The organism is Uliginosibacterium silvisoli (genome assembly GCF_036017035.1).
GTDB lineage: Bacteria > Pseudomonadota > Gammaproteobacteria > Burkholderiales > Rhodocyclaceae > Viridibacterium > Viridibacterium silvisoli.
The window spans coordinates 401432-459102 of the sequence record NZ_JAYXHS010000004.1; the positions used below are offsets into that span (position 1 = coordinate 401432).

Below are 57671 nucleotides of genomic sequence, written 5' to 3' on the forward strand. Positions count from 1 at the left end.
TCAGAAAAGATTTTTACGACTGCGGCACCACCGCGACGCTCGATGCTCATACGCACCGTCGTCAGCTCACCCGCGTATTCAATGTTCGCTCTGGCGTGGGCCTCTGGCGTAGCCACTTTCGCCGACATAGCCTCCAGCTCATCTGGCGTCGCAGCGATTTCGACCTCGGCTCGCAAGGGTTGTCCCAAGGAGCTGAGAACGTTGATGCGTCCTAACCCTGCGGCACCTGCACCGCCAGAAATGGACGCAATCATTGCTGCCAAAAGGGTGCTACGAAGTAACGATTTTTTCATAACGCTTCGTGCGGCATTGCCTGGAAGGCGGCCGGAGTGGTGGTTATAGTAAAGTTCAAAATAACATCAATGAGTTATCGCCGCAAGCTCATCCATTACCTGAATACAGCCGACTAAGCCCCTCAATTGTTGTTTTTGTACAAATCGATTTCAAAACCGGCGGAGCCCTCGCTCCGCCTGAATTTCCAGCCTCAGCGCTCGATCAAGATACGCAGCATGCGACGCAGCGGTTCGGCCGCGCCCCAAAGCAATTGGTCGCCGACGGTGAATGCTGTCAGATACTCGCCACCCATCGCCAGCTTGCGCAGCCGACCGACGGGTACATGCAGATGGCCGGTCACTGCAGCGGGTGTCAGCTCACGTTCGGAGCGTTCACGCTCATTCGGTACCACGCGCACCCAGTCATTTGCCTTGGCAAGAATGTCTGACACCTCATCCAACGGCACGTCGCGACGCAGCTTGATAGTCATTGCCTGGCTATGACAACGCATTGCGCCGATACGCACGCAGAGGCCATCGATCGGCACGCTGCCGGGCGTGCGGAATGCTGGCTTGCCAAGAATCTTGTTGCACTCGGCCCCGCCCTTCCACTCTTCCTTGCTAGCGCCGTTTTCGTATGGCACATCGATCCACGGGATCAGGCTGCCAGCCAATGCGGTATTGCGGAAATTTGCCTTCGGAAAATCATCGCTGCGGATTGTCTCGGCAACCTTACGGTCGATGTCGAGAATCGCCGATGCCGGATCTGCCAGCAGGTCAGCAACAGAACCATGGATTCGCCCCATCTGCGAAATCAGCTCGCGCATGTTTTGCGCACCAGCGCCCGACGCAGCCTGATAAGTCATCGAGGTCGCCCATTCGATCAGGTCGTTTTCGAACAGACCACCCAACGCCATCAGCATCAGACTGACAGTACAGTTGCCGCCGATATAGTTCTTCACGCCACGCGACAAGCCCTCGTCAATCACTTTGCGATTGACCGGGTCCAGCACGATGATGGCATCGTCCTTCATGCGCAGCGATGACGCGGCATCGATCCAGTAGCCGTTCCAGCCAGCCGCGCGCAGTTGCGGGAACACTTCGTTCGTGTAGTCACCGCCCTGGCAGGTCACCACGACATCCATCTGACGCAGGTCGTCGATCGACTTGGCGTCCTTCAACGCAGCCACATCGGCGCCGACATCAGGCCCCTTGCCTCCCACATTCGACGTGGTAAAGAAAACGGGCTCGATATGCGCGAAATCCTTTTCTTCACGCATACGCTGCATCAACACGGAGCCGACCATACCGCGCCAGCCAACAAAACCTACTCGCAGTGCACTCACTTGTATTTCCTTCTGAACAAAAGTCCCCGCCCGGGCGATCTGATCCGCCTGTCCCGCCGCTGGCGGGAACTCGAGCGGTGACACAGGCGAAACTATCCGGTAACGGTTTTAGTCGTTTTGGTAGTGGTGGTCGTGGACGTGGCAATGCCACCAGCCGTTGCGGCGGTGGTTGGGTATTGCGCAGGGATGTGTGCGTCCAGGATCATCGGTAATGCCATTCAAGGTATCGCAACGGGTGCGATGCCGAACCTCCGGAACGTGCCGATCAACGACGATCAGGCAGCTACTCCGTAGTCAGACTAGAACTTTAGCGCAGCAAGCACAGCAGGAAAAGCTTTGTCTGCATGGGTTTGCCAGCAAAAACGCCGATGCAAGGCCAATTCCGGAGCTTGCCAGCGTGCAGGCCCTGGCCGTAAGGCAAATCCGCAGTCAGTCTTCATAGTGGGTGAAGTAGCTCACCAGCTGGTGCTCGCAGCATTTGAATACGAGGTAGAACATCAAACTCAGACAGCCGTAGCCGACGAGTTCGAATATTTGGCGCAGGGCGCCGTCGCGCGCCGCCATCCAGCCGTATTCGAGAAACAAGCTGATATTCGCCTTGAACAGGTAGATGAGATTCAGCGAAGTCAGGCCGAAAAGCGCGAAGCTGAGGCCCATGAGGACAAATGCAAGAACAGGCCGTTCACGCAATTCCTCAGTAAAGAATTTCCGCAGTAGACGCATGTCAGCCCCCGATCTGAGCGAAGCGGGGATTGTCTCATGCTCACACGCAGCCTCAGCGAGGAGTGCCGTTCTTTCGAGCCTCTTCGTAGAGCGGCATGACGACCTGACTCGTCGCGCGCAGATCGGCCTGGCGCTCTTCGCTCGGAGGATGCGAAGACAGTATCTTGGGTGGCGCGCTGCCACCAGCCTGGCCCATCTTCTGCCACAGCGTTACCGCTGCGCGTGGATCGAAACCTGCGCGCGCTGCCAGCTCAAGCCCCATGCGATCCGCTTCTGTTTCCTGCTCACGCGAATTCGGCAATGCGAGCGCCGCCATCGACGCGGAATTCGCAAGATCCGGCGGGATGTCTATGCCCATGAACGCGCCACCGAGCAGCAAGCCGATGCTTCCGACTTGTGCCGCCAGTACGCGCGGTTTGCGCTCCAGCGCGTGCTCGCGCAAGGCGTGCGATATCTCATGGCCAATGACTGCCGCCAGCTCATCGTCGGTCAGCTTGAGTTGTTCGATCAGGCCGGTGAAAACGGCGATCTTGCCTCCCGGCATACACCAGGCATTGATCTCTTTGCTCTCGATCACGTTGACCTCCCAAGCCCAACTACGCGCATCGGGACGGAAGATCACGACCTGCGGAATCAAACGATCGGCGATGCGCCGCACACGTTCTGTCTGCGCCTTGTCTGGATTGAGCTGGTTCTTTTTCTGCGCATCCTTGATCGTGGTGGTGTAGGCCAGCGCAGACTCCTGATTCATCTCACGCGTACCTTGCGTGTGATCGCCCATGATTGACTGCGTGCGCGTGACACCCACCGCACCAGGCTGCGTGGTCTGTATCGTCTGGCACCCCGTCAATAGCAGCGCGGTGAGACCGCACAGAAAACCAAGGGCGCGAATCTGCCGTGATTGCCACCGTGATTTCATACCCATCTCCCCTGTGTTCAACAGATCTGTTCCGCTCAAGCCTTGGGTGAAGGCACATCCTGCTTGCCCTCCGGCGCCAGTCCTGCAATGCGCGGCGCGTCTGGCGTGATGTCAGCGTTCTGGGCACGCTGACGCAAGGCATGGTCGATCAACACCAGAGCAAGCATCGCCTCAGCTATGGGCGTAGCGCGGATGCCCACGCACGGGTCGTGCCGCCCCGTTGTCATCATCATCACCGACTCGTTGTTCTTGTCGACCGAACGACGCTCTTGCGGGATCGACGAGGTGGGCTTGATCGCCATCGCAACGCGAATATCCTGGCCGGATGAAATCCCGCCGAGCACGCCACCCGCGTGATTCGACAGAAAGCCCGCAGGCGTCAGCTCATCACCGTGATAGCTGCCGCGTTGCGCAATCGTATCGAAGCCATCGCCAATCTCTACGCCTTTCACCGCGTTGATGCTCATCATTGCGTAAGCAATGTCTGCATCCAGACGGTCATAGACGGGCTCGCCCCAACCAGGCGGCACGTTCGTCGCGATCACCTCGATGCGCGCACCAATCGAATCGCGTTCGCTGCGGATCTTGTCCATGTATTCCTCGAGCTGCGGCACGATGTCGGCATTCGGCGCAAAGAATGCGTTTTCTGTCACGTACTCCCAGCCTGCGAAGGGAATCCTGATTTCGCCAAGCTGGCTCATCCAGCCACGGATCACGATGCCGAACTTTTCACTCAGCCATTTCTTGGCGATTGCGCCGGCGGCAACACGCACCGCCGTCTCCCGCGCTGAAGAACGGCCACCACCACGGTAGTCACGTACACCATACTTGTGCGCATACGCATAGTCGGCATGGCCGGGGCGGAAGGTGTTCATGATCTTGGAGTAGTCGCCGCTTCGTTGATCCTGGTTGCGGATCAGCAGCGCAATGGGGGTACCTGTCGTCTTGCCTTCGAACACGCCGGAGAGAATCTCCACGGTATCTGGCTCTTTGCGTTGCGTGACGTGGCGCGAAGTACCGGGCTTGCGACGGTCTAGCTCCAGCTGGATATCGGCCTCACTGAGCACCAGCCCGGGCGGGCAGCCATCGACCACGCAGCCAATTGCAGCGCCGTGGGATTCGCCGAACGAAGTAACGGTAAAGAGCGTGCCGATTGTGCTGCCTGACATGAAGGCGATTCCTGATGACGGGTGATGGGCGAAGACGCCTGAGGGACGCAGATTTTAACATGCTAGACAGGCGTCCCTCGATCAGAGTCGAGACATCGCCCAGGCCCAGAAAACATCAAGGCCCACAAATCGCTTTGTGAGCCTTGGGTTGACCAGCGTCTTGCCGGAGAAAATTACGCGAAGAAGGATTCCAGCTGCTCGAAGACACGGTGGTTCGCGCCGTGGCGTGACACCGACAACACATCTTCAAGCTTGGCGACCTGACTGACCATCTGCGGCAGTCGCTCATCCTCCCGCACCAGCAGCCAGATACGACTTTGCGTACCGTCGCCCACGGGCATGCACAGGATGCCTTCTACATTGAACGCGCGCCGCGCGAACAAGCCAGAGACATGCGACATGACACCCGGGTGATTGCGGACGGTGAGTTCGAGGACGGCTTTTGCAAAGCCGCCATCGTTTGCCGTTGCATCCTTCACTTCCATTGCGATCGCACTACTCATATCAGCCTCCGATCATTTCGATATTGGATTTGCCCGGAGGCACGAATGGCAGCACCTTGGCTTCGACGTCGATCGAGCAGTGGATCAGGCACGGGCCACGACGATTGAGTTCCTCGGCCAATGCGGCACGCGGGTCGTCCACCTTGTCCAGATCAAGCGCGCCAATGCCGAAGCCTTCAGCGATCTTCACGAAGTCCGTACGCGTCTTGTAGTTCACTGCAAAGAAGCGCTTGTCGTAAAGCATGTCCTGCTGCTGATACACCATACCCAGCGTCTGGTTGTTCATCAGGATCACCTTCACATTGGCCTGCTCGTCGGCCATCGTGGCGAACTCCTGGATGTTCATCTTCAGACTGCCGTCACCGGAGAAGCACACCACGGTGGCTTCGGGCTGCGCGATCGCAGCCCCAAGTGCTGCCGGCATGCCGAAGCCCATCGTGCCGAGACCGCCAGAGGTAAGCAGCTGACGGGGACGGTTGATCGGATAAGCCTGCGCTACCCACATCTGGTGCTGCCCCACGTCAGTGGAGATGAACGCGTCATCATCGAGCGCCTCTGCGACCGCCGCAATCAGGCCGTAGTGTGTGCGTGGATCCTCGACGCCAGGCGTCTTGAGCGGATGCGCTTGACGCAACTCATCCATACGCGCGAGCCAGGGTTTGCGCAGTTGAACCTGCACCAGCGGCAAGAGTGTCTTCAACACTTCACCGACGTCGCCACAGATGCCCACATGCGGACGCTTGATCTTACCCAGTTCCGCCGGATCGATATCGATGTGGATGATGGCCGCATTCGGGCAGAACTTCTCGGCCTTGCCGATGGCTCTGTCATCAAAACGCGCACCGAGCACGATCAACAGATCGGACTCTTGCAGAATGTAGTTCGTATACGCCGCGCCATGCATGCCCAACATGCCCAGCGACAGCGGGTGATCGGACGGCATCGCGCCGAGCCCCATCAGCGTCATCGTGGTCGGCAGACCTGCCTGCTCAGCCAGCACGACGGCCTGCGCGGACGCGTTGGCATTGATGATGCCGCCACCGAGATACAGCACAGGCGTCTTCGCAGCGTTGATCAGTTCTGCTGCACGGCGCACGTCATCGAGGTCGACCTGTGGCGCGGCATCCAGCTGCGCCGCCTCAGGCAAGGTATCGATTTCTATGAAGGCGTTCTGCACATCCTTTGGAATGTCGACCCAAACCGGGCCCGGACGGCCTGACTCGGCAAGACGGAAAGCTTCCGGGATCACGTGCAAGAGGTCAGCGACGTTGCGCACAAGGTAATTGTGCTTGGTGATCGGAATGGAGATGCCGTAGGTATCGACTTCCTGGAAGGCATCGGTGCCGATCATGGCTTGCGGCACCTGCGCGGTGATGCACACCAAGGGAATCGAGTCGAGCTTGGCGTCAGCGATGGCCGTAACGAGATTCGTCGCGCCGGGACCGCTGGAGGCCATACAGACAGCGGCCTTGCCCGTTGCGCGGGCCATACCCTGCGCGATGAAACCGGCGCCTTGTTCATGACGCGCCAGTACGTGGCGAATCGTGTCGCGTTCAGCGAAGGCATCGTATAGCGGCAAGGCCGCGCCGCCCGGAATGCCGGTTACTGTGGTGATGCCGTGCTGCTCGAGCAACCTGACAACGAGTTGTGCACCTGTAATACGCATACAAATTCTCCGAGATACCAAAGCAATGTCCATTTGCAGAGCACGACGCGCTGCTGCTGGATCAATCGGACGGGGAATTTGAGAGACTACAGAAAGAAAAAACCCCGCCCGGCTTGCGCCGGCGGGGTTGAAATCCTTGAGTCTGACTCGTCCCCGTTACGGCGCGTTGCCGCCTACACCTACTACGCGTACTACGACGACAGATACCGCAACGAGTGCGGTAAGAGCGGGTAGAGACGAGGAGAAGATGGAGTTCACGAGTAATTAGCCAAACAGAAGTGAGAAACGCAGTTGCATTCAAGCATAGAACTCGACGCCCTGCAAGGAAGCTTTGTGGCGCACCCGCACGGAAGTCGCGGATATTTCACGAGGTTTTCAAAAAATCCTACAACTCTGCGTGCGGACCGCTCGCTGGAAACCGCGCAGCTGCTTGTTTTGCCAGTTCAGGCAGCCTTCTTGCCAGGCTCGTCACGCAAAGCCCGGCGGAGAATTTTTCCGACGTTGGTTTTTGGCAACTCGTCGCGGAATTCAAACAAGCGCGGCACCTTGTACCCCGTCAGGTTGGCTTTGCAATGTGCGATCAGGTCTTCCGTGGTCAGGCTCTTGTCCTTGCGCACGACAAAAACCTTGACCGCTTCGCCCGAGCGCTCGTCCGGCACGCCGATCGCCGCGACCTCCAGTACGCCGGGGTGGGTTGCAATCACGTCCTCCACTTCGTTCGGATAGACATTGAAGCCGGACACCAGAATCATGTCTTTCTTGCGATCCACGATACGGATGAAGCCCTTGTCATCCATCGTCGCAATATCACCCGTCCGCAGATAACCATCTGCCGTCATCACCCGGGCCGTTTCATCAGGGTGGTTGTAGTAGCCCTTCATGACTTGCGGACCACGCACACACAACTCACCGGCTTGATCCAGACCGAGCTCATTGCCATCATCGTCGCGGATCGAAATTTCGGTTGATGAGATCGGCAAACCGATGGAGTGATTGAAGCGCTCGAGGTCGATCGGATTGATACACACGGCTGGAGATGTTTCGGTCAAGCCGTAGGCTTCGCGCAACGTGCTGCCCGTGACCTTTTTCCATTTCTCCGCAACTGCCTGCTGTACGGCCATCCCGCCGCCCAAGGCGCACTTGAGCGTCGAAAAGTCCAGCTTTGCAAAGCCCTCGCTGTTCAGGAGCGCATTGAACAGGGTATTGACGCCGGTAATGACCGTGAACGGGTATTTGCCAAGTTCCTTCACGAAACCGGGAATGTCGCGTGGATTGGTGATCAGTACGTTGGTGGCGCCAATCTTCAGGAAGGTCAGGCAGTTCGCTGTCAGCGAAAAGATGTGATACAGCGGCAAAGCCGTGATGATCAGCTCGACGCCCTCATCGATACAAGGCTTGATCCACGCGTGTGCCTGCTGCAGATTGGCGATGATGTTGCCGTGGGTGAGCATCGCCCCTTTTGCTACGCCGGTCGTACCGCCCGTGTATTGGAGAAACGCAATATCCGCATGCGTAACGGTCGCCTTGCGCAGGCTGTGGCGAGCGCCCTCTTGCAGCACGCTGCCGAAACGGATGTGGCCGGGCAAGGACCACGCAGGCACGAGCTTCTTGACGTGTCGCACGACCAGATCGACGACCGTCCCTTTGAGACCGCCCAGCATGGCGCCAAGACTGGTCACAACGACATGTTTCACCCGGGTATTGGCAATGACCGAGGTCAGCGTGTGAGCGAAGTTCTCGAGGATGACGATGACTTCGGCGCCCGAGTCATTCAGCTGATGCTCGAGCTCACGAGGCGTGTATAGCGGATTGCAATTGACGATCGTGTAGCCGGCGCGTAAAGCACCGAACATGGCGATGGGGTACTGCAGCACATTGGGCATCATCAGTGCCACGCGAGTGCCCGCTGGCAGATTCAGCGAGGACTGCAACCATGAGCCGAATTGTGCGGAAAGCCGATCCAGCTCGCGATAACTGATCGATTTGCCCATATTGATATAGGCGGCGCGATCCGGCCAGCGCGCAACGCTGCGCTCGAACAGATCGCCGATCGACGAGAATTCATTGACGTCGACTTCCGCGGGAACTCCCGGCGGATAGCTCTTCAGCCAGACCTTTTCCACTGCTGTCTCCTCCGTCGTCGCGGATGGGTTTTGTATCTTGCTACGCTACTACTGACAGTGTTAACGGCTGGATCAATCGCAGACTGAACTCAACCTGCAGCCGCCTTGCTCTCACCGGAGATCTCGTCTTCTTCCGGCCAGTTGCGGATATAGCTCTTGAGCATCTTGTTCTCGAAGCTTTTCTCCTCGAGCATCGCGCGCGCCACATCATGAAACGAAATAACGCCCTGAAGCACGTCACCATCCATGACAGGAAGATAGCGTTGATGATGTTCCACGATCAGGCGCTGCAGTTCTTCCACTTCCATATCAGGAGAGGCGACGACTGGTTTGGCGATCATTGCGCCGCTGACTTTGGCTTCGCGCCAGTTCATGCCAACACGCTTGAGCGCCGACAGCATCTCGCGGAAAGTCAGCAAGCCGACCATCTTGCCGTCTTCGACGACGACGACAGAGCCGATGTCGAGATCAGTCATGGTCGTTACAGCTTCCTGCAAGGTGTGCTGTGGGCCGACGGTGTAAAGAACGCTGCCCTTGAGCGCCAGGATTTCACTAACCAGCATTTCCTTCTCCCCAAACTCTTTTCATCATTGAATCGTTAGAGTGCCTTTATGGCGCAATTGTTTCGAATGGTATTGCATGCGAGCGATTCAGGATATCCATAAAGACCATCACTCGCCCTCTAGAACGCCCTTAAAACACGACCTCCTGCTCGCTACCATCGGTGAACACCAGCAGTGCCCGCACCGGCCGACCCTTGGCAAACGCTTGCAAGGCCCGTCGATACTCCCCGAGCTGCAGCTCGTATTGCGCCATCGGCGCCCCGTCCGGGCTGCCACTCTTGTAATCCAGCACCCAGATTTCGTCGTCAAACTCGACCCAGCGGTCGATCCGGCCGAGCTGATTGGCCGCGGCGAGAAAGCTGCCTTCATTGACGGCACGCAGGTATCGGGTCGGATCGAAAAAACGCTGCAGCGAGGGGCGCGCCAGGATGGCTTGCGCGCTGCGACGTATCCCCTCCTCTACCTCCGGCAAGGGCAAGCCGGACAGGGCTGCCTCAAGCCAGGCATGCATTTCCCGCCCGAAGGCCATGCCCGCCTCACTCTTTGACTTCGGAGCGGCTTGCTTTTGAATCTGCTCACCAATTCTCGGCACCTGTCGGAGCGACCGTTCAGCGCTGGTTACGCGAGCAACGCCCTCCCCGGGCTGCAGCGCAGCCGGCGCCACGACCATGCTGCCTGTGCGACCGTTCTCCACCCCCATTTGCGTCAGGGCTGCAGCAAGGCGCTTCCAGGGCGTCACTGCGTTCTGCGTACGTGCGGGCTCAATGCCACTGACAATCAGCACCTGCTCTGCGCGCGTAATGGCCACGTAAAGCAGGTTCAGCTCCTCGCGCTCGGCAGCAAGTTTCTCGGCCTCCAGCAGTTCCGCCCTGCAAGGGCCCGCTTCGCCCAGACGACCGAGCAAGGAGAAGTGCTGCGGCGCGCGGGCATCTTCCGGCCAGGCCATGGCGATGCTGTAGCCGTCCCCGTTTCGCGGCGGGGCGTTGGCATCGATGATCCAGACGATGGGCGCTTCCAGCCCTTTCGAACCGTGAATGGTCATGATGCGCACACGCCCGCGCTCGGTCTCGCCGCCAGCCGCTGCAACCAGGCCTTCGTCAGGCGCTTCTTCGTCGGAGCCGGACAGGCGCCGCAGTTCGTCCACAAAGCGCGTCAGGCTCGGATAGCGTCCGGCGTCCACATTCAATGCCAGCTCGAGCAAGGCTTCGAGATTGGCGTGCACGCCCGGCCACAGCGCTGACGGTACGGCGGCACGACAGCGCGCAAACCAGTCGGATTCATGAAAGATACGGTCAATCAAGTCATGCGCCGGCAGGTACGCCGACGCAGCAAGCCAGTCACGTAGCAAACCCACTGCGCGTTGCATGCCGGCATGCCTCTCTGCAGCCAGGCGCTGCAGCGCAGACCACCAGACATTGCCAGCGCCCGAAATTGCCAACAGATCTTCATCCGTGAGATCAAAGGCCGGAGTACGCAGCGCATGTGCCAGCTGCAGATTGTCCGCAGGGTCAGCGAGGAAGCGCAGCACCGCGAGCAGGTCTTGCGCTTCCAGCGTTTCGAGCAAACCGCCGCGCCCGGGGCTCACAAACGGGATACCCGCTGCACGCAAGGCGGCTTCATAAGTCGCGAGCTGGGTTTTACGCCGCGTGAGAATGAGGATGTCGCTGTAGCGTGCGGGACGATCCCTGCCTCCTTTGCCACGCACCGACAGATGACCCACCATCTCGCCGATGCGCCCTGCCAGCAAGGAGGCTTCTTCGGCGCGACGCAAATCCTCTTGCTCCACACGTGGCGCTTGCAGCGGATAGCGAATCAGCGATGCCTGCTCGACCGCCGCTTCGTCTGACGACAGCGCAATCAGCGGCAAGACCTCGACTCGCGATGGCCAGTCCGCACGTTCCGCTGTCTGCGGGACGAAGCCCGCCATCTGTGCTTCGCTGAACACGGCGTTGACGAGTTGCACGATGCCCTCGGCATTGCGGAAGGTATGCGCATTACCGAGGCGAAGTGCGCCGAACTCGCGTTCGAAATACTCCGCTGCCGCGGTGAACAATTTGGGCTCGGCACGACGGAAGCGGTAGATGGATTGCTTCGGATCGCCCACGAGGAATACGGTTGGCCGCGCCACGCCCATATCCGTGTAAGCATCGAGCCAGCCGCGCAGGATGCGCCACTGCAGCGGATTCGTATCCTGGAACTCGTCGAGCAGGATGTGTTTGTAGCGTGCATCCAGGCGAGCCTGCAGCCAGGCGCCGCTAGCTTCACGCGCCAACAGCGTGTCGATCTCTGCTTCGAGATCAGAGAAATCCATCACACGACGCGAGCGCTTGAGCGCATCAAGCTTGTCGAGCAAGGCTTGACCCACTTGCAAGGCATGACGATTGAAAGCCGCGGTGTACTGATCCTGCAATGCGCCGAGCGCCGCAATCAGGTGGGCACTCCAGTCTTCGTGCAGTGCCAGGAAGCGTGCTTCGCCGCCTTCACCCAGGCGCTTGAGTTGTGCGCCAGAAGATTTGCGTTTGCGCGGCTCTTGCGCCGCAGTGAGAAAGGCCGGGCGTACTGCCTCAAAGCCAGCTCGGAGCATGGCCTCGTCGGATGCCTGGCGTAAGTCTACGACCGCTTGCGCCAACGCATTGCCGAGCGCTTTATCTCCATCGGTGTTCTGCCCGAGCAGGCGCGCGAATTCCTCCAGCTCATTCAATCGCGACGTCGTGAAGCAGTCGGCCAGCGGATTGGCTCCTTCACCAAAAGTGACGGCCAGCCAACGCTCGATCCCCTCCGCGCCACCCTGCTCGCTCAACCACACATGCCACTCGGCTCGGCGCTCGACGAAAGCCTTCAGCAATTTGCGCGTACTGTGCGCGCCCAGGGATTCATACAGCCACAGCAGCGACTGAGCGAGCGGAGCTTCTGGCGCACGCGCGCAGTCCGCCGCGACCGCAGCCCAGGCTTCATCCAGCAAGCTACCCGCAGCATCGTCCAGCGTGCGGCCAGCCAGCCCGCTATCGAGCGGCGCACCAGACAAGAGCCGAGCAAACCAGCCATGGAATGTCGTGATCGTGATCGCCGGCATGGCCTGCAGTGTGGCCTCGAACAAACCACGAGCGCGCGGCAAGAGAGCCTGCGCTTCGTCTTGCGCAAGGCCCCGGTCGACGAGCATTGCCAGGGCCTGATCGGCAGGCGCCGTTGCGAGCGTCATCAAGAGACTGCGCAGGCGGGCCTCGATTTCGCGAGCGGCCTTGCGTGTGTAGGTGATCGCCAGGATCTCGCCGGGCTTCACGCCGGCCAGCAAAAGGCGCAGCAAACGCGATGACAGCAGCCAGGTCTTGCCACTGCCCGCGCAAGCCTCGACGGCTACGCTACGAGCCGGATCGAGCGCAAGGAAACGGTCTCGTTGACGCTGCTCGGCGCTCATCGCCCGCTCTCCTCTGCTACGTCCACGGTCACCCACTCCTTGCGGCACACGCCCCGCATCTCGCAGTAAGCGCAGGCGCTAGCCGTGCCTTGTGCGCGCATCGCTGCGCCATCCAGCAGGGCGTTGAAGCTTTCGGTGATGACGTCATGCAGGGCACCGGCACGTGCCTCAGGCTTGTCGATGGCAACGGCTGCGAGCGTATCGCCATCGAGCGCGACGTAGGCGGCCTCCTGCACATGTTGCCCGGCAAGCAAGGTGTAGAAGGCAAGCTGGATGTCGTCAGGATCTTTGGCTTGGGTGCGCAGCGAGGCCAGTCCACGCGATTTGTAGTCGAGCAAGCCAAGTGCCGTATCACCGTCAGCATCCCTGCCATTGTCGATACGGTCGATGCGGCCTTGCAGCGTCAGCGTACGCCCGGCTCCCAACTCGTGCTCGAGGCTCAGTGTCACTTCGCCAGCCTGCCAACGCCAGCCTTCGACTTCGCGCTGGCGTTGCCATGCAATGTAGTCGGCGAGCTGCTTGTGCCAGCGCAGGCGCCAAGCATGATCCTGAAAGTTACGCGTTACCGCCTCTGCGAAAGCCTGCTCGGTGATGGAGTCGAGCGCCGCGATCAATGTCTCGTCGCTCTGATTGAGCAGCACAGGAAAAGCCGTATGGAAGTCGTGCAGGATACGATGCAACTGGGTGCCGAAGTCCTGCTTTTCCATGCCTTCCGCCAGCTCGTCGAGTTCGGCAAGGCGCAATACGTAGCGCGCGAAATAGCGATACGGGCAGTCGACAAGCGTCTGCATAGCGGAAGCGGAGAGACGCTGCGGAATACGTGCGGCAGGCGCCGATGGCGCTGCAGGCGACGTTGCGGCGATATCTGCACTGACACCTATCGGGCGGGGCATGCCATGGGCGACTGCGCTCTGCCCCATCGCCAATTCGAGTGCAGCCTGCAGCACGGCAACCTCGGCGGCCGGCATGAGCTCTTCGTCGCGCCGCAGGCTTTGCCAGGCAATCACGCTTGCATCGCAACTGAGCAACAGGGCGGCAAGATCTTCGCGCAGTTGCAGGCGCTCGGCATCCAGCCCCGGCAAGCCCAGCTCGCGGCGCACACCTGCATGTGTGAGCCAGCCCGGCGCACTGGGTGGCGCCAGGTGTTCGGCGTCTGCGCCGATCACGATGACGGCCTCGAAGCTGCGCAGGCGAGTCGCGGCAAGGTGGGTCATGATGACGCTGCTCTTGATTCTCTCGTCACGAAAAAGCTGTGAGTCCATCTGGCGATTGAACCAGGTGCGCCAGGCATTGAACCGAAAGCGCCCCTCCTCGCCTGCCAGCTCCGCCTGCCGCGTCTCCAGCCATTCGAGCCATTGCATGCCGACCTGGTCCCGCTCCAGATGCGACATGGCACCGAGCAACTCGAGGCTCTTGCGCAGTCGGCGCAGCCATTCGGCAATGGTTGCGGATTGTGTCGGGTTGATCGCCGCGCGCGCCTCGATGAGGCGATCAAGCAAGGCAGCAGACGCCGGCAAATGGGCCGCCAGTGCGCGCAGCCGTTCAAGGCCATTCGGGATATGCTTTTCGCGTATCAACGCATCGAGGGCGTCGACGCCCTGAGCGCGCTTCACGGAGTCGATGTCGTCAAACAGCAAAGGCGCGCGCAGCAGATCAATCAGCGCGCGATGCCAGGCATCTGAAACAAGCACTTCGAGCCAGGCATCGACGACTGCGGCGACACGCGTGGTGACCATCTTCCAGCCCGTCTCGTCCTGCACCAGCACGCCATCACGCTCAAGCAAGGCGCGCGCGCGTCGCGCAGCGAGGCGGTCACAGGCAACGAGTGCGATATTGCGTTTGCCTGCACACAACCAGTCGAGCACTTGGTCGGCCACGGCTTCGCCAAGGCTTTCAAGACTCTCGGCCGCAAGCAGATTGAGCCGTTCACGACTTGGCGTGAGGGCAATACCGTCAGCATCGGACATGCGCTCGCGCAGGGGCGGCGCATCGTTTTGAAGAGGCCAGGCAAGCGACAACAGATCCGCGAGCGCACCTTCGGCCAGCGCACGATCCGGTCGCAACAAGAGTACGGGTACGCGCGTCGCAGCGGCATCGATCAAGGCTTGCAGGGGCCCCGCATTGTTCGACTCCAGCATCACGATCAAAGGGCCGTCGAGTTGCGCAAGCCACTGTGCCGCAGCCAGCAAGCGTGCCGCTGCACGCGAAGGTTTGCCTTGAGCCTCGGCGCGCCACAGCGCGTTCACGAGCTTCGCTTCGAAGTTAAGGGCCTGGACATTGTGCAGATCGAAAGCGCTCTCAAGACGTGCGAGCAGCGCCCCCTCGTCGTCTGGCAAAGACACCGCATGTTCGGTCAGGGTATCGAACAGCTGAGTGAGTTCAGCGACCACATCCCATAGCATGCCCTCGTCCAGCCAGTCCCTGCCACGCAACAAGCTGTGCAACAGCAACTGGCGGCGCGCATCGGGCATGGCATCCAGCGCAGCCAGCCATGGCTCGGTCATGCCATTGAGCGTATTGATTCGCGGCAACAACAGCGGACCGCCTGCGCTGGCAAACAGGGCTTCGTGGAGCGGTCCGGCCAGCTTGATGTTGGGCAGCAGCAAGCTGGCGCGCGACAGATCTGCCGACTCTGGCGCGGCGCGTGCAAACGACAGGGCGAGCGCTGCGGCGGCGGGCAGAAAGCCACGGTCCGGCGCGAGCGAATGTATTGTCACTGCAGGCACGGAATAGCTCATGAGCTCATGCTGGCACGTGCGAAAAGAAAAAGGCGCATGCCGCGAGGCTGCGCCTTTTCTGTCCGGGCAAAGAGCAGATCAACGCTCAAGCTTGTCCAGCTTGCCCTTGACCTTGGCCCAATCATCCGCGTCTGGGAGGGCATCCTTGCGCGCCACGATGGTCGGCCATTTCTTGGCAAGTTCTGCGTTGATCGCCGTGAACTGCACTTGATCCGCAGGCAGATCATCTTCGGCAAAAATCGCTTCGGCCGGGCATTCAGCGACGCACAGCGTGCAGTCAATGCACTCGTCCGGATCGATCACCAGGAAGTTCGGGCCTTCGCGGAAGCAATCAACCGGACACACATCCACGCAGTCCGTGTATTTGCACTTGATGCAGGACTCGCTCACAACGTAGGTCATTTAATTCTTGCTCCAATGTGGAGGGGGATTGGTTTGCCCCCAATTATATACCGCAAGCTCGCATGCTTCAGCAGCCGTAACAGGGCATGCGGGCATGAAAAAACCCCATGCATCGCTACACGGGGTTTATCTGTTGCTACAGCGAGCCAGAGCTGCATCCGCTCGGCAGCCGCTGACTCACTTTGCCGGTTTCTCGTCAGCCTTCTTGCTCGCTTTGTCCGCTTTTTCCGCTTTCTCGGATTTAGCCGAAGATGACTTGGCTTCGCTCTTCGCGGCAGAACTTGTCGCGGCGCTGCTTGCTTTGGCGCTTTCCTTCTTCTCGGACTTGGCGGCGGAGCTGCTGGCCTTGCCTTCGCCCTTGCTCACCTTGGCATCAGCTTTTGCCGGCGCAGCAGCCGGAACGGTCGTCGCGCCGCTCACCGCGATCTGCCCCTTCAGGTCATCAAAAGTCTTGTCGCCGATACCCTTGACGTTCTTGATGTCATCGATCGACTTGAAATTGCCGTTGGCCTTGCGGTAATCAACGATTGCCTTGGCCTTCGTTGGGCCGACGCCAGGCAGGCTGTCGAGTTCTGCTTCGGTGGCCGTATTGATATTGACGGCGGCAATGGCCATCCCGATGGAAGCAACCAGAGCAACAACGGCAAGCAGCAGTTTTTTCAGCATTGAGGACTCCCGAAGAATGATAAATGAATGTGCAGACGCGCTTTTTTCAATTTGGCGTTTTTCCACTTTTCATATTCGAATCTCGGGAAAACGCCTTACACGCCCTGCATAAGCTTAACGCAGTACCTACCCACACCGGTTGACACGTCAGTGAACGGAAGGTCGTAACCAGCGCCGCGCAGGTTGCTGATATCGGCCTGCGTGAAGCTTTGATACTTACCCTTCAGCGCCTCGGGAAAACTGATGTACTCGATCAAACCCTGCTTCTGCATCTCCTCAAGCGACAGCGCTTCCTTGCCATCAGCACTACGGAAGCTGTTGACGACGGCGACAGCAATGTCATTGAAACTCTGTGCGCGGCCGGTGCCGAGATTGAAGACACCGGAGTTGCCCTTCTCAAGGAAGAACAGATTCGCCGAAACAATGTCATCGACGTGGATGAAGTCGCGCAATTGGCCGCCGTTGCCATAGCCATCGCAGCCCTCGAACAACTTGACCTTGCCCTCGGCCTTGCACTGGTTGAAACAGTGGAACGCCACCGAAGCCATGCGGCCCTTGTGCTGTTCATTCTGGCCATAGACGTTGAAGTAGCGGAAGCCAACGACGGGCGACGCGATATCTGGCATGGCGCGACGCACGACCTGATCGAAGAGCAACTTCGAATAGCCATAGACATTCAGCGGCGCTTCGTACTGCGGCTCTTCCTTGAAGGTGCTGCTGCCGCCATAGGTTGCAGCTGACGACGCATACAGATACGGGATTTGCTGGTCCGCGCAGTAATCAAGCAGCGACAGCGAGTAACGATAGTTGTTGTCCATCATGTACTGGCCGTTGTGCTCCATCGTGTCAGAGCACGCGCCCTGGTGCAGGATGGCTTCAATACCGCCGTCAAATTCGCCGGATTCGATCGCGGCCAGGAATTCTTTCTTGTCGATGTAGTCGGCGATCTCGCACTTCACGAGATTCTTGAATTTGTCACCGCGGGTCAGGTTATCGACCGCAATGATGTTGCTCACGCCACGCGCGTTGAGGCCCGCAACGATATTGGAACCAATGAAGCCGGCTGCGCCGGTGACGACAATGTAACGAGCCATGAATGGATACTCCTGGAAAGTCTTTTAGAACTCTGCACGCATCTCATCTAGCGTGACAGTCGCGGTGCCGAGTTTGCCGACAACAATGCCGGCAGCATGATTGGACAGGCGCATGGCAGTCACCAGATCGCAGCCGCTGGCGATCATTACAGCCAGTGTGGCGATGACGGTATCACCGGCGCCGGAGACGTCGAACACCTCTTGGGCGCGCGTACCCTCGTGCACGGTGCCTTGCTCGCGGAACAGGGTCATGCCTTCTTCGGAACGTGTCACCAGCAAGGCATCCAGTCCGAGCTCCTTGCGAAGTTTCTGCGCGCGCTCGGAGAGGTCTGCGTCGTCCTTCCATCTGCCCACCACCTGGCGCAATTCGGAGCGATTCGGGGTCAGCAGGCTGGCGCCCTTGTAGCGCGAATAGTCTTCACCCTTGGGGTCCACCAGTACCGGCTTGCCGGCGGCACGAGCCAGATCGATCATGTCCTGGACGAGCGTCAGGCCACCTTTGCCGTAATCGGACAGCACCACGACGTCATGATTTGCCAGCTCTTGCTTGTAGCTGTCGAGCTTGGCCTTGAGCACGTCGGCAGAAGGTGTGTTCTCGAAGTCGATACGTAGTAGCTGTTGCTGGCGACCCAGCACACGCAGCTTGATTGTCGTCGACAGGCCGGCATCCTTCTGCATCAACGAACGCACACCCGCTTCGCTGACCAGGCGGCCGAGCGCAAGCGCCGCTTCATCGTCACCCACAACCGACAACAGAGAGACGGTCGCACCGAGAGCCGACCCATTGCGCGCTACGTTGGCAGCACCGCCAGGGCGTTCCTCAGTGCGCTGTACGCGCACGACCGGCACAGGCGCTTCAGGTGAGATGCGCTCTACATCGCCGAACCAGTAGCGATCCAGCATGACATCGCCGACGACGAGGACGCGCGCCTTGCTGGTATCGGGAATCGTCAGTTTTGCCATTGATCTGGTCTTGGATTACTTGCGGCCGATGCCGTAATACTCGAGTCCAGCTGCGCGTGGCAGTTCCGGCGAGAAGATGTTGCGACCATCGATGATCACAGGACTCTTGAGCTTGGCCTTGATCGTATCGAATGCCGGACTGCGGAATTCCTTCCACTCCGTGACGATGACGAGCGCATCAGCACCTTCAAGCGCCGACAGGGGCTGATCAGCATAAGTCAGACGACCATCATCACCGAAGATGCGTTGCGCTTCATGCATGGCGACCGGGTCGTATGCAGTGACGGTTGCACCGCGCTTGAACAATTCCTCGATGATCACGCGGCTCGGTGCTTCGCGCATGTCGTCTGTTTGTGGCTTGAACGCCAAACCCCAGAGCGCGAAGCGTTTATTCGACAGGTCTTCACCGAAGCGCGCAACGATCTTGTCGACCAACACGTGCTTCTGGCGATCGTTGGCTGCCTCGACGGCTTGCAGCACCTGCATTGGCTGACCCACACCATTGGAGGTACGGATCAGGGCCTGTACATCTTTCGGGAAGCAGGAACCGCCATAGCCGCAGCCTGCGTACAGGAAGTGCCAACCAATGCGCGGATCGGAACCAATGCCCTGACGCACCAGTTCGATGTCGGCGCCCAGCTTTTCGGCGAGCAGCGCGAGTTCGTTCATGAAGGAGATACGCGTCGCCAGCATGGCATTCGCGGCGTACTTGGTCAGTTCAGCGGAGCGGATATCGACCACCAGCAGACGTTCGTGATTGCGCTGGAATGGCGCATACAGCGCGCGCATCAAGTGGATGGCTTGCTCGTCCTCGGCACCGACAACGATGCGATCTGGACGCATGAAATCTTCGACTGCAGCGCCTTCCTTGAGGAATTCAGGATTGGAAACCACGCTGTAGGGCACTTCGATGCCACGCGCTTTGAGCTCGTCGGCAATCGCTGCACGCACCTTGTCGCCGGTACCTACCGGCACGGTGGACTTGTCCACGACGACCTTGTAGTCGGTCATGTACTTGCCGATATTGCGTGCCGCCGCTAACACGTACTTTAGATCCGCGGAGCCATCCTCATCGGGGGGCGTGCCAACGGCGATGAACTGGATTGTGCCGTGCGCTACGGCCTGTTCAATATCCGTCGTGAAATGCAGGCGCCCAGCAGCCACGTTGCGCTTCACCATTTCCAGCAAGCCCGGTTCGAAAATCGGAATACCACCCTCTTCGAGAATGCGTATTTTTTCCTTGTCCAGATCCAGGCACAGCACATCGTTGCCGACCTCTGCCAGGCACGCACCAGAAACAAGACCTACGTAGCCAGTTCCAACAACGGTAATTTTCATGATCGTTCCTGCGTGATTTCAATGGATATTATTGGTGACGTCATGCATAGAGTGTCATGGCGTCAGATCGAATTCTTCGGTTCGCCGTGGCGGATAGGATTCCCATTCGCCACAAGCCGGACAGCGCCAGTAGAACTGACGGGCCTTGAAGCCACACCTGGCGCAGCAATAACGCGCAACACGCCGCGTGTGCCCGTGAATCAGCCCCTTGACCAACTCCACATCGGTGCGCTTATCCGCTGGCGCGGTAAAAACCGCAGCCTCCAGCAGCTTATCGAGGCCGAGCACGGTGGGATTGCGTCTGAGTTCGTCACGCACCAAGGCATACGCTACATGGGCGCCCTGATGCTCCATGTCCCACTGGAATACCGACTCCAAGAGATCGAGGGACGGGTAACGTTCCAGATAGTAGCGTAGCAGTTGAATGCCACCTTCCGCGTCATTGGCGCGTCGATACGCATCCATCATCCGCTCGGCCACCTGCGAAAGGAAACCGGGTTCCATTTGCTCCACGCGCTTCCAGGACTCCAGCGCAGCCTTGTCGTCACCCAGTGCGGCGCGGATGTCACCCTCAAGCATGGCGGCCCGTACACAGCGACGATTTACGCGCAGTGCCTCGCCAGTCTGCCGCAAGGCCTCGTCATAGCGCGAATGGGCCATGTCAGCAGCAGCTAGCTCGCAATGGAAGTTGGCAATTTCACGCTCCCATCGATGATCGTTGTCCGGCATCTCACGGGCGATTTCGATGGCCTTGTTCCAGTTCTTTTCCTGCTGATAGATTTCCAGCAAAGCCGGAATGGCCGTATCGCGCAGCGGCGTGTCGCGCAGTTGCTCATAGGCTGCTTCTGCGCGGTCCAGCAAACCTGCCTTGAGATAATCCTGGCCCAGCTCTTCAAGCGCTTGCAAGCGCTGCTCGGGATTGAGATCGTCGCGATCGACCAGGCTTTGGTGGATGCGGATGGAGCGATCCACTTCACCACGCCGCCGGAACAGGCTGCCCAGAGCAAAGTGCAGCTCAACCGTCTGCGGATCGATGCGCACTGCTTCGAGGAATGAGTCGATCGCTTTATCAGGCTGTTCGTTGACGAGGAAGTTGAGCCCGCTTAGATAGGTACGCGGCAGCGATCTCGACTCCCGCAACAAGTGACGAATGTCGATACGGGCAGCAACCCAGCCCAAAGCAAAGAACAGTGGCCAGGAAAGGAGCCACCAGAATTCGAAATCCATCCAGTCAGACCGAGTCGGGGTACTGCGGTTGAGCGCTCTTTACGATGACCGGCTCGCCGCGCAACTTGCGCAGGCGGCCAATTTCGCGACGCTGGGAGACAAGTGTGGACAACATCGCTGTCACGCCCACGGCCGCACCGGCCGCAAACATCAACAACAGCACGAGCACCAGCGGCATCTGCCAATGCGTGCCCAGAAAGAAATTCACTGTGACCAGAGCATCATTCTTGATTGCGAAACCGAGCAAGAGAATGAAGGCCAATAGTCGTAAAAACCAGACGATTATTCGCATCTACGGATTATCCAATACCGCAGGGCAAAAAAGAAGGCGGTCAGTGACCGCCTTCCGGGCAATACAGCTGTGAGAGCATCAAAAACACACGTCACTCACATCAAAACTACTTGCAGACATGACTCGCACAACATCAAGCATGCCCGCTATTACTTCAAGTCGATATCAGGCCGAGACTTCACCGCTTTGATCGACGCGCTCGCGCAGCTCTTTGCCCGCCTTGAAATGCGGGACGTATTTTTCCGGAACCATCACCTTGTCACCCGACTTCGGGTTACGTCCCACGCGTGGCGGGCGATAGTTCAGAGCAAAGCTGCCGAAGCCGCGAATCTCGATTCGCTGACCGCGTGACAAGCACGCGGCCATCTCGTCGAGAATCACTTTGACGGCGAAATCGGCATCCTTGGCGCCCAACTGCGGATAACGCGCAGTCAGGCTCTCAATCAGTTCCGACTTTGTCATGACGGTGCAATAAACCTCTCGACTTATTGCTGCGACGAACCGAGCTTGGCCTTCAGCAGAGCACCAAGATTGGTCGTACCGCTGGCGGCGTTACCGCTGTCAGCTGCCAGCTTCTGCATGGCATCCGACTGCTCGGCCTGGTCCTTGGCCTTGATCGACAGGCTGATCGAACGCGACTTGCGATCGACGTTGATGATCATGGTTTCCAGAGCCTCGCCAACCTTCAGCACGGTGCTCAGATCTTCGATACGGTCACGCGAGAACTCGGAGACGCGCAGGTAACCTTCGACGTCGTTACCGAGGTCGATGACGGCGCCCTTGGCATCCACGGACTTGACCGAACCATTCACGAGGCTGTTCTTGTCGTGCGTCGCAACGAAGGTGGTGAAAGGATCACCATCGAGCTGCTTGACGCCCAGCGAGATACGCTCCTTCTCGACGTCGATGGCCAGCACGACTGCTTCCAGCTCATCGCCCTTCTTGAAGTTGCGGATCGCTTCTTCGCCGGTCAGGGACCACGACAGGTCGGACAGGTGAACCAGACCATCGATACCGCCAGGCAGGCCGATGAAGACGCCGAAGTCGGTGATCGACTTGATGGCACCCTTCACGCGATCGCCCTTCTTGGCGTTCGCAGCGAAATCGTCCCACGGGTTCGCCTTGCACTGCTTCATGCCCAGCGAGATACGACGACGGTCTTCGTCGATTTCCAGAATCATCACTTCGACTTCGTCGCCCAGCTGGACAACCTTGGTCGGGTGGATGTTCTTGTTGGTCCAGTCCATTTCGGAAACGTGAACCAGGCCTTCGATGCCTTGCTCGACTTCAACGAATGAGCCGTAGTCGGTGATGTTCGTGACCTTGCCGAACAGACGCGTGCCCGATGGGTAACGGCGCGAGATGCCTACCCATGGATCTTCGCCAAGTTGCTTCATGCCCAGCGAGACGCGATTCTTCTCTTGGTCGAACTTCAGAATCTTGGCGGTGACTTCGTCGCCAACCGTCAACACTTCGGACGGGTGACGGACACGGCGCCATGCCAGGTCGGTGATGTGCAGCAGACCGTCGATACCACCCAGATCCACGAACGCGCCGTAGTCGGTGATGTTCTTGACGATACCCTTGACCACCGTGCCTTCGGCGAGGTTGGCCAGGAGCTTTTCGCGCTCTTCGCCCATGCTCACTTCGAGCACTGCGCGACGCGACACGACCACGTTGTTACGCTTGCGATCGAGCTTGATAACCTTGAATTCGAATTCCTTGCCTTCGAACGGGGTGGTGTCCTTGACAGGACGCATATCCACCAGCGAACCCGGCAGGAAGGCGCGGATGCCGTTGGTCATGACGGTCAGACCGCCCTTGACCTTGCCGGTAACCAGACCCTTGACCAGCGTGCCTTCGGTGAGGGCTGCGTCGAGGAAGTTCCAGGCGGCAACACGCTTTGCCTTTTCGCGCGACAGGCGCGTTTCGCCGAAACCGTCTTCGAGGGTTTCGATGGCGACAAGAACGAAATCACCAGGCGTAGCTTCGACTTCACCTGCGTCATTGCGGAACTCGTCGAGCGGAATGTAGCTCTCGGATTTCAGGCCGGCGTTGACGACGACAAAGTTGTTGTCGATGCGAACGACTTCAGCGGTAATGACTTCACCAGCGCGCATTTCCTGGCGGGTGAGGCTTTCTTCGAAGAGGGCGGCAAAGCTGTCTTCGCCGACGTTCTGGTTAGGGGCGACTTCTGAGAATGGCATGTGATTGGACTCGGGATCGTCACGCAAAAAACATGACGCTACTGTTAAGAAGTTGAAATACCCTGCTGCACTCTCACCCGGGGAGGGTTGGAAGCACAGTCAGGAACCGTCAAACAATTAATGACAACGACTAGCTCTTGTCGGAAGCGTTGCTGACAAAACGACTTTCAATCAGACGCTCTCTGGCGTGTTCAAGCACGAAAATCACGGCCTGATCAGCAGTCAGCGCGGTCGTATCCAGCAGTACCGCATCTGCACTGGGCTTCAGTGGCGCAACGGCACGATTCGTATCGCGTTCGTCACGTTCACGGAGGTCCAGGACAAGACGTTCAAGGTTAGCAGACAATCCTTTGTCGATCAACTGCTTATAGCGTCTTTCAGCACGAGCCTCGACGCTGGCGGTGAGGAATATCTTAAGAACAGAATCCGAAAAGACCACGCTACCCATGTCGCGGCCGTCAGCCACGAGTCCGGGCCCCTTACGGAAGCCTTTCTGGCGATCCAGCAATGCCGAGCGCACTGCCGGTATTGCAGCAAGCTTCGAGGCGCCATTGCCAACCTCCTCCTGCCGCAGCTTGTCCTTTACGTCCTCGCCATCGAGCACGACCTCTTCGCCGTCAAAGGTCACATCCAGCCGACTGGCGATTTTCACGAGTCGTTCTGCGTCATCGAACGCCACGCCGCTTCGCAGCGCCTGCAGCGAAACAAGCCGATAGATCGAGCCCGAATCCAGAAAATGCCAGCCCAATGAGTCAGCAACACGCGATGCAACCGTGCCCTTACCAGAAGCAGTCGGGCCGTCAATGGCAATCACAGGAACGATTCGATTCATGCGCGCAGCTCTCTTACATCACGTCCAGCGTTTCAATACCGAGCAGACCCAGCCCCGTCTTGAGCGTATTTGCGGTCAGATGGCACAAACGCAAGCGGCTGTCACGCACCGCGCCTTCACTCTTCAACACCGGGCAGGCTTCGTAAAACCGCATGAAATGCGTCGCCAGGTCGTAAAGATAGCCACACAGGAAGTGCGGTGCTGCTTCACGGCTGACCGCATTGATGGCATCGGCGAAGCGCGCCAGCTCGAGCGCCAGCAGACGCTCTGCAGGCTCCTGTAGCACGATCTTCGCCTGCGCATCGGAGACATCGACCTTACGGAATACGCTCTGGATACGCGTGTACGCATATTGCAGGTATGGCGCGGTGTTTCCCTCGAACGACAACATGCTGTTCCAGCTGAACATGTAGTCGCTATTACGATTCTTGGACAGATCAGCGTATTTCACCGCACCGATCCCGACTGCGTGCGAAATCGTCTTGCGTTCTGCCTCCGGCATCTCGGCGTTCTTTTCGCTGACCAGCGCGAAGGCGCGCTCTTCAGCCTCCTGCAAAAGATCGACGAGCTTTACCGTCGTTCCGCTGCGCGTCTTGAATGGCTTGCCATCGTCGCCCAGCATCACGCCGAAACCGACGTGCTCCAGCTTGGTGGCTTCGCCCGCATAACCTGCTTTGCCGCTCAGGGTGAACAACTGCTGGAAGTGCAGCGCCTGTCGAGCATCGACTACGTAGAGAATGCGGTCCGCGTGAAGCGTACCGACGCGATAGCGCATGGCAGCCAGATCGCTGGTCGCATACAGATAGCCGCCATCCTGCTTGCGTACGATATAAGCCTGCGCCTCGCCTTCCTTGTTCTTGAATTCATCGAGGAAGACGACCTGAGCGCCTTCGCTCTCGACGGCAAGCCCCTTGGCCTGCAGATCGGCGACGACAACCGGCAAATCATTGTTGTAGAAGCTTTCACCACGCACATCGTCACGCGTCAGCGCCACGCCGAGTCGTTCGTACACGGCCTCGCAGTGATGCAGGGAGATGTCGAGGAATTTCTGCCACAACGCATTCACATGTGTGTCGCCCCCCTGCAGTTTCACGACGTACTCGCGGGCGGTCGTGGCAAACGCTTCATCTTCGTCAAAGCGTTGCTTGGCACGGCGATAGAAGTCTTCGAGATCAGACAGGGCAATCGCTTCCCCGCCGTCCTTTTCGGCTTCGATCAGATACGCCGTCAACATGCCGAACTGCGTACCCCAGTCGCCCACGTGATTCTGTGCAATCACCGTATGACCGAGGAAGCGCAGCACGCGCGCCAAGGCATCACCAATGATGGTCGAGCGCAGGTGGCCGACGTGCATTTCCTTGGCAAGGTTGGGGCCAGAATAGTCGATGACGACGCGCTGCGACACAGGCTGCGGCACGCCGAGATGCACGTCCGCCAAGGCCTCCGTCGCGAGCGAGGCAAGGTATTCGGGCGACAAGGTGATGTTGATGAAGCCTGGGCCGGCGATCTCGACCTTGCTCGCAATGTCGGAGATGTCCAGCACAGCCACGACCTGCTCGGCCAACTGGCGTGGATTCATCTTGCGCGCCTTGGCCGCGCCCATCACGCCATTGGCCTGGTAGTCGCCGAACTCAGGGCGGCCTGCAGGCGCAACGACAGCCGGTGCATCGGGGCAACCCGCAGCCGCCAGTGCAGCACGGACGCGCGTATCGAGAAGTTCAATCAGAGTCTGTTTCATTGAGGCTTACGTATGGGGCTTACTTAGTGACGCCAGCAAAGACGTCGAAATATTCGGGAAAAGTCTTGGCCGTGCACTTCGGGTCGATGATGCGCACTGGCACACCACCGAGTGCGACCAGCGAGAAGCACATCGCCATGCGATGGTCATCGTACGTATCGATGGAAGCATTCGGCGTGAGCTGCTCCGGCGCAGTAATCCGCAGCCAGCTCTCGCCCTCCTCCACTGTCGCGCCGACCTTGCGCAGTTCGGTTGCCATGGCGGCGATACGGTCCGTTTCCTTGACGCGCCAGCTGGCGATATTCGTCAGACGACACGGTCCGTCGCAGAACAAGGACGCCACAGCGAGCGTCATGGCTGCATCGGGAATGTGATTGAAGTCCATGTCGAATGCGCGCAGCTTGCCGCTTGCAGGCGCCTTGGCTTCGATCCAGTTCTCGCCCATCGTAACCTGCGCGCCGATCGCCTCGAGCGCTTGCGCGAATGCCACGTCGCCCTGAATGCTGTTACGGCCGACACCTTCTACGCGCACCGGCCCGCCACCAATAGCGCCTGCTGCAAGGAAGTACGAAGCGGACGAGGCATCGCCTTCGACGAATACGGTCTTCGGCGAAACATAGCGCTTGCCGCCGGGAATGACGAAACGCTCCCAGCCTTCGCGCTTAACTTCGACGCCGAATTGCGCCATCAGGCGCAGCGTGATTTCGATGTAGGGTTTTGAAATCAACTCGCCGATCACCTCGACGGTCGTTTCCACACCTGTCGTTGGCAAAGCCATCAGCAAAGCAGTCAGGAACTGGCTTGATACGTTGCCTTTCACGCGCACGACACCACCACCGCGAATCTGCGCAGGCTTGATATCGAGTGGCGGGAAACCTTCGTTGGCGAGATAGGTGATGTCCGCGCCCAACTGACGCAGGCCATCGACCAGATCACCGATCGGGCGCTCGTGCATACGCGGCACGCCAGACAATTTGTAGTGACCGCCGGCCAGTGCCAGCGCAGCCGTCAGCGGGCGGAATGCGGTACCCGCATTACCAAGGAACAGATCTGCATCTTTGTTCACAAAACCTTGCGGAGCACCGGTGACGCGATAGTCGCGCTCACCGGTTTTCTCGATCGCAACGCCAAGCTTGGCGAGCGCTTCGAGCATACGATCCGTATCGTCGGAAGCCAGCAGATCGCGGATATCCGTCGTGCCTTCTGCCAAGGCTGCGAGCAGCAGAGTACGGTTGGAAATGCTCTTCGAGCCTGGCAGGCGCACCGTACCCTGTGCCGACTCCAGAGGGGAAAGATCAAGAAATTCCATGACGACCTTCAATCAGACTACATACGGGCCAGTGGACCCGATGGAAATTACACAAGAGCCTTACTGAATCTTGGTGACTCTTACTGGTTCGCAGCCCAGGCATTGCGCGCATCGCTCGCCTCAGCGAAGAGCTTCTCGAGGCCCACGCCATCGCTCTGGATCAACAGAGCGCGCAACCAGGCCAGCTCCGCCAGATAAGCATCCAACTCGGCCAGCAAGGCCTGGCGATTTGCCACGCAGATGTCGCGCCACATTTCCGGATGACTTCCGGCAATACGCGTGAAATCGCGAAAACCCGATGCGGCATATTTGAACAACTGCTCGGCATTGGCGCGCCCCGCCAGATCGTGCACCAGACCAAACGCCAGCAAGTGCGGCAGATGGCTGACGGCGGCAAAAACGCGGTCATGCTCCTGCGGACTCATCTGGAACATGTGTGCGCCACACGCAGCCCAGGCAGCACGCACGGCATCGATGGCGTGCGGCGCATTCTCGGGCAGTGGCGTCAGCACAACCTTCTTGCCGCGATACAGGTCCGCATGCGCCGCCGACGGGCCGCTCTTCTCGGCCCCCGCAATCGGGTGTGCAGGCACGACGCGTTCGATGTGCTCGCCAAGATGCAGATAGATGGCTTCGATCACATCAGCCTTGGTACTGCCTGCATCCGTCACCAGCGTTTGCGCTTCGAGATGCGGCGCCAAGGCAGCCATCACGGCGCCCATCTGACCTACTGGCATCGCCAGCAATAGCAGATCAGCGCCCTTCAGCGCCAGCGCCCAGTCGGACTGCACTTCATCGACGAGCCCGAGTTGCAAAGCTTCATCGAGAGAAGCAGCAGTGCGACCAACGCCCACGATATGCCGAGCTACGCCCGCTGCCTTCAGCGCCGCTGCGAACGATCCGCCAATCAAGCCGACACCGGCAATGACGACGCGTTGAAACGAGGGTTGACTCGGGTTCTGGCCCACGCTCACGCCTTCAGCGCCGCCGCGAGTGCGTCGAGGAAGCGCGCGTTCTCGGCTTCGGTCGAGATGGTCACGCGCAACCATTCCGGCATGCCGTAGCCCGCAATCGGTCGCACGATCACGCCTTGCTTGAGCAGACGGACATTCACACCCGCGCCATCGCCCACCTTGAAGGCGATGAAATTGCCCGCTGATGGAATGTGTTGCAGACCCAGCGCGTCGAGGCCCTTGATGATCTGCGCCATGCCGGCGCGATTGGTTTCGTAGCTGCGCTGCAGGAACTCCTCATCATCCAGCGCAGCTTCGGCTGCAACCAGCGCAAGGCTGTTGGCGTTGAACGGAGCACGCACGCGATTCATCATGTCAGCGATATCAGGATGGGCGGCTGCGTATCCGATCCGCAAACCTGCCAGGCCGTAGATCTTCGAGAAGGTGCGCGACAGCACGAGATTCGGGTAGCGCTGCAACCATGGCACCGCGTCGTAACGCTGCTCGGGTGACATGTATTCGTTGTAGGCCTCGTCCAGCACGACGATGACATCCTGCGGCACGAGCTTGAGGAAAGACTCGATCGCTTCGCCGGAATGGAAAGTACCGGTCGGATTGTTCGGGTTGGCCAGGAAGACGACGCGCGTGTCGGCACCAACCGCATCTGCCATTGCTGCCAGATCGTGGCCGAAGTTACGTGCAGGCACTTCGATGCAACGCGCGCCGATGCTCTGGATCGCCAAGGGATAGACGGCGAACGCATATTGCGAATACACGCCGCTCTTGCCCGGTGTCAGAAAAGCGCGCGCGATCAGCTCGAGTACGTCATTCGAGCCATTGCCCAACACGAAGCTTTCCTGACCCACGCCAAGACGGCGCGACAGCGCCTGCTTCAAGGCAAAACCATTGCCATCCGGATAACGCGCCAGTTCAGCCACCGCAGCCGTCACCGCTGACTGTGCTTTCGGGCTCATCCCGAGCGGGTTTTCATTCGAGGCGAGCTTGAGGATGTCTGCCTCGTTCAGCCCCATCTCACGCGCAAGTTCGGAGATCGGCTTGCCCGGCACATAAGGCGAGATGGCGCGGATATATTCCGGCGCGAGTTGTGAGAACGAAACGGGGGACGACACTGAGGACATCAGATTGCTCCGGAAAACGCGAGGGTTCGGTGATTCACTGAAACTCAGATTGCGGCGATCGGATACGAGCCGAGTATCTTGAGAAAAGCCGCACGTTCCGCGAGCTCCTTCAAGGCAGCCGTCACGGCAGGGTCGTTGCGATGACCTTCCACGTCGACGTAGAACACGTATTCCCACAGCCCGGTACGCGATGGCCGCGACTCGAACTTGGTCATGCTCACACCCTTGTCGGCAAATGGTTGCAACAGCGCATGCACGGCACCCGGCTTGTTCAACGCAGAGCAGACGATGGAAGTCTTGTCGCGACCCGACGGACTGGCATCGTGGCTGGCGATCACGAGGAAACGTGTCGTGTTGTTCGAGTCATCCTCGATATTCGCGTGCAGGATGGGCAGGCCATAATGCTGCGCAGCCTTCTCTCCCGCTATCGCTGCCGCTTCCGGATCAGCGGCCGCCATGCGCGCCGCTTCGGCATTACTCGAAACAGGCAGGCGCGGAATGCCGTAAGCATGGTGCGCCAGCCAGTCATTGCATTGCGATAGCGACTGGGAGTGCGAATAGATGCGCTTGACCTGCGACAGGTCACTGGCCTTCGACATCAGGTTGTGGCGCACGCGCAGGCTGACTTCACCACACACGGAAACCTTGGCCGACAACAGCAGATCCAGCGTACGACCAACCGCGCCCTCGGTCGAATTCTCCACCGGCACCACGCCGTATTCCGCCGCACCGGCTTCGACTGCATGAAAGACGTCATCGATAGTCTGCTGCGGCTGCAGATCAGGCGCGCCACCGAAATGCTTGCCAGCAGCCGACTCCGAATAAGTGCCTTGGGGGCCGAGATACGCCACCTTCATAGGGCGCTCAAGCGCCAGGCACCAGGACATGATCTCGCGGAAGATGCGCTGCACCGCCTCGTTCGACAGCGGGCCGGGATTGCGTTCGGCGATCGCACGCAGCACTTGTGCTTCGCGCTCGGGGCGATACAGCGGGCCACGCTTGATCTCGCCGACCTTCTGCGCACAGCGCGCGCGCTCGGCCAGACGTTGCAGGATTTCACCGTCCAGACGATCAATCTCGCCGCGCACGGCGAGCAAGGCCTCGAGTTGTTCGGGCGTCAGTTCAGCACCGCTCGCTGCGTTGTTGTCAGAGTCAGCCATGGCTCTTCTCGAAATCCTTGAGATACCCACTAAGTGCCTGAACGCCTGCCAAGGACATGGCGTTGTAGAGCGAAGCACGCATACCGCCGACCGATTTGTGTCCCTTCAATTGCAGCAGGCCACGTTCTTTAGCGCCGGCAAGGAAGGCATCGTTGAGCGATTCGTCACGCAGGAAGAATGGCACGTTCATGCGCGAGCGATGCGCCTTCTCGACATGGGTGACGTAGAACTCGCTGGCGTCGAGCGTGCTGTACAGCAGCTCCGACTTGGCGACGTTCTGCTTCTCCATCGCCGCGACGCCGCCCTGGCGCTTGAGCCACTGGAATACGAGATTCGCGATGTAGATCGAATACGTCGGCGGCGTGTTGTACATCGACTTGTTCTCGGCGACCAGCTTGTAGCTGAACGCCGAAGGGCACACTGCCTGCGCCTGCTCGAGCAGATCGTCGCGCACGATGACGACCGTCAAACCGGCAGGGCCGATGTTCTTTTGCGCGCCACCGAATGCCAGCCCGTACTTCGAGATGTCCATCGGGCGCGACAGTATGTGCGAGGACATATCTACAACGAGAGGCACATCCGGCGCGCCGAGCGCAGCCATGTCCGGCACGTCGAAGAACTCGACGCCGTCGATGGTCTCGTTGCCGCAGTAATGCAGATAGGCAGCATCGCTGCGTACCTGCCAATCGGCAAACGCAGGCACCTTGGTGAACTTGCCTTGCGCAGCGCTTGCATCGCGTGCGTTCGCCGCTGCCTTGATGTCGCCGTAACGCTGCGCTTCCTTGATCGACTTCTCAGACCAGGAGCCCGTTACGACGAAATCAGCCTTGTTGTTCTTGCCGAGCAGGTTGAGCGGCACGATGGCGTTCTCGCCGAGGCCACCGCCCTGCATGAACAACACGTGGTAGCCGTCAGGCACCGACATCAGTTCGCGCAGATCGGCTTCGGCCTGCTCGATGATGCTGGTGAACTCCTTGCCGCGATGGCTCATCTCCATCACCGACATGCCGCTGCCATGCCAGTCGAGCATCTCCTCGGCGGCCTGCTTCAGGACTTCTTCAGGCAATACCGCCGGACCCGCCGAGAAATTGAAGACGCGCGTCACTCTGCTGCGCCCTCGTCAGAACCCTCCGCATCGCCTTCAGTCACGTCTTCATCGCTCTCGACGATCTTCTCGATGCTCGACAGTTTGGCACCGTCGTCGAGATTGATCAGCGTGACACCTTGCGTCGAACGACCCAGTTCGCGGATGTCCTTCACCGGGGTGCGGATCAGCACGCCGTTGTCCGCAATCAGCATGACGTGGTCGGTCGGATCGACCAGCACGGCGGCAACAAGCTTGCCGTTACGCTCGGACGACTGGATCGCGATCATGCCCTTGGTGCCGCGGCCATGCAGGGTGTATTCGCCGATATTGGTGCGCTTGCCGTAGCCGTTTTCGGTGGCCGTCAGCACGCTCTGCGTCTCGCCGTGCGCGACCAGCATGGACAGTACGCGCTGACCTTCTTCCAGCATCATGCCGCGCACGCCGCGAGCGGTACGCCCCATCGGGCGCACATCATTTTCGCTGAAACGCACGGCCTTGCCGGCTTCGGAGAACAGCATGACGTTGCAATCGCCGTCAGTGATCGCAACACCAATCAGGAAGTCACCATCGTCGAGGCCCACGGCGATGATGCCGGCCTTGCGCGGGTTGGCGAAGTCGGTCAGCGGCGTCTTCTTCACGGTGCCCTGAGCGGTCGCCATGAAGATGAAGTGGCCTTCGTCGAATTCCTTGACTGGCAACACGGCCGTGATCTTCTCGCCTTCGATGAGCGGGAAGAGATTGACGATCGGCTTACCGCGCGCATTGCGATTGCCTTCCGGCACTTCATAGACCTTGAGCCAGTACAGACGGCCGCGGTTGGAGAAGCACAGGATGTAATCGTGCGTATTCGCGACGAAGAGCTGGTCGATCCAGTCGTCTTCCTTCGTTGCCGCGGCCTGCTTGCCGCGCCCGCCGCGCTTCTGCGCGCGATAGTCAGCGAGTGGTTGGCGTTTGAAGTAGCCGGTGTGCGACAAGGTCACGACCATGTCTTCCGGCGTGATCAGATCTTCAATATTGATGTCGGACGTACCGAGCACGATCTCCGACTTGCGCGGATCGCCGAACTGCTCGCGGATCGCGCGCAGCTCATCGGAAATGATCTGCGTGATACGCGCAGGCTTTGCAAGGATGTCGAGCAGGTCGGCAATGATGTCCATCACCTCCTTGTACTCGCCGACGATCTTGTCCTGCTCCATATTGGTCAGGCGCTGCAGCTGCATTTCCAGAATGCGCTGCGCCTGCACTTCGGAGAGGCGATAGCCCTGCGCCGAGAGGCCGAACTCTTCGCCGAGACCGTCAGGCCGGTATTCGGCCACCATCGCACGCGACAGCATTTCCTCGACCAGCGGCGAGCGCCATTCACGACCCATCAATTCCTGCTTGGCGATTGCCGGCGTGGCAGCAGCCTTGATCAGGGCGATGATCTCATCGACGTTGGACAGCGCAACGGCCAGACCTTCGAGGATGTGGCCACGCTCACGCGCCTTGCGCAGCTCGAACACGGTGCGACGCGTGACGACTTCGCGGCGGTGCGCGAGGAAGCATTCCAGCATCTGCTTCAGGTTCAGCAGGCGCGGCTTGCCGTCGACCAGCGCCACCATGTTCATGCCGAAGCTGTCCTGCATCTGCGTCTGCTTGAACAGGTTGTTCAGCACGACCTCAGGCATTTCACCGCGCTTGAGTTCGATGACGACACGCATGCCCGACTTGTCCGACTCGTCGCGCAAATCGGAAATACCTTCGATCTTCTTCTCGCCCACCAGCTCGGCAATCTTCTCGAGCAGGGTGCGCTTGTTAACTTGATAGGGCAGCTCGTCGATGATGATCGCCTGCCTGTCGTTGCTCTTGGCGATGTCTTCGAAGTGCGTGCGCGAACGCATGATCACGCGGCCACGGCCGGTGCGGTAGCCGTCATGTACGCCCGACAGGCCGTAGATCAGGCCCGCGGTCGGGAAGTCCGGCGCCGGCACGATTTTGATGAGCTCTTCGATATCCGTATCCGGGGCGCCCAGCAGCGTCAGACAAGCCTCGATGACTTCAGACAGGTTGTGAGGCGGGATATTGGTCGCCATACCCACGGCAATACCCGAGCTGCCGTTGATGAGCAGGTTTGGCACGCGGGTGGGCAGTACGGTCGGCTCGAGCTCCTTGCCGTCGTAGTTAGGCTGGAAGTCGACCGTTTCCTTCTCGATGTCGGCCAGCAGATCGGCCGAAATCTTGTCCAGACGGCACTCCGTGTAACGCATTGCAGCCGCGTTGTCGCCGTCGATGGAGCCGAAGTTGCCCTGACCGTCGATGAGGGTGTAACGCAGCGAGAAGTCCTGCGCCATCCGCACCAGGGTGTCGTAGATGGCCGAGTCGCCGTGCGGGTGGTACTTACCCATCACATCACCGACCACGCGCGCGCATTTCACATAGGCTCGGTTCCAGGCGAAATTGGATTCATGCATGGCGTACAGGACGCGACGATGGACCGGCTTCAGACCATCACGAACATCTGGCAGCGCCCGACCGACGATCACGCTCATGGCGTAATCGAGGTACGAAGTGCGCATCTCTTCCTCAAGACTTATCGGAAGTGTTTCCTTGGCGAATGAATTCATGTGGCACGGGTATCGTAGTATTCGGGCTGCGCAAGACCGGACAGCGCAGAAGGAACCTTTCACCCCCTCAAGAAGGAAGGGACGAAACAGGCCGGTAAAGCGCGCAATTGTAACATGCCGCACCCTCCCCTAGCCCGGCCCCCGGGATCGACCCAACCAGACTCGAAGCAAGCCCGCCCAAGCCCATGGAACAAGTCGCCGAACAACTGGACCTGCTCATCGAAGCCCGCTGGGTGATTCCCGTCGAGCCCGCCAACGTCACGCTGGAACACCACGCGATCGCCATCCGCGGCGAAGAAATCGTCGCCGTCCTGCCGATCAGCGAAGCGCGCATGCGCTTCAGCGCCGCGCAGACTGTCAGCCTGCCGGAACACGTACTCATCCCCGGCCTGATCAATCTGCACACGCATGCGCCGATGGCTCTGATGCGCGGCATGGCCGATGACCTGCCCCTGATGCGCTGGCTGATGGAAGAAATCTGGCCAGCCGAGAGCGCACATGTCTCCGACCGCTTCGTTTTCGACGGCACACTGGTGGGAGGCGCCGAAATGCTGCGGGGCGGCATCACCTGCGCCGCCGACATGTATTTCTATCCGGATGCAGCTGCCCGCGCGTATGAACAGCTCGGAATGCGCGCGGTGATCGGTATGACCGTGATCGACTTTCCAACCAATTACGCTTCGACGGCTGCAGATTATCTGAGCAAGGGCTTGCAGGTGCGTGACAGCTGGCGGGACCACTCGCGCATCAGCTTTGCCTTGGCGCCGCACGCGCCTTACACGGTATCCAACGCCACCTGGGAGCGCATCGGCTCACTGGCAGAAGAACTCGACGCCCTGATTCACACCCACGTCCAGGAGACGGCCGGAGAAGTCACAGAGAGCATCGAAAAACACGGCGTACGCCCCCTGGAGCGCCTGCGTTCGCTTGGCCTGCTTGGCCCCAACTTGTTGATAGCCCACGCCGTACACCTGAATGGAGAGGAGATTCGCCTCCTGGCCGACAACAATGTCGGTGTCGCGCACAACCCTACATCTAATATGAAGCTGGCCAGTGGCGCGGCGCCAGTGGCCGACATGCTCGCCGCCGGCATCCGCGTTGGCCTGGGTTCGGATGGCGCTGCCAGTAACAATCGACTCGATATCTTCCAGGAAATGCGTATGGCCAGCCTGCTCGCCAAGCTCACAACGGGAGACGCCAGCGTTCTGCCGGCACACAAGATGCTACAGATGGCAACGATCGATGCCGCGCATGCCCTTGGGATGCAGGCAAAAATCGGGAGCTTGCTACCGGGCAAGAAGGCGGACATTGTTGCGGTGTCTCTTGACACATTGGAAACCGCGCCAGTGTTTGATCCAGCCTCACATCTGGTCTTCGTTTCAGGCCGGGAGCATGTCGCTCAAGTCTGGATTGCAGGGCATACCCTGATTCAAGACGGGGGCTTGTTGCATAATGACAACAAAGAATTGCTGGGCATTTCACGACTGTGGCAGAATTCCTTACAGAACCGACGCCTCACAGCAAATCCGGGGTCTGTTTGATATCTCCCTAACAACAGAGCAGCGTAATTATTGCTCTGCAGTTTGACCACTAGTGTGGGCATCGGAATTCCGGTCTGTCCATTTGTTTGTAATCAGCCTTGCAACGAGGAGCATATGAAAACAACTCACAAATTTCTTCTGGCCGTTCTGGCTGCAACAAGTTTTTGCGGCGCGGCTCACGCGCAATCGAAGAGCGGCTTCCTGATCACCGACGGCAAAGGCGACCAACCGTACATCCTTACCGGTGAGCGCGTTATCGAGCGCGACGGCACGGGCAACTGCCTGCGCTCGACCATCTGGAGCAAGGCACTTGCTCTGCAAACCAAGCTGGTGAACGCTCCATTCCCGGCTGGCTGCTATTGCGAAGCTGAATACGCAAACGAAGCAGTTTGCAAGCCTGCCCCAGCTGCACCAGCACCCGCACCAGCTGCTGCCCCAGCGCCAGCTGCTGCTCCAGCACCTGCTCCAGCACCTGCTCCTGCTGCCGAGAAGGTCAACATCCCGGCTGATGCACTCTTTGCCTTCAACAAGGCTGAGATCAGCGACCTGGGTCAAGAAAAGCTGGCAGCATTTGCTGACCGCGTTACCAAGCTGAAGTCGCTGGAAGTTGTTATCGCCGTCGGTCACGCTGACCGCATCGGCTCCGACAGCTACAACCAGGCTCTGTCCGAAAAGCGTGCAAACGCTGTGAAGGACTACCTCGTCAGCAAGGGTGTTCCTGCTAACCGCGTCTACACCGAAGGCAAGGGCAAGAGCCAGCCGGTGACGGGCAACGAGTGCCGCAAGCTGGGCGCTGAAAACGGCAAGAACAAGAAGCTGGTTGACTGCCTCGGCGCTGACCGTCGCGTTGAACTCGAAGCTGTCGGTGTGAAGTAATCACTGCCGCTACGGAGAAAGCCCTGCTTCGGCAGGGCTTTTTTTTGCTGCAAACCCGAATGAAATTGCGTCAATAGTTCACCGCTCCAAGCCCGAGGTTAGCTCCAATGATCGAAACCAATGCAGATGACAGCGAGATTGCCAAGTTCAGCGCCCTGGCGCATCGTTGGTGGGATCCCGAATCCGAGTTCCGCCCCTTGCACGAAATCAATCCGCTGCGGCTCGACTGGATTGACCAGCATTGCGCTTTGAGTGGCAAGACGACCATCGACATCGGTTGCGGCGGTGGCATCCTCGCTGAAAGCATGGCGCTTCGCGGAGCGCACGTAACAGGCGCAGATCTCTCCGAGAAAGCACTCGCCGTGGCGAAGCTGCATCTGCTGGAAAGTGGGGCGAAAGTCGAATACCTGAAAATCGCGGCCGAGACCATCGCCGAGGAGCGCCCTGCTCACTATGACGTCGTCACCTGCATGGAGATGCTGGAGCATGTGCCCGATCCGGCCAGCACCGTTCGCGCCTGTGCAGAGCTGGCAAAGCCTGGTGGCGCGGTATTCTTCTCGACCATCAACCGCAATTTCAAAGCCTACCTGATGGCCATCATCGGCGCCGAGTACGTCCTCAATATGCTGCCGCGTGGCACGCATGAGTATGCGCGCTTCATCAAACCTGCAGAGCTGAGCCGTTTTGCGCGTGAAGCTGGACTCGACAGCGTCGAGATCATTGGCATGCATTACAACCCGCTCGACAAACGTTACAGCCTGGGCCGGGGCACCGACGTCAATTACCTCATGCGCTGTATCAAGAGCGCCTGAGCGGATGCGCACACACACGGCCTATCCGCAGGTTCGCTGCGTATTGTTCGATCTTGATGGCACGCTTGTAGACACCGCGCCCGACCTCGGCGCAGCCTTGAACCGCACACGTGTTGAAGACGGACTGCCAGCCTTGGCCCTTGCCCAGCTTCGCCCCGTCACCTCTCAAGGCGTACGTGGCCTGCTGCGCGAGGGCTACGGTATTGGCCCCGACGACGTGCGTTATGCCACGTTGGCCGACCGGGTGCTTGCACATTACACCGACAATATCTGCGTCGACAGTGCACTATTTACCGACATGCCGGCCCTGCTTGCGCGCTTGGGCGTACAAGGCCTCAGTTGGGGCATCGTCACCAACAAGCACACCCGTTTCACTACCCCGCTGGTGGCAGCACTCGGGCTGCCGCAATCTCCATCGTGTGTCGTGAGCGGAGATACGACACCGAAAGCCAAGCCCGCGCCTGAACCACTACTGTACGCAGCGGCAGCCTGTGGCGTTACGCCCGGCGAGTGCGTCTATCTCGGCGACGATGAGCGCGACATCATCGCTGCACGAGCCGCCGGCATGGCATCGTTCGCAGTGCGCTGGGGTTACATCGGCACGGACAAGCCTATTGAAGACTGGGGCGCCGACCACATAATCGATCATCCGCTCGAGCTCATGGACTACCTGCCCCCCGCAGCGTAGAATTGACGGGCTGGGGGCGACCTGGTTTCGACGGGGGTCGCGAAGCAGCTTGGTGCATACCGAGGATCAGTTACCTCGTAAATCCATCTGAAAAGTTCTACTCGCAAACGACGAGCAATTCGCTGTAGCCGCTTAAGGCTGTAGCCACTGCACTGATTGGTCTCTGGGTCAGATGGGGTAAAACCCATGGCAGTGTCATTTACAGGGACTCGTGCTGCATCGGGTTACTTGGTGCGGAGCTAAAAAATAGGTAACTCGCATTGCGCTGGCCTGTCGATCGGCTATGCGCAGTGTTAAATCAAATAGACCGACTAAGTATGTAGATCCGGTTGTAGAGGACTTTCGGACGCGGGTTCGATTCCCGCCGCCTCCACCATGACCCAAACAAAAAGCCACCTCCGGGTGGCTTTTTGTTTTCTGCTCATGAGTCACGCTTATGGTCCGTATCGGCGGGGACGAACGCTCTCCGCCCCGTCACCATTCCTTCAGGCTTCAGCGTTTGGTCGCCTTGGCTAGCGCTGCGGCGAAGGCATTATTCAGGACGGGCTTCTCCTCGCGCCGCGCGCTTTGTTGTGGCTTGCCCGCCGGACGACGCTCGGCCTGCGTGGTTTTCACAGGCCTTGCGGTTTCATCCGAGAGGCGCATGGTGAGCGCAATACGCTTACGTGCGACGTCCACTTCGACCACTTTCACCTTGACGATATCACCCGCCTTGACGACCTCGGCCGGGTCCTTGATGAAGCGGTTGGTGATTGCCGACACGTGCACCAAGCCATCCTGATGCACACCGACATCGACAAACGCGCCGAAGTTGGTCACGTTCGTGACAACCCCTTCCAGCAGCATCCCAGGCTGCAGATCCTTCACTTCTTCGACGCCATCGCGGAATGATGCCGTCTTGAATTCCGGACGAGGGTCGCGTCCCGGTTTATCGAGTTCGCGCAGGATGTCCTGCACGGTTGGCAAGCCGAAGCGTTCATCGGTGTATTTCGTGGGTTCAATGCTCTTGATAAGGCCCGAGTCGCCCATCAAGTCCTGTGCCTTCTTTTTGACGTCGGCAAGAATGCGCTCAACCACGGGATAAGCCTCGGGGTGAACCGCCGAAGCGTCGAGCGGATTGTCGCCATGCATGACGCGCAGGAAACCTGCGCATTGTTCGAAAGTCTTGTCTCCGAGGCGCGGCACCTTGCGCAGGGCACGGCGGCTGGCAAACGCGCCATTGCTGTCACGGTAGTCGATGATGTTCTGGACCAGCGTCGCGTTGAGCCCGGAGATACGCGTCAGCAGCGCCGCCGAGGCAGTGTTGACGTCCACGCCGACGGAATTGACGCAGTCTTCCACCACCGCATCGAGCGAGCGCGCCAGCTTGCCTTGATTCAAGTCGTGCTGGTACTGGCCAACGCCGATGGACTTCGGATCGATCTTGACGAGCTCGGCCAACGGGTCTTGCAGACGACGCGCGATGGAAACGGCGCCGCGCAGGCTCACATCAAGCTGCGGGAACTCCCTGGCCGCGAGCGCCGACGCGGAGTACACCGACGCCCCGGCCTCGGAGACGACGATTTTTGTCAGCGACAATTCAGCATTCAGTTTCATCGCATCGGCCGCCAGCTTGTCGGTCTCACGGCTGGCAGTGCCGTTGCCGATCGCAATCAATTGCACATTGTGTTTGCGGGCAAGCGTCGACAAGGTGTGCAACGAGCCGTCCCAATCCTTGCGGGGCTCATGCGGGTAGATGGTCGCTGTATCCAGCAATTTGCCGGTGGCGTCGACCACGGCCACTTTGACGCCCGTGCGTATGCCGGGGTCGAGGCCCATCGTCGTGCGCGGCCCTGCCGGCGCAGCCAGCAACAGATCTTTCAGATTCTTGGCGAAGACGCGGATGCCCTCCTCTTCGGCCTTGTCGCGCAGCACGCCCATCAGGTCGAGTTCGAGATGCACCTGGAGCTTCACGTTCCATGTCCAGCGTGCCGTCTCCACCAGCCAGCGATCAGCCGCGCGGCCCTGATCACGAATGCCGGCATGCGCCATGATGCGGCGCTCGCAGGGGTTCGGTTCCGGCGTGCGCGAGCCATCTTCCGGATCAGTATCGAGCGCCAGCTTTACACGCAACACCTCTTCATTGCGGCCACGGAACAATGCGAGCGCCCGATGCGAAGGAATATTGCCGAGCTTCTCGCGATAGTCGAAATAGTCGCGGAACTTGCTCGCTTCGTTATCCGCTTCCTTTCCGGCCACGACGCGCGACACGACGACACCGTGCGAGCCCACATAGTCGCGCAGTTCGCCCACCAGTGAGGCGCTCTCCGCAAAGCGTTCCATCAATATCTGGCGTGCGCCGTCGAGGACCGCCTTGGTGTCGGCAAAGCCTGCGTCAGCGTTGAAAAACTGCGAGGCCTGGGTGTCTGGATCCAGCGAAGGGTTGCCGAGCAAGGCATCGGCAAGCGGCTCGATGCCTGCCTCGCGCGCAATTTGCGCCTTGGTACGGCGCTTCTGCTTGTAAGGAAGGTAGAGGTCTTCAAGCCGTTGCTTGGTTTCGGCTTCGCTGATTTCCTTGCGCAGGTCCGTCGTCAACTTGCCTTGCTCTTCGATTGCCGCCAGCACGGCACCACGCCGCTCTTCCAGCTCGCGCATGTACGCAAGCCGCTCTTCCAGCAAACGCAATTGCGTGTCGTCGAGGCCGCCCGTAGCTTCCTTGCGGTAGCGCGAGATGAAAGGCACCGTCGCGCCCTCATCCAGCAGCTCCACCGCTGCGGCAATCTGGCGAACCTGCGCGCCCAGTTCGGACGCAAGGCGCTGTTCTATGGTTGGCAACATGGCTGGCTACAAGCAAAAAGAAGAGGCGCGGACTATGCCCAAGCCCTGCCATGCAGGCAAGCCCGGATCGATCAGGAACAAATTCTGCTGCGCCGCTGCGTGGAGGTGCAGCCATGCCTGATATTTCATCCCAGCCCCCTGATTCTTCTCCGCGTCGCCCGCCGATAGATATCCACGAATTGGAGGGTCTTACAATCCTCAGGGCAAGATTGATCATTGATGCCGACGGGAAGGACGCGCTCCTGCTCGACGGCGACGATGGCACAAGTGTCACCGTCAACCTCCGGCAGAAGGGCCGCTCAAAGGCCTTTCTTGAAGTCAGTGGAGAGAACGTTCTGATGCCCGGCGAAGACTGAACACGGCTTGTGAAGTCTTGCAAACGCGGCAGGATGAGCTGACTCACAAGCTGCGACAATACGGGCCCCGGCTGCAGTGGCCCGTTGCGCAGTTCCGCTTTGATGAATCCCCCGCCCCGCCGCATTGCCCACCTCGACATGGACGCTTTCTATGCGTCGGTCGAGTTATTGCGCTATCCGGACTTGCGAGGGCAGCCCGTGGTTATTGGCGGGCGACGGGATCAACAACCTGTACAGCTGGCTGACGGCACGCGCCAGTACTCACGGCTGCGCGACTATGTTGGCCGCGGTGTGATCACTACAGCGACCTACGAGGCCAGGGCGCTGGGGGTAGGCTCTGCGATGGGGGTCATGAAGGCAGCACAACTGGCGCCCGATGCGGTCTTACTGCCGGTCGATTTCGACGCCTATCGACATTACTCGCGCCTCTTCAAGGCGGCGGTCGCTGAAATCGCACCTGAGATCGAAGATCGGGGCATCGACGAGATCTACATCGACCTCAGCCATATTGACGAAGCCAGCCTTCCACTCGCGCAACGCATCAAGCGCGCGGTGCACGAGGCAACCGGCCTGTCATGCTCCATCGGCATCACGCCGAACAAACTGCTCTCGAAGATCTGCTCCGATCTCGAAAAGCCCGATGGCATCACCATCCTCGGGCTGGAAGATGTTCCGCTACGTATCTGGCCCTTGCCGGTGCGCAAGATCAACGGCATTGGCCCGAAAGCCACCGAGAAGCTGACTGTGCTGGGCATTCACACCATAGGCGACCTGGCGCAAGCAGATGCCGCCACGCTGCAGGAACACTTTGGTCGCAGCTACGCTACCTGGCTCGGGGAAGTTTGTCGGGGCATCGATGAACGCCCCGTAGTCACAAGCTCGGAACCGAAGTCCATCAGCCGCGAGACGACTTTCGAGCGCGATCTGCATGCACGCCATGACCGCGCAAAACTGAGCGAGATCTTCACCGCGCTGTGCACGCGGCTGGCGGAAGACCTGCAACGTAGGGCCTATGTCAGCCGCACCATCGGCATCAAGCTGCGCTATGAAGACTTTCGCTCTGTCACGCGAGACCTCACTTTGCCGAGCCCGACGGCCGATGCCGCCACGATACGACGCGCCGCCGGCGAATGCCTGCGAAGGGTGTCCCTGGAGAAGAAGCTGCGCCTCATCGGCGTACGCGCCAGCGCACTGACGGCAGCCGCCGAAGCAGCTGCCGCCAATGAATCACTGCAAGGAGAGTTGCCGCTATAGGCCTCTCCCGGCCGAAGCCGGTCTAGTGCATCTTGCGTGCAAACGAACCACACAAGCGCTCGAAGACAAGCGTCTGCGCCTGTCGCGCTGCGGCCACCACGGGAGCCATACCGAAGAACTCGTGCGTCACGCCAAGGTAGTTCTGGTGCAACACGTCCGTGCCCTGCCCCATCAGACGGATCGCCAGGGTTTCACCCTCTGAGCGCAGGGGATCCACTTCCGCCGTGATGATGGTAGTCGGCGGCAACCAACCCAGATTAGCTTCGACCAGATTTATCAGCGGGCTGTCCTTGTCCTTCGGGTCCGCAAAGATCTGCTCAGCAAACCATTTCATCACAGCCTTGTTGAGCGGCTGGGCATGTTTGGTCTCCTTGTACGAGGGCGTTTCCATGTCGGTGCCGGCGAGTGGATAGATCAGGGCCTGATGCACCGGCATCTGCAAGCCGTTGTCGCGCGCCCAGACCGACACATTAATCGCCAGATTGCCGCCTGCGCTCTCGCCCATCACGGCAATGTTGTCGGCATACCCGCCGAGTTCCTCTGCGTTTTCCAGAAGCCACTTGTAGGCTGCATTGGCATCTTGGTGCGCGGCCGGAAACGGGTGCTCCGGCGCCTGTCGATAGTGAGCAGACACCACGATGGCATTAGCCCTCAGGGCCATGGCGCGCGGTGTGGCGTCGTAAGTGTCTATGTCGGCAATCACCCAGCCGCCGCCATGGAAGTAAAGGATCACCGGGAAAGGCCCGCGCCCTGCCGGAATATAGATGCGCGCTGGATTCGTGCCACCCACCGCGTCCGGGATGAGGATGTTCTCGGCCGCAACCGAAGCGACCTCGGCGTAGGCCTCCGTACCGCGGCGGTCGTCCAGCAAGATCTTCTGCACAGCATCGGCCGGCGAAGGTTGATTGCGGGCGCGCTCGACGGAGAGATGTTCGATCGGCAAGGCGCCCAACTCACCCAGGGCATCGACCACGCGCTTCATGTCGCGGTCGAGATTGTCGGTGGGGTTGATGCCCACGACGGCTTTCAGATTTTCAACAATTTCAGACAGCTGCATGATCGTCTCCTGTTCTTGGCTGCGTACGGATGATTCAGCAAAGGCCATTCCCACAGCCGGAAGCACGACAGCGTGCGCAAGGTGGTCGCAGCCGAAACACCCGTTGCTGCGGACTCAAGCCCTCGACAGACAGGTAGCTGCTGTTGAAATGAAACGATGGTCAGGGAACGTGCGAATGCTTGCCTCAGTCGCAACTTCGACACGGCGCAGCAGTATTGCTGGACAGTCCGGCACCTCACGCGGCGCCCATGGGAGGCCCGGAACGCAGCTCGACACCATCCGTGAAGGGCCTCTTCCCTGGCTATCGAAGCCCGTGACGCAAGCTCTCACCTGCGCGCCAGAATCCGCCGCATTGCAGCATCACAATCGCGCCGCAACGCAGCAAAACAAGGGCATTCCCTGACGTTGCAAACAAACTGAAACAGGTTAGCTTTGATGCCGATCAGGAGGTCTATGATGACCCCGTGGGACGATTTGCTGCATCAACCGATTGAGGAGGCTTGCACATGCACTACACCGCCGATCTTGTTCATGAATTGAATACCCTCATCCGCTTTGATCTGGCGACCAGCCAGCAAGGCATCAAGATCCACAAGAACGCCGACCCCTCCGTTATCGCCGCCACCAAGCGTCTCTATGACAAAGGCCTGCTCACCCAGCCGGATGGTGGCTATCTCACAGGCCTCGGCCGTGATGCAGCCGAGCATGCCCAGGCCGTGTTGATGATCCTCACCTCCAAACCCCGTATGCCCCTTGGCCGCGAGCCCAACTCGCCCGCCCAGCTCTACATATGAACGCATAGCGACTGCGCTGACCCACGGACAGTCGGCTTGACCCAAACGCCGCAGAGGCTCTCGTGCCCTGCGGCGTTTTGTTGTTTACCCGCGGCACCTTCCTGCGACATGACATCAGTATCCGCAATCGCTGCATGGCGCATGTGACGCGGGCTGTGCTTGAATAGCGGGCTGCATGCATGAACAAGAACGAGTGGAGAGACAGATGACAGCAAGATCGACTGCCCTGGCAGGCCTCATGACCGCACTCTGCGTGGCGGGCTGCGCCACCGGCGGCACGGATGAGACATCCTTCGCCAAGCTCCCGGCCAACGACATCGCTCGCCAGACCCTGCCAGCCAACGATGGCTGGGGCGCCGAAGGCGCTGGCACCACGGGCGGGGCCGCAGCACGTGCTGGAGACATCTACACCGTCAGCAGCCGCAAGCAGTTCGTCGACGCACTCAAGCGTTCAGGAAATAGCCCGAAGATCATCCGCGTGCAGGGCACGATCAATCTGAGTTCGGACGATTTCGGGCGCGAACTGTTCGCGAAAGACTACGCCGACCCGGCCTACGACTTCGAGGCCTACAAGAAGGCCTACGACCCGAACACCTGGAACCGCCAGGCACTCATCGGCGGGAAGCCCCCCATCGCGAGCGGGCCGCTGGCGGAGGCGCAGCGGCGCTCCTACCTGAAACAGCACAACGTCATCCAGGTACTGATTCCGTCGAACACCACCATCATCGGCATCGGCGCGGATGCAAAGATCGTCAAGGGCACCCTGTACCTCGACAAGGGCGTGGATAACGTCATCATCCGCAACATCGCCTTTGAAGACGCCTTCGATTACTTCCCGTGGTGGAACGCAGGCGACAGCTACAGCACCGCGCCGAACAACATCGGCTGCCAGACGACTTTCGTCGACGACACCCATGGCCCGCATCGCTGCAACGGTGGTCGCTGGAACTCGGAGTACGACAACATTTCGCTCAAGGGCGCCACGCATGTGTGGATCGACCATTGCAGCTTCAGCGACGGCGAGCGCCTCGACAAGCTCTATCCGCCCAACTACGCCGCGCCCTACAACCAACCCGAGCAGAAGATCGCGCATCACGACGGCTTGCTCGACATCACCAACGAATCGAACTTCGTCACGGTGTCGAACAACCATTTCTTCAACCATGACAAATCACTTCTCGTCGGTGGCAGCGACAACCAGGCTCTCGATGCCGGCAAGCTGAAGGTCACGTTCCGTCACAACATTTTCGAGAACCTGCGCCAGCGCCAGCCGCTGATCCGGTATGGCCAGGTGCATAGCTACAACAACCTGTTCACCGGCGCCCGCTCCGGCCCGCCCTACACCTTCTCCTATGTTTTCGGCCTCGGCACCTCGGCCCGGCTGATCGCGGAGAACAATGTCTTCGATCTTGGCGAGGGCATCGCGCCCGCCGACCTGCTGTACTACTACAACTACAGCAACACGGCAGCGATGGTGGACAAGGGCTCGGTCATCAATGGCAAGCCGGTGGACATCGTGAAGAGCTTCAACGCAACGCGTCCGCAGAAGGTCTCGGAGGATGTGGGTTGGACGCCAACGCTGGTATCGAAGCTGCAGCCGACGGAGGAAGTTCCGGCTTATGTACGCGCAAATGCTGGGGCTGGAAAGATCTGAGCAAAGAAACACGGGGGCTCGTTGCACATCGCTGCACCAGATGCCACGACGAGTCCGCACCGGGCTAGGCATTATTTGTAATGATGGTCCGTATTAAAGATCAGAAAGCCCGCCGCACCGAGACATGGCGTGCTGCGAGCATTTGATCAATAAACCAGTACGGCCTCATATTGAGGCCTACTTCACGTTAGACACTCATGAACTCACAACAGGCAGTTGAGCTATTTGTACGAATCGCGGTAGAAGCTCCGGGCCTTAGCGATGAGCAAATGTTTGATTCCTTGGTCGCCCATGGTTGCCCTGAACCACTCGCACTTCAATCCATACGGTTCATCCCTATTGCTTTTGCTAGGCAGTTCTTACATGGGATGGGTGTGTCATTCCATGATGAGTATTGGTATTTCGCCCCTGATGGATCGACAAAGGAACAATCTGCGCTTACAAGCGTTCCTGTGTTTGCTTCGGCTCAAGAATTGTCTCGCTCGCCGATGTCCAAGGAAGTTGTTTCACACGTTGTCTTCCGCTCTTCCGAAGCACACGCAGTCAACAACGCATTGAATGCAGGTTCAAAACCAGGGGATCTAAAGCTTGCCCCGGTTGCAATCTTTGTAGGCCAACCTACCGAGGCCGGGGCTGCGAAGGCTCAGGCAACGATTCAAGGCTATCTTTCCAAGCCCAAAGAAGATGTCAAGTCTCCGTGGTGGAAGCTATGGAAGTAGTCGTGTCTAACACTACAGTCGAGCGGGACAGCCACAAGCTGCGCTTGTGGTTCCCTACGCTTCGCTCCGGCTGCCCCTCACTTCCACGTTAGATTCAACGAATCAAGCAGAGCACCAAACATGGGCAAAGACGTCTTCCGGAAAATTGTCGGTTCAATATTTATTTTAGTTGGTCCCTATATGTCTTACGGCGCCGCAACATTCGCACTTAAGACAAGAAACCTGCTGGAGAACGGAGAGCGCACTACCGGGGTGGTTTTATACGTCGCACACTACTCCAGATCCTACTATCCAGTATTCGTATTTGAGGATGCACAGGGACGAAAATTCGAAGTCAAATCGCCAGATAGTTCAAAAGGGTACTTTCCCGGAGAAAAAGTCTCGGTCGTTTACGATCCTAATGAGCCCTTGGCTGGACGTATCGTCGACCTTGCCTCGGACAGTAATCAGATATTTCCTTCGCTATTTGGAGGACTACTTTTCTTGATAGGCGCGGTCCTGGTTATCTTTAGAACCCGCGTTGATGAGAATGGGAAATGGCCTTTTTTGCAGTAAGAAAAAACAATCTAACCCGGCAGTCGAGCGGGACGTCCAAAGCTGCGATTTGGATTCCCTTCGCTTCGCTCCGGCGCCCCTCACGTCAAACGTTAGGCGTCACCGGCCCAGGTTATCCGTCACGTATCCTGGCTGAGTTATCGTCCGTCACTATTTCGAAATTTCGTTAGGCCCGATATGCACGCACTCATGAGACTCAATCAACCGTCAGGTTTCGCAGCCAGGATTCTCGCAAACACACACCGCCGCACGCTGTTCGTCCTGCTCGCAACTGTGAGCATTTGCGTCTGCTCAGCACCGGCGCATTCGGCCGACAGCAAAGGAATGGAGCGTGCGACCGTCACGCTGCTGACCGATCCGTCTCTCTTCGCTCTTACTCCGGATTCGGCCACCAAAAAACTGGCGAAGTTTGGTCGCCTGCAGGAAGACACGCGCGCCGGTTCAACAGCAAGCGGCACTGCGGTGCGTACGTTCTTCATTGAGCTCAAGCCGTTTGGTCGCCGGGCAGCTGTCTTTTTCGACCGCAGTAGCAGCCAGCTTACGAACATCACCCTGATGTTCAGTCCCGAAGATCGAATCGACGCCGCGCGTGTGCGTGCGGCCCTTGCGCGCTCGCTCGGCGCGGCAAAAGAGTCGTCGCCGGCCGGCGGTAATCGCGTCGTCTGGTGGGATGGTGCCGACGGACGTCGCGTACAACTCATGCTCGACCCTGCCGGCATCGAGCCGGCGCAACTGTACATCGCCAGTGTCGGTCGCGAGATCAGCAAGTAGGGCGCAATAACCGGAGGGCATTGCGCCGGATATTCTGCCAGATCATTAAAAACATCCGGCGCAATGCGCGTTGCTTGTTGCGCCCTACTTGCTACTTGCTCTTTCGTATGACGACTCAGTCCTTCACCGCCACCCAGATCTCCAGTCCGCCAGTCCCCGTGCGCGAATCGAAGTTCTCGTCGTAGCGCTCGATACACGGCGCATCCGCCGCCTCCAGACCGGCTTCAGGCAACCACTTGTTCCAGATGGTGTTGAGCGTGCGGCGAATCGTCGACACGTGATCGCGATGCGTGAACACCGCGTAGCGTTGCTCGGGGATGCGTAGTCGGCTCCAGTCTGCGGGCAGGCCGGAAAAGCTGCTGACTTCGACGCCGCAGATGTACTCGAAATTTCCCGTGTCATCAAAGTTGCAGGCAACGCCGTAAGCCACCTTGCCAAGCTGTGCGGGGATCCTTGTTTCCAGCCAGGGCATGAAACGCTGCCACTGGGCGGGGATGCCAGCGCTGGTCTCGACGTCGTAACGCTGGCCCAACCCGGCGATGAGCAGGGGTTGGCTGTTTTCGAAGCGTGGTGCTTCGATTTCGGTGAATGTGTGGTCCATGCTGATCGGCTCCATGAGTGCAATGTCCTGCAAGTTGCCTTGCGCGCGAACGGCTTCGGGCGTACTGCCGAATTGTTCGCGGAAGGCCCGCGTGAATGCCTCATGGGAACCGTAACCGGCCTCGAGTGCGACAGACAGGATGTCCGTCTCGCCCTGCGCCAGAGCACGTGCTGCTTCGCTGAGTCGCCGGGCACGCAGATAGCGCGTGATCGGCAAGCCGGTCGCTGCAACGAACGCCCGCGACATCTGGAAGCGCGATACACCAGCGATGCCGGCGATATCGTCCAGCGTCAGCGCATCCGCGAAATGGCTCTCGATGAACCAGAGCGCCTTTTGCGAGGAATTGCCGGGGCTTTGCGTGGTCACAATCCTGTCTTCCCTGTTTGGCATGGACGCAGCTTGCGCTTGCAATGGAAGCCGCATTTGATCGGTTTTGCAGATGTAAGCTTTTGCCTGCTGTGCCGGTCGTTATCCGGGAGCGGTGTACGAACAAAGAATACGCGGCAAGGAGTCCGGAAATGACCGACAGCAAGGTGACGACTCATTCAAGAACCTCATCGGCAGATACGCAAGCAACCAGTTTGTCCGGTCGCCGCGCCCTGCTCCTGTCGGTTGCGACACTGGCCGGCCTGTGGGCGACGCGCAGCATCACGGCCGCTGATGCACCAGCCGGTAAGCCACCGGGCGAAGTGAACATCGTGCCGGTGACTGACGCCGGCGTCGTCCAGCCCGCAGTCAAGCTTGCGAAGGTGGTGAAGAGCGAAGCGGAGTGGCGCAAGCAGCTGTCGTCGATCTCGTTCGATGTGACGCGCAAGGAAGGTACGGAGCGTCCCTATAGCGGCGCCACCTGGAACAACCACGACAAGGGGCTGTATCGCTGCGTCTGCTGCGACACCGCCTTGTTCAGGTCAGACACCAAGTTCGACTCCGGCACGGGCTGGCCCAGCTTCTGGCAGCCCATCGCGAAGGAGAACGTCAGCGAGATCAGCGACCGCAGTTTCGGCATGCTGCGCACGGCGGTGAATTGCGCACGCTGCGATGCTCACCTTGGGCACGTCTTCGACGACGGGCCCAAGCCAACCGGGCTTAGATATTGCATGAATTCGGCTTCGATGCGCTTCGTCAAATCCACCTGATTGCCGCCAGAACTCCGTGTCAGCGGACTCGGCCCACACCACCCAGAAAGGCAGAACCATGCGTCTCCATTCCCCTCTCCGCGCATTCAGCCAACGGCTACTTGCAGTACGACAGAAGGCCCTGCCAGTCGCGCTGGTGTCGTTCATCGGGGCGAGCATGTGTGGCTACGTCGGCGCGAAGGAACAGGCCGTTGCCCTGCCGGATCCGGTACTGAACATCCCCGCCAAGGGCATGCAGACAGCGGTGTTTGCAGGCGGCTGTTTCTGGGGCGTGCAGGCGGTCTTCCAGCACAGCAAGGGCGTGATGTCGGCGATCTCCGGTTATTCCGGTGGGCCGGCCGACAAGGCCAACTACCCGATGGTGAGCGGCGGCGGCACAGGCCATGCGGAATCAGTGAAAGTCACCTACGACGCAACGAAGATTTCTTACGCCCAGTTGCTGAAGATTTTCATGTCGGTGGTGCACAACCCGACCGAGCTGAATCGGCAGGGGCCCGACACGGGCACGCAATATCGCTCGGCAATCTTCTACACAAATGAGGACCAGCAAAAGGTGACGCAGGCCTACTTCGAGCAACTCAAAGCCGCGAAGAGTTTCAGCAAGCCCATCGTGACCCAGGTCGTACCGCTCAAGGCCTTCTACGATGCGGAGGCTTACCATCAGGACTACGCCACGCTACACCCGGACCAACCCTACATTGCCTACAACGATCTACCGAAGGTCGCGAATCTGAAGAGCATGTTCCCGGCGATTTACCGCGATTCGATCAAGCCCTGACCGGGCACTCCCTGCATAAGAGACAAGCGGCCCAAGGTGGCCGCTTTTTTTGTCATACCCCTCGAGGCAAGTAAGATGTGGGGGTTACCGAACCTCAGGTCAGGAATCCCGCATGGTCCAGGCACGTCCTCGTGTGATCATCATCGGCGCCGGTTTCGGCGGCCTGTCAGCTGCCAAGGCACTTGCCGATGCAGCAGTCGATATCACCCTGATCGACCAGCGCAACCACCACCTGTTCCAGCCCCTGCTCTACCAGGTTGCCACGGCCAGCCTCTCGCCCGCCGATATTGCTGCGCCGATACGCAGCGTGGTGTGGGACCAGAAAAACCTGACCGTGGTGCTGGGCAAGGTCTCGGGGGTCGATACAGAGGCGAAGACCGTTTCCGGCGACAACGGCGTACGCAGCGGCGCCCTGCCCTATGACTACCTGATCATCGCCACCGGCGCGCGCCACGCCTATTTCGGCAACGATCACTGGGAGACTTTCGCGCCGGGACTCAAGACCATCGAAGACGCGACCGCTATCCGCCACCGCTTGCTGATGGCTTTCGAGCAGGCCGAAATGGCAATCGACGCGGCCGAAACCGAACGCCTGCTGAGCATCGTCATCATTGGCGGCGGCCCGACGGGTGTCGAGCTGGCAGGCTCGATTGCCGAGCTGGCGCGTGCTGCACTGGCGCGTGACTTCCGCCGCATCGATCCACGCAAGGCCAAGGTGATCCTCGTCGAAGCCGGTGCGCGCCTGTTGGCGACTTTCCCGGAAGATCTGTCGGCTGCCGCGCTCAAGTCCCTGCAGCGCCTCGGCGTGGAAGTGCGCCTGAATGCCCGGGTCAGTGACTGCAATGCCCAGGGCGTGAAGATCGGCGACGACTTCGTCGGCGCCGGCACCATTCTCTGGGCCGCCGGCGTACAGGCATCGCCCGCGGCCAGCTGGTTGAAGGTCGAGGCGGACCGCGCGGGTCGTGTCAAGGTCGCGGCCGACTACAGCATACCCGGCCACCCGGATGTCTTCGTCGTTGGCGACACCGCTGCGCTGACCGACGCCAGGGGCGTAGTCGTCCCCGGCGTGGGCCCCGCCGCCAAGCAGGCCGGGAAATATGCCGCTCGCGTGATCATGGCGCGACTGCATGGCGAGGTCGCGCCAGCAGCTTTTGTATATCGCAACTACGGCAACCTCGCGACCATCGGACGCCGCGCTGCCGTCGTCGACTTCAACTGGATCAAGTTGCGCGGACCGCTGGCCTGGTGGTTGTGGGGTGGCGCGCACATCTTCTTCCTCATCGATTTCCGTAACCGGGTAGCCGTTGCCATCAACTGGCTGTGGTCCTTCCTCACTTACAAGCGAGGTGCACGCCTGATCACGGGCCCGACAATCACCCAGCCACGCGAGGCAGACACGGAAAGGAAAGGGATGTCGCAGGAATAGCCCATTCGCAATCCAGCGAACTATCGCGCCGATTTCGTGACCAACAAGCGGCAGTGATCGGCGGGATCGCTGCCACTCCCCATCGCCTGACAGCACATGCCACGCGGCATTTGCGTTATCGGGTCTGCTCTTCCAGAACACCTTCCAATAGAGAGACACATAGATGCCCCATGAGATCAATCTCATCACGACAATCGCAGCGGGCCTGGGGCTGGCTCTGGTGCTTGGTTACCTGACGGCAAGACTCAAGATGCCGTCGCTGGTCGGCTACCTGCTGGCAGGCATCTGCATCGGCCCGGCGACGCCGGGCTTCGTGGCAGATGTGTCGCTGGCCGGCCAGCTCGCCGAAATTGGCGTCATGCTGCTGATGTTCGGCGTAGGGCTGCACTTTTCCATCGACGACTTGCTGGCAGTGCGACGCATCGCGGTACCCGGCGCGCTGGTACAGATCGCGGCCGCAACAGGCATGGGGATGCTCTGCGCGCACATCTGGGGCTGGGGCATCGGCGAAGGCCTGGTCTTCGGGCTGGCGCTCTCGGTCGCGAGTACGGTCGTATTGTTGCGGGCGCTGGAATCGCGTGGCGTGCTGGAGTCGGTTAACGGACGCATCGCGGTAGGCTGGCTGGTCGTCGAAGACCTAGCCATGGTGCTGGTACTGGTGCTGCTGCCGCCCCTCGCACACGTGCTGGGCGGCACGCCAGACGCCCATGTTGCGGGCACGGCCCAGGTCGCAAGCGGCGGCAGCATCTGGACGGCGGTCGGGCTGACGCTCGCCAAGGTCGCCGCCTTCATCACGCTGATGCTGGTGGTCGGGCGTCGCGTTTTCCCCAAGGTGCTGTGGCTGGTCGCACGTACCGGCTCGCGCGAACTCTTCTCCCTGTGCGTGATTGCCGTCGCATTGGGTGTTGCTTACGGCTCCTCGAAGTTCTTCGACGTGTCGTTTGCGCTGGGTGCTTTTTTCGCCGGCATGGTGATGCGCGAATCGGAGTACAGCCATCGTGCGGCAGTCGAATCCTTGCCGCTGCGTGACGCGTTCTCAGTATTGTTCTTTGTCTCGGTCGGCATGCTCTTCGACCCGCAGGTGCTGCTCACCGAGCCGCTTAAAGTGTTGGCAGTCGTTGCCGTGATCATGCTCGGCAAGACGGTGGCCGCCGTGCTTCTCGTGCTGCTGTTCCGCTACCCGCTGAACACGGCACTGACAGTCGGCGCGAGCCTCGCACAGATCGGCGAGTTTTCTTTCATCCTCGCCAGCCTGGGCATGTCGCTCGGTCTGCTGCCCGCAGAGGGCCAGAGCCTGATCCTCGCCGGCGCGCTGATCTCCATTTCGCTGAACTCATTGGCCTTCTCCGCCATCCGCCCCTTGCAAACCTGGCTGCGCGAACGCTCGGCGCTTGCCAGGCGGCTCGAAGAGCGCGATGACCCGCTGGCCACGCTGCCGAGTACCACGCAGGAGTCCCACTTGAGCAAACAGGTTGTGCTGGTTGGCTACGGTCGCGTGGGCAGACGCATCGCGCACCAGCTCAAGGAGCAGAACATTCCCTTCGTGGTTGCCGAGCAAAACCGTGAGCTGGTCAACACGCTGCGCGGCCAGGGGATCGCGGCAGTGTCGGGGGACGCCTCGGAACCCGGTGTGCTTATCCAGGCCCACATCGCGCGCGCCAACATGCTGGTGATCGCCACGCCCGACACACTGCACGTGCGCAAGATGGTCGACACGGCGCGTACCTTGAACCCGGATATCGGCGTGGTCTTGCGCAGTCACAACGAAGACGAGGCGGAGCTGCTGACGCGTGACAACATCGGCAACGTCTTCCTCGGGGAGCAGGAGCTGGCGAACGGTATGGCACGTCACGTCCTGCGGCAGATGGGGCTCGAGCCCGCGCAATCTGCCGCAGAGCAACATTGAAAGCACCTGCCAAATACCGCACAAACCCGAATCCACCCGCATGTTTTAATCGCGCCACGGTTGCAGCACAGAACTGTGCAAGCGCAGAGAAGCTAACAAGCGCAGACCACGTCAGCTACACGCTGGCTTCAAACCCCGCCCCGGCGGGGTTTTTCATTTTCCCCTCCCTTGTCTCCGTCGTCGCTTCCCGAGCAGCCCGCATTTCCTGCCGGGCTTTCTCGCACACACTCGAAATTCGGGAACCAGAATGCGAGAGAATTGCCCAATCGCGCTGCCGCCTTGCGCCTTCGTCGTCGCATGACGGCAAGCGGCATGTGATCCAGATCGTTCTCCCCTGTTTTCCGTCTTTTTTTGACCCTTGGTATCAACAGAAATGTCAGACAAGAAACCCTCCACGCTTCGCCCTTTGCCCAACCTGATCTTTCTGAGTCGCTGGCTACAGGTTCCGCTCTATCTGGGACTGATCGTCGCGCAGCTCGTGTACGTCGTGCATTTCTGGGTTGAACTGACCGATCTCGTGGGCGCGGCACTGGGCAACCAGACTTCGATGGAGCACATCATCAAGGCCGTGGGCCATGGCAGCGACACAGGCGGTCTCACCGAGACAACCATCATGCTGGTGGTACTGGGACTGATCGACGTGGTGATGATCTCCAACCTGCTGATCATGGTCATCGTCGGCGGCTACGAAACCTTCGTCTCGCGCATGCACCTCGAAGAGCATCCTGACCAGCCGGAGTGGCTGTCGCACGTCAATGCCTCGGTGCTCAAGGTCAAGCTCGGCACAGCCATCATCGGCATCTCGTCGATTCACCTGCTGAAGACCTTCATCAACGCAGAGGCGTATTCGGAGAAGGCCCTGATTGCGCAGACAGCCATCCACATCGCCTTCCTGCTCTCGGCAATGGCTATTGCGGCCTGCGACCGCATCATGCCGAGGCCGAGCCAGGAAGAGCACTGAGCTACTCCGGCGTTTGAGGAAAACTGCACGCCCCGTGCAGTTTGATACCGGTTTCGGCGCCATTGTTTGCCATTTGCCGCCGGTTATCCGGCTTTATCCGTATATGCGGCGGGCGCTAAGTGTTTATGCTGATGCCGTGGCTTGGCGTGTAAAGGGGGAACGCTAGGCCCGGCACGCAGTGGCGCGTGCGCGCACCCTCGTACCTGATTTTCATCCCGCCCCCGAGGTCTGGCCTCTTCATGCGGGACAACGCAAATGAGTACAAGCAATACGATAACAAGGATAGCCAGCGGTCATGAGTCCGGCCCGATGAGCTTCAGACCCATCGTCTATATCGTCGATGACGACGACATTGTTCTCTGGATGTTTCGCGAGTTCCTCGAAGGCATCGGCGCTGACTTCCGCACCTTCGGCTCGGCCGACGCCTTTCTGAAAAGCTACGTGCCCGGCCCTTGCGAATGCCTGATTTCCGACCTGCGCATGCCGGAGATCGGAGGTCTGGAAATCCAGCGCCAGCTTCTCGACAAGGGCGCCTCCCTGCCCATCATCTTCGTTTCCGGTTATCCCGAAGTCAGTGCCGCCGTGCAGGCCATCAAGCAAGGCGCTTTCGATTTCCTCGAGAAGCCCGTCAATGGCAGCCTGTTGCGCGAGAAGGTGCAGAGCGCATTGGCGCGCAGTCGCGAGCTGCATGCCGAACGCCTCGCGCGCAGCGCCCGCGAGGCCCGCCTCGCGCTTCTCACCCCCAAGGAGCGTGAGATCGCCGACCAGGTCGTGCTCGGCAAGTCGAGCCGCCAGATCTCCGACGAGCTCGGCATCAGTGTGCGCACCGTGGAAAACCACCGCGCCCGCATCATGGCCAAGCTGCACGTCGATTCGGCAATGGATCTGGTCAAGCTGTTCATCTGAAGAGACTGCGCGGCGCACTTCAAAGCATCCGCCCGACACAAGCGGGTGCTTTCAATACCAGTATAAGCACCCATCTTGTACCAGCATAAATAGCCACTTATGGTGTGAGCTCCTTTACGCAGGAGCACAGCCATGAGCACACACTCGCAAGCCATTCAGGATCAGTTCGGCCCGCAGGCACAGGCTTATCTCGCCAGCGCCGTACACGCGGCCGGTGCCGATCTTCAACGCGCGCGGGAAATCGTCAGCGCGGCGATTCCACCCAAAGTCCAGGCGCTGGATGTCGGCTGCGGCGCAGGTCATCTCAGTTTTGCGCTCGCACCAGCTTTGTCAGAAGTCATCGCATTCGATCCGTCAGCCGCCATGCTCGACGCCGTAAAGGCCGGCGCGGCAGAACGTGGCCTTCAGAATATAGCCACACAGCAGGGCAGCGCCGAGGCCCTGCCCTTCGCCGATGCCAGCTTCTGTGTCGCGGCCACCCGCTACAGCACACACCACTGGCTCCAGCTCGAAGCCGCCCTTCAGGAGATGCGTCGCGTCGTGCGCCCTGGTGGTCATGTGCTGGTCATTGATGTCGAGGGAGATCCCGAACCGCTTGTGGACACGCACTTCCAGACCATGGAGTTGTTGCGCGACCGCTCGCACATCCGCAATCGCACGCCTGCGGAATGGCGCGCCTTGCTCCAGGGCGCGGATCTCGAACTTCTCGCTTACGAGCAATGGCCCTTGCGTCTGGAGTTTGCATCGTGGGTCGCGCGCTTGCGTACTCCAGAGCAGAACGTCGCGATGATCCGCCGCCTGCAAACCGAGGCGCCACGCGAGGTGCAGGAGGGCCTGCGCATCGAGGCCGATGGAAGTTTCACGGCGCACACCGGGCTTTACTGGGCACGGGTGCCGCGTCAGTAAGCCGGACGTCTCGGCTCGAACAGGGAAGCGACCGTCTTCCCTGCGTCCTTTCTCGATGTCATATCTGACTAGGTAGTCCCCCACTCACCCGCTGAGTAGTTCTACTCTCTTGCGACGCTGGGCGAAAACCGAGAATGCATGTGTTGTCTCAACCACGCACGCCCGGCCATGAACCCACTGCAATCCCGACAGATCAGCGAAAACGCATTCCGCAACATCCGCTCCCTGTTCGCACATGAGAGCGGCATTCGCCTGTCGCACAACAAGCAGGGGCTGGTGGCCAGCCGCCTGAACAGCCGTATCCAGCAGCTTGGCCTGCGCGATTTCGACGCGTATTGCGAGCTGATCGCCAACGACGAGGCAGGCAATGAGCGGGCCTATGTGGTCGACTCGCTGACCACGCACGAAACCTATTTCTTCCGCGAACCAAAGCACTTCCAGCATCTGGACAGCACGGTGCTGCCGGCACTGCGCGGCAAGCCGGTGCGCGTCTGGTGCGCGGCAGCCTCGACGGGCGAAGAGGCCTGGAGCCTCGCCATGACCCTGGCGGGCGCGCTGGGCAATGGTGCCGGCAGCAGTCGCTGGGGCGTAGTGGGCTCCGACATTTCCGAGAGCTCGCTGGTCACGGCCGAACGCGGCCTGTATCGCATGGAGCGCCTGCAGCACATGCCACAGAACGCGCTCAAGCAGTTCTGCCTGCGCGGCACGGA

The 57671-nt window shown here is 59.8% G+C and carries 49 protein-coding genes, 1 other RNA gene and 1 pseudogene (2 of these 51 running past the window's edge); 20 read left to right on the forward strand and 31 right to left on the reverse strand.

Annotated features, from left to right (window positions below; translation table 11 throughout):
* The 28 genes and pseudogenes from VVD49_RS19650 to gyrA all read right to left on the reverse strand — a co-directional run.
* On the reverse strand, nt 1-254 hold the start of the coding sequence (locus tag VVD49_RS19650) for a FimV/HubP family polar landmark protein (RefSeq protein ID WP_327600930.1). The gene continues 2890 nt to the left of window position 1, outside the view; only the first 254 of its 3144 coding nucleotides appear in the window; it begins with the start codon at nt 252-254; its stop codon lies off the left edge, out of view.
* A gap of 230 nt (nt 255-484) precedes the next feature.
* The gene (asd, locus tag VVD49_RS19655) at nt 485-1618 is read right to left on the reverse strand and encodes an aspartate-semialdehyde dehydrogenase (protein ID WP_327600931.1); all 1134 of its coding nucleotides are present in this window, start codon (nt 1616-1618) and stop codon (nt 485-487) included.
* 429 nt (nt 1619-2047) lie between these two features.
* Nucleotides 2048-2275, reverse strand: a complete 228-nt coding sequence (locus tag VVD49_RS19660; RefSeq protein ID WP_327600932.1) for a hypothetical protein — start codon at nt 2273-2275, stop codon at nt 2048-2050.
* A 118-nt stretch (nt 2276-2393) separates the two neighbouring features.
* Nucleotides 2394-3260: a M48 family metallopeptidase gene (locus tag VVD49_RS19665; RefSeq protein ID WP_327600933.1), complete on the reverse strand. Its 867-nt coding sequence runs from the start codon at nt 3258-3260 to the stop codon at nt 2394-2396.
* A gap of 35 nt (nt 3261-3295) precedes the next feature.
* On the reverse strand, nt 3296-4429 hold the full coding sequence (aroC, locus tag VVD49_RS19670) for a chorismate synthase (RefSeq protein WP_327600934.1): 1134 nt from the start codon (nt 4427-4429) through the stop codon (nt 3296-3298).
* Nucleotides 4430-4602: 173 nt separating this feature from the next.
* Nucleotides 4603-4932: an acetolactate synthase small subunit gene (gene ilvN / locus VVD49_RS19675; protein WP_327600935.1), complete on the reverse strand. Its 330-nt coding sequence runs from the start codon at nt 4930-4932 to the stop codon at nt 4603-4605.
* 1 nt (nt 4933) lies between these two features.
* Complete coding sequence (gene ilvB, locus VVD49_RS19680; protein ID WP_327600936.1) at nt 4934-6598, reverse strand: acetolactate synthase large subunit; 1665 nt, start codon at nt 6596-6598, stop codon at nt 4934-4936.
* Nucleotides 6599-7041: 443 nt separating this feature from the next.
* A complete protein-coding gene (fadD, locus tag VVD49_RS19685) occupies nt 7042-8721 on the reverse strand; it encodes a long-chain-fatty-acid--CoA ligase FadD (protein ID WP_327600937.1) in 1680 nt (559 codons plus the stop codon).
* A gap of 89 nt (nt 8722-8810) precedes the next feature.
* A complete protein-coding gene (locus VVD49_RS19690) occupies nt 8811-9284 on the reverse strand; it encodes a CBS domain-containing protein (protein WP_327600938.1) in 474 nt (157 codons plus the stop codon).
* Nucleotides 9285-9414: 130 nt separating this feature from the next.
* Nucleotides 9415-12699, reverse strand: a complete 3285-nt coding sequence (locus VVD49_RS19695) for a UvrD-helicase domain-containing protein (protein ID WP_327600939.1) — start codon at nt 12697-12699, stop codon at nt 9415-9417.
* Nucleotides 12696-15437: a PD-(D/E)XK nuclease family protein gene (locus VVD49_RS19700; protein WP_327600940.1), complete on the reverse strand. Its 2742-nt coding sequence runs from the start codon at nt 15435-15437 to the stop codon at nt 12696-12698. Before VVD49_RS19700 ends, VVD49_RS19695 begins: the two co-directional genes overlap by 4 nt.
* Nucleotides 15438-15515: 78 nt before the next feature.
* Complete coding sequence (gene fdxA / locus VVD49_RS19705) at nt 15516-15839, reverse strand: ferredoxin FdxA (RefSeq protein ID WP_327600941.1); 324 nt, start codon at nt 15837-15839, stop codon at nt 15516-15518.
* A gap of 177 nt (nt 15840-16016) precedes the next feature.
* Nucleotides 16017-16571, reverse strand: coding sequence for a ComEA family DNA-binding protein (locus VVD49_RS19710; protein WP_327600942.1), 555 nt, complete (start codon nt 16569-16571; stop codon nt 16017-16019).
* Nucleotides 16572-16600: 29 nt separating this feature from the next.
* Nucleotides 16601-17599, reverse strand: a complete 999-nt coding sequence (gene rfaD / locus VVD49_RS19715) for an ADP-glyceromanno-heptose 6-epimerase (protein WP_327600943.1) — start codon at nt 17597-17599, stop codon at nt 16601-16603.
* 24 nt (nt 17600-17623) lie between these two features.
* Nucleotides 17624-18562 (reverse strand): D-glycero-beta-D-manno-heptose-7-phosphate kinase, encoded by a 939-nt coding sequence (gene rfaE1 / locus VVD49_RS19720; protein ID WP_327600944.1) that lies wholly within the window; start codon nt 18560-18562, stop codon nt 17624-17626.
* 15 nt (nt 18563-18577) lie between these two features.
* The gene (locus VVD49_RS19725) at nt 18578-19900 is read right to left on the reverse strand and encodes a UDP-glucose dehydrogenase family protein (RefSeq protein WP_327600945.1); all 1323 of its coding nucleotides are present in this window, start codon (nt 19898-19900) and stop codon (nt 18578-18580) included.
* 54 nt (nt 19901-19954) lie between these two features.
* Entirely contained in the window at nt 19955-21127 is a 1173-nt protein-coding gene (lapB, locus tag VVD49_RS19730; protein WP_327600946.1) for a lipopolysaccharide assembly protein LapB, read from the reverse strand.
* A 4-nt stretch (nt 21128-21131) separates the two neighbouring features.
* Entirely contained in the window at nt 21132-21419 is a 288-nt protein-coding gene (locus VVD49_RS19735; protein WP_327600947.1) for a lipopolysaccharide assembly protein LapA domain-containing protein, read from the reverse strand.
* A gap of 165 nt (nt 21420-21584) precedes the next feature.
* A complete protein-coding gene (locus VVD49_RS19740; protein WP_327600948.1) occupies nt 21585-21881 on the reverse strand; it encodes an integration host factor subunit beta in 297 nt (98 codons plus the stop codon).
* A 23-nt stretch (nt 21882-21904) separates the two neighbouring features.
* On the reverse strand, nt 21905-23626 hold the full coding sequence (rpsA, locus tag VVD49_RS19745) for a 30S ribosomal protein S1 (protein ID WP_327600949.1): 1722 nt from the start codon (nt 23624-23626) through the stop codon (nt 21905-21907).
* Nucleotides 23627-23756: 130 nt separating this feature from the next.
* The gene (cmk, locus tag VVD49_RS19750) at nt 23757-24458 is read right to left on the reverse strand and encodes a (d)CMP kinase (RefSeq protein ID WP_327600950.1); all 702 of its coding nucleotides are present in this window, start codon (nt 24456-24458) and stop codon (nt 23757-23759) included.
* Between the two features lie 13 nt (nt 24459-24471).
* Complete coding sequence (argS, locus tag VVD49_RS19755; RefSeq protein WP_327600951.1) at nt 24472-26196, reverse strand: arginine--tRNA ligase; 1725 nt, start codon at nt 26194-26196, stop codon at nt 24472-24474.
* 22 nt (nt 26197-26218) lie between these two features.
* Nucleotides 26219-27505: pseudogene (gene aroA / locus VVD49_RS19760) on the reverse strand (3-phosphoshikimate 1-carboxyvinyltransferase); the annotation flags it as partial.
* An 80-nt stretch (nt 27506-27585) separates the two neighbouring features.
* Nucleotides 27586-28473 carry a prephenate dehydrogenase gene (locus VVD49_RS19765; RefSeq protein WP_327600952.1) on the reverse strand — a complete coding sequence of 296 codons (888 nt, stop codon included), beginning with the start codon at nt 28471-28473 and terminating at the stop codon, nt 27586-27588.
* Nucleotides 28474-28475: 2 nt separating this feature from the next.
* Nucleotides 28476-29597 carry a histidinol-phosphate transaminase gene (gene hisC / locus VVD49_RS19770; protein WP_327600953.1) on the reverse strand — a complete coding sequence of 374 codons (1122 nt, stop codon included), beginning with the start codon at nt 29595-29597 and terminating at the stop codon, nt 28476-28478.
* A gap of 44 nt (nt 29598-29641) precedes the next feature.
* Nucleotides 29642-30757: a prephenate dehydratase gene (gene pheA, locus VVD49_RS19775; RefSeq protein ID WP_327600954.1), complete on the reverse strand. Its 1116-nt coding sequence runs from the start codon at nt 30755-30757 to the stop codon at nt 29642-29644.
* On the reverse strand, nt 30750-31862 hold the full coding sequence (gene serC / locus VVD49_RS19780; RefSeq protein ID WP_327600955.1) for a 3-phosphoserine/phosphohydroxythreonine transaminase: 1113 nt from the start codon (nt 31860-31862) through the stop codon (nt 30750-30752). Before serC ends, pheA begins: the two co-directional genes overlap by 8 nt.
* Entirely contained in the window at nt 31859-34447 is a 2589-nt protein-coding gene (gene gyrA / locus VVD49_RS19785) for a DNA gyrase subunit A (protein ID WP_327600956.1), read from the reverse strand. Before gyrA ends, serC begins: the two co-directional genes overlap by 4 nt.
* A gap of 185 nt (nt 34448-34632) precedes the next feature.
* Between gyrA and VVD49_RS19790 the strand changes: the two genes are divergently transcribed.
* The 5 genes from VVD49_RS19790 (at nt 34633) to ssrA (ending at nt 38740) form a co-directional block, all read left to right on the forward strand.
* Entirely contained in the window at nt 34633-35988 is a 1356-nt protein-coding gene (locus VVD49_RS19790) for a TRZ/ATZ family hydrolase (protein ID WP_327600957.1), read from the forward strand.
* 114 nt (nt 35989-36102) lie between these two features.
* Entirely contained in the window at nt 36103-36864 is a 762-nt protein-coding gene (locus tag VVD49_RS19795) for an OmpA family protein (protein ID WP_327600958.1), read from the forward strand.
* A 107-nt stretch (nt 36865-36971) separates the two neighbouring features.
* Nucleotides 36972-37676 (forward strand): bifunctional 2-polyprenyl-6-hydroxyphenol methylase/3-demethylubiquinol 3-O-methyltransferase UbiG, encoded by a 705-nt coding sequence (ubiG, locus tag VVD49_RS19800; RefSeq protein WP_327600959.1) that lies wholly within the window; start codon nt 36972-36974, stop codon nt 37674-37676.
* 4 nt (nt 37677-37680) lie between these two features.
* Nucleotides 37681-38364 carry an HAD family hydrolase gene (locus VVD49_RS19805; RefSeq protein ID WP_327600960.1) on the forward strand — a complete coding sequence of 228 codons (684 nt, stop codon included), beginning with the start codon at nt 37681-37683 and terminating at the stop codon, nt 38362-38364.
* Between the two features lie 12 nt (nt 38365-38376).
* Nucleotides 38377-38740: a transfer-messenger RNA gene (ssrA, locus tag VVD49_RS19810) on the forward strand.
* 116 nt (nt 38741-38856) lie between these two features.
* Here ssrA and VVD49_RS19815 read toward each other — a convergent pair.
* Nucleotides 38857-41181: a Tex family protein gene (locus VVD49_RS19815; RefSeq protein WP_327600961.1), complete on the reverse strand. Its 2325-nt coding sequence runs from the start codon at nt 41179-41181 to the stop codon at nt 38857-38859.
* Between the two features lie 113 nt (nt 41182-41294).
* Here VVD49_RS19815 and VVD49_RS19820 point away from each other — a divergent pair, with 113 nt between their 5' ends.
* A complete protein-coding gene (locus tag VVD49_RS19820) occupies nt 41295-41537 on the forward strand; it encodes a hypothetical protein (protein ID WP_327600962.1) in 243 nt (80 codons plus the stop codon).
* A gap of 102 nt (nt 41538-41639) precedes the next feature.
* Nucleotides 41640-42791: a DNA polymerase IV gene (gene dinB / locus VVD49_RS19825; protein ID WP_327600963.1), complete on the forward strand. Its 1152-nt coding sequence runs from the start codon at nt 41640-41642 to the stop codon at nt 42789-42791.
* A gap of 22 nt (nt 42792-42813) precedes the next feature.
* Here the strand turns inward: dinB and VVD49_RS19830 are convergent, their stop codons facing one another.
* The gene (locus VVD49_RS19830; protein ID WP_327600964.1) at nt 42814-43848 is read right to left on the reverse strand and encodes an alpha/beta hydrolase; all 1035 of its coding nucleotides are present in this window, start codon (nt 43846-43848) and stop codon (nt 42814-42816) included.
* A gap of 506 nt (nt 43849-44354) precedes the next feature.
* Here VVD49_RS19830 and VVD49_RS19835 point away from each other — a divergent pair.
* The 5 genes from VVD49_RS19835 (at nt 44355) to VVD49_RS19855 (ending at nt 48341) form a co-directional block, all read left to right on the forward strand.
* Nucleotides 44355-44642 carry a TIGR02647 family protein gene (locus VVD49_RS19835; RefSeq protein WP_327600965.1) on the forward strand — a complete coding sequence of 96 codons (288 nt, stop codon included), beginning with the start codon at nt 44355-44357 and terminating at the stop codon, nt 44640-44642.
* Between the two features lie 205 nt (nt 44643-44847).
* A complete protein-coding gene (locus VVD49_RS19840) occupies nt 44848-46296 on the forward strand; it encodes a pectate lyase family protein (RefSeq protein WP_327600966.1) in 1449 nt (482 codons plus the stop codon).
* A 197-nt stretch (nt 46297-46493) separates the two neighbouring features.
* Nucleotides 46494-47015 carry a hypothetical protein gene (locus VVD49_RS19845; RefSeq protein ID WP_327600967.1) on the forward strand — a complete coding sequence of 174 codons (522 nt, stop codon included), beginning with the start codon at nt 46494-46496 and terminating at the stop codon, nt 47013-47015.
* 120 nt (nt 47016-47135) lie between these two features.
* Nucleotides 47136-47570 carry a DUF3592 domain-containing protein gene (locus VVD49_RS19850; RefSeq protein ID WP_327600968.1) on the forward strand — a complete coding sequence of 145 codons (435 nt, stop codon included), beginning with the start codon at nt 47136-47138 and terminating at the stop codon, nt 47568-47570.
* Between the two features lie 324 nt (nt 47571-47894).
* Complete coding sequence (locus VVD49_RS19855) at nt 47895-48341, forward strand: hypothetical protein (protein ID WP_327600969.1); 447 nt, start codon at nt 47895-47897, stop codon at nt 48339-48341.
* Between the two features lie 115 nt (nt 48342-48456).
* Here VVD49_RS19855 and VVD49_RS19860 read toward each other — a convergent pair whose 3' ends face one another.
* On the reverse strand, nt 48457-49332 hold the full coding sequence (locus VVD49_RS19860) for an AraC family transcriptional regulator (RefSeq protein WP_327600970.1): 876 nt from the start codon (nt 49330-49332) through the stop codon (nt 48457-48459).
* 128 nt (nt 49333-49460) lie between these two features.
* Between VVD49_RS19860 and msrB the strand changes: the two genes are divergently transcribed.
* The 8 genes from msrB to VVD49_RS19900 form a co-directional block, all read left to right on the forward strand.
* Entirely contained in the window at nt 49461-50078 is a 618-nt protein-coding gene (gene msrB / locus VVD49_RS19865; protein ID WP_416384916.1) for a peptide-methionine (R)-S-oxide reductase MsrB, read from the forward strand.
* A gap of 58 nt (nt 50079-50136) precedes the next feature.
* Nucleotides 50137-50856 (forward strand): peptide-methionine (S)-S-oxide reductase MsrA, encoded by a 720-nt coding sequence (gene msrA / locus VVD49_RS19870; RefSeq protein ID WP_327600971.1) that lies wholly within the window; start codon nt 50137-50139, stop codon nt 50854-50856.
* A gap of 112 nt (nt 50857-50968) precedes the next feature.
* Nucleotides 50969-52282 (forward strand): NAD(P)/FAD-dependent oxidoreductase, encoded by a 1314-nt coding sequence (locus tag VVD49_RS19875; protein WP_327600972.1) that lies wholly within the window; start codon nt 50969-50971, stop codon nt 52280-52282.
* Nucleotides 52283-52445: 163 nt separating this feature from the next.
* The gene (locus tag VVD49_RS19880; protein ID WP_327600973.1) at nt 52446-54188 is read left to right on the forward strand and encodes a cation:proton antiporter domain-containing protein; all 1743 of its coding nucleotides are present in this window, start codon (nt 52446-52448) and stop codon (nt 54186-54188) included.
* A 373-nt stretch (nt 54189-54561) separates the two neighbouring features.
* Nucleotides 54562-55149, forward strand: coding sequence for a TIGR00645 family protein (locus tag VVD49_RS19885; protein WP_327600974.1), 588 nt, complete (start codon nt 54562-54564; stop codon nt 55147-55149).
* 309 nt (nt 55150-55458) lie between these two features.
* Complete coding sequence (locus VVD49_RS19890; protein WP_327600975.1) at nt 55459-56055, forward strand: response regulator transcription factor; 597 nt, start codon at nt 55459-55461, stop codon at nt 56053-56055.
* Nucleotides 56056-56187: 132 nt separating this feature from the next.
* A complete protein-coding gene (locus VVD49_RS19895; RefSeq protein WP_327600976.1) occupies nt 56188-56961 on the forward strand; it encodes a class I SAM-dependent methyltransferase in 774 nt (257 codons plus the stop codon).
* A 168-nt stretch (nt 56962-57129) separates the two neighbouring features.
* Nucleotides 57130-57671, forward strand: partial view of a CheR family methyltransferase gene (locus VVD49_RS19900; RefSeq protein ID WP_327600977.1) — the 5' portion only. Its footprint extends 367 nt past the window's final position; 542 of the gene's 909 nt are visible here — the first part of the coding sequence; the start codon lies at nt 57130-57132; its stop codon lies beyond the right edge, outside the window.

Bases quoted from the DNA above. Each gene is read 5' to 3' on its own strand.
- VVD49_RS19660 (WP_327600932.1), bottom strand. From the start codon at position 2,275: ATGGGCCTCAGCTTCGCGCTTTTCGGCCTGACTTCGCTGAATCTCATC.
- VVD49_RS19665 (WP_327600933.1), bottom strand. From the start codon at position 3,260: ATGAAATCACGGTGGCAATCACGGCAGATTCGCGCCCTTGGTTTTCTG.
- aroC (WP_327600934.1), bottom strand. From the start codon at position 4,429: ATGTCAGGCAGCACAATCGGCACGCTCTTTACCGTTACTTCGTTCGGC.
- ilvN (WP_327600935.1), bottom strand. From the start codon at position 4,932: ATGAGTAGTGCGATCGCAATGGAAGTGAAGGATGCAACGGCAAACGAT.
- ilvB (WP_327600936.1), bottom strand. From the start codon at position 6,598: ATGCGTATTACAGGTGCACAACTCGTTGTCAGGTTGCTCGAGCAGCAC.
- VVD49_RS19690 (WP_327600938.1), bottom strand. From the start codon at position 9,284: ATGCTGGTTAGTGAAATCCTGGCGCTCAAGGGCAGCGTTCTTTACACC.
- VVD49_RS19695 (WP_327600939.1), bottom strand. From the start codon at position 12,699: ATGAGCGCCGAGCAGCGTCAACGAGACCGTTTCCTTGCGCTCGATCCG.
- VVD49_RS19700 (WP_327600940.1), bottom strand. From the start codon at position 15,437: ATGAGCTATTCCGTGCCTGCAGTGACAATACATTCGCTCGCGCCGGAC.
- fdxA (WP_327600941.1), bottom strand. From the start codon at position 15,839: ATGACCTACGTTGTGAGCGAGTCCTGCATCAAGTGCAAATACACGGAC.
- rfaD (WP_327600943.1), bottom strand. From the start codon at position 17,599: ATGGCTCGTTACATTGTCGTCACCGGCGCAGCCGGCTTCATTGGTTCC.
- rfaE1 (WP_327600944.1), bottom strand. From the start codon at position 18,562: ATGGCAAAACTGACGATTCCCGATACCAGCAAGGCGCGCGTCCTCGTC.
- VVD49_RS19725 (WP_327600945.1), bottom strand. From the start codon at position 19,900: ATGAAAATTACCGTTGTTGGAACTGGCTACGTAGGTCTTGTTTCTGGT.
- lapB (WP_327600946.1), bottom strand. From the start codon at position 21,127: ATGGATTTCGAATTCTGGTGGCTCCTTTCCTGGCCACTGTTCTTTGCT.
- VVD49_RS19735 (WP_327600947.1), bottom strand. From the start codon at position 21,419: ATGCGAATAATCGTCTGGTTTTTACGACTATTGGCCTTCATTCTCTTG.
- VVD49_RS19740 (WP_327600948.1), bottom strand. From the start codon at position 21,881: ATGACAAAGTCGGAACTGATTGAGAGCCTGACTGCGCGTTATCCGCAG.
- rpsA (WP_327600949.1), bottom strand. From the start codon at position 23,626: ATGCCATTCTCAGAAGTCGCCCCTAACCAGAACGTCGGCGAAGACAGC.
- cmk (WP_327600950.1), bottom strand. From the start codon at position 24,458: ATGAATCGAATCGTTCCTGTGATTGCCATTGACGGCCCGACTGCTTCT.
- argS (WP_327600951.1), bottom strand. From the start codon at position 26,196: ATGAAACAGACTCTGATTGAACTTCTCGATACGCGCGTCCGTGCTGCA.
- hisC (WP_327600953.1), bottom strand. From the start codon at position 29,597: ATGTCCTCAGTGTCGTCCCCCGTTTCGTTCTCACAACTCGCGCCGGAA.
- pheA (WP_327600954.1), bottom strand. From the start codon at position 30,757: ATGGCTGACTCTGACAACAACGCAGCGAGCGGTGCTGAACTGACGCCC.
- gyrA (WP_327600956.1), bottom strand. From the start codon at position 34,447: ATGAATTCATTCGCCAAGGAAACACTTCCGATAAGTCTTGAGGAAGAG.
- VVD49_RS19790 (WP_327600957.1), top strand. From the start codon at position 34,633: ATGGAACAAGTCGCCGAACAACTGGACCTGCTCATCGAAGCCCGCTGG.
- VVD49_RS19795 (WP_327600958.1), top strand. From the start codon at position 36,103: ATGAAAACAACTCACAAATTTCTTCTGGCCGTTCTGGCTGCAACAAGT.
- ubiG (WP_327600959.1), top strand. From the start codon at position 36,972: ATGATCGAAACCAATGCAGATGACAGCGAGATTGCCAAGTTCAGCGCC.
- VVD49_RS19805 (WP_327600960.1), top strand. From the start codon at position 37,681: ATGCGCACACACACGGCCTATCCGCAGGTTCGCTGCGTATTGTTCGAT.
- VVD49_RS19815 (WP_327600961.1), bottom strand. From the start codon at position 41,181: ATGTTGCCAACCATAGAACAGCGCCTTGCGTCCGAACTGGGCGCGCAG.
- VVD49_RS19820 (WP_327600962.1), top strand. From the start codon at position 41,295: ATGCCTGATATTTCATCCCAGCCCCCTGATTCTTCTCCGCGTCGCCCG.
- dinB (WP_327600963.1), top strand. From the start codon at position 41,640: ATGAATCCCCCGCCCCGCCGCATTGCCCACCTCGACATGGACGCTTTC.
- VVD49_RS19830 (WP_327600964.1), bottom strand. From the start codon at position 43,848: ATGCAGCTGTCTGAAATTGTTGAAAATCTGAAAGCCGTCGTGGGCATC.
- VVD49_RS19835 (WP_327600965.1), top strand. From the start codon at position 44,355: ATGCACTACACCGCCGATCTTGTTCATGAATTGAATACCCTCATCCGC.
- VVD49_RS19840 (WP_327600966.1), top strand. From the start codon at position 44,848: ATGACAGCAAGATCGACTGCCCTGGCAGGCCTCATGACCGCACTCTGC.
- VVD49_RS19845 (WP_327600967.1), top strand. From the start codon at position 46,494: ATGAACTCACAACAGGCAGTTGAGCTATTTGTACGAATCGCGGTAGAA.
- VVD49_RS19850 (WP_327600968.1), top strand. From the start codon at position 47,136: ATGGGCAAAGACGTCTTCCGGAAAATTGTCGGTTCAATATTTATTTTA.
- VVD49_RS19855 (WP_327600969.1), top strand. From the start codon at position 47,895: ATGGAGCGTGCGACCGTCACGCTGCTGACCGATCCGTCTCTCTTCGCT.
- VVD49_RS19860 (WP_327600970.1), bottom strand. From the start codon at position 49,332: ATGCCAAACAGGGAAGACAGGATTGTGACCACGCAAAGCCCCGGCAAT.
- msrB (WP_416384916.1), top strand. From the start codon at position 49,461: ATGACCGACAGCAAGGTGACGACTCATTCAAGAACCTCATCGGCAGAT.
- msrA (WP_327600971.1), top strand. From the start codon at position 50,137: ATGCGTCTCCATTCCCCTCTCCGCGCATTCAGCCAACGGCTACTTGCA.
- VVD49_RS19875 (WP_327600972.1), top strand. From the start codon at position 50,969: ATGGTCCAGGCACGTCCTCGTGTGATCATCATCGGCGCCGGTTTCGGC.
- VVD49_RS19880 (WP_327600973.1), top strand. From the start codon at position 52,446: ATGCCCCATGAGATCAATCTCATCACGACAATCGCAGCGGGCCTGGGG.
- VVD49_RS19885 (WP_327600974.1), top strand. From the start codon at position 54,562: ATGTCAGACAAGAAACCCTCCACGCTTCGCCCTTTGCCCAACCTGATC.
- VVD49_RS19890 (WP_327600975.1), top strand. From the start codon at position 55,459: ATGAGCTTCAGACCCATCGTCTATATCGTCGATGACGACGACATTGTT.
- VVD49_RS19895 (WP_327600976.1), top strand. From the start codon at position 56,188: ATGAGCACACACTCGCAAGCCATTCAGGATCAGTTCGGCCCGCAGGCA.